The following is a 55,552-nucleotide window of genomic DNA, read 5'->3' on the forward strand; positions in this document are numbered from 1 at the left end:
CACCCCACCCATGCCCAGCCAACGCGCCAACTACCCCACCGGTTACGGGACAACCTCTAGGGCGAAGAGCCGAAGTGGGGAAAATTCAGCTCGGCTTGCAGCTGGACAGGACACCCTTGCCCAGCAGCGACCATCCCCGCCGGTCCACCGGCATCGCAGCGCTGTGAACTGGCCGGCCAAGTCCGGGCCGACGCCGACGCCGAGGTCGAGGTCGAACCAGTGTCGATCCCTGCGGGCCCCGGGCGCGGTGAGGTTCATCGCCGCCCAGGAGGAACTCCCCGACCGTGCGCAGCCGCCGTTCTGCGGGCGGAATGCTCCTGTGGCTGGGTGGGGGAGGAGCACACCGCGGACTGGGCCAAGTCCCACGATCTGCCCTTCCGCGAGGACGGATCCGACAACGCGCACTCCTGCCAGGAAGACTGGCACCGCCACATCGTCCACGTCCGTGACACAGCACCATCCCGCTGCCTGCCGAGCCGGAAACACTGCTCGAATCCATCACCGCCGCGATCGACAAACTCAGCCGGCAATTCACCGACCGCAGCCCTCAAAACAGCCCGCTCCCTGGAGATCATCGCCCAGCGCACCGCTTACTGGCCCGCACAGCGCGCCCGCACCCAAGACCACGCCGCCACCGCGACCGCACTCGGCGTGAACACCGATGAGGCACGTAACTCCTGGCTCGGTTCGAGGGATGGAGCATGGACGGCGGCAGCTGAGACCTCAGCGACCTGCTCCCTCGCTGTGGCCGCACTGGAGGGGCGCCAACTCGGCGAACCGCGCGCACGATAACGACCGTCGAGTAGGCGCGCGGGAGCGCATGACCCCGCGGCCAACAGTGTTCTCAACCCCGCGAAGAGAGAAGGCGTCGGCCGAGGTCTGCACCAGGGCTGCGACGACCCGGCCGCCCTGCAGTCCCGCGACCGCTCGTGCGATCCGAGCCCGCTGCTCGGCGGGGACGGCGATGAGCCGAGCTGAATGAGGGTTGATATTCAGGGTGTGGTGCCCGGGGCGGGCTGAGGCTCAGCCACCGGAACGTTCCAGGAAGTCGGAGAGGCGACGGCTCGCCCCGGGCGGGATGGCGTGCGGAAGCGCGTGATGGGACGCATCCGGCACCACGGTCGTTACGACGCGTGGCAGGAGCGCCTCGGCGCGGGCGGCCACCTTGGAGGGGTCATGGGTCCTGCCGCTTCCGGCGAGGAGCAACAGGACCGGCAGGCCCAGGCCACGCAGTGCGTCCGGCGCTGGGCGCGGGCCGAATACGGGCCGGACGGAGGGGAAATTGGCGGCTGCCTCTTGAAGGGCGAGCCAGTCGGGATCGAGGGCGGAGCCCCTGGTCTCCCACTCCAGGAAGGCGCGGACCCGGCGGGGTGTGGGCCGCAACAGTGGCGGCAGCGCGTGCAGCAGGTAGGACGGGCTGAACCCGGTGAAGCACTGGGTCGGGTCGAGAAGGACGAGGCGGCGTACCCGGTCCGGCGTGCGTATGGCGTGATGCAGCGCGATCCAGGCTCCGTACGAGTGCCCGCCCAAGTCGGTCTCGGCCACTCCGAGGCCGTCGAGGAGCGCGTCCAGCCAGGCCGACAGGTCGGTGACCGTACGGGGGCGGCGGTGGCCGTCGGGAGTGCTGCGTCCGGGGGCGCCGATCAGGTCAACGGCGAACACCCGGTGGGTGCGGGACAGTTCGGCAGCCTGTGCATACCAGGACGCGGAGGTCGCGCCACCTCCGCCCGGCAGGAGGACGAGCGAGGGCCCGTCGGCCGGGCCGCACACGTTGACATGTGTCGTGCCGAAGGGGGTGGGAACAGTCGCCGTCTCGCGAGCGGCAGGCCACTTGGCCATGACCTTGTCGTAGGCCGTGAGGAAGTTGTCCGCGTCGTACGCATCGCGAGCGTTCATGAATGGCGACCCTTATCATCTCGCTCAGCAAGATACTTGTTGAGCGAGATAATACGTGGAGGTGGTCCATGTCCGACCAGGGTCGTGAGGAACTCGCCGAACGAGCCGAGCCGGGCCCTGAGATGGAGATCGTCCACCTGCTGCGCGCGGTGGTCGTCGACCTGGGGAGGAGCACTGCGCGGTTCGCCCAGCGCAACGGCATGCACCCCACCGAAGTGCGTGCGCTGATCGCCCTGATGGACGCCGCCCGCGCCGGCGAGGAGATCACGGCAGGACGCCTCGGCTCCGAACTCGGGCTGAACTCCGCGGGAACCACAGCACTGGTCGACCGGCTGGAACGGGCAGGGCATGTGCGGCGGGTGCGCGATGCGCGGGACCGCCGCAAGGTGAGCATCGAAGTGGAGGAGCGGGCGGTAGCCCTCGGCCGGTCCCACTTCGGACCGCTCATCGATCGGGCGGTGGAACTGCTGCGAGGATACGACGAGCGGGAACTCGCCGCGGTCAGGCGCTTTCTGACTGGGATGCGGCAGGCGGCGGACTGAGCCGTTTCGTTTGGATCACAGTGGGGTCGAAAGATGACGGGTGGTTCCCGGGAGGCACCCTGGATCGATGCGACCTCGACCCGACGGCACCGAGAACGGCCTGCGGTATCCGCTCAATGAGTGGGATCCCATCGGGGTAGCAGATGAGGTGCAGGACGAGCACGACCGCATGCTCGCCCCGCTGCTCCAGCGGCTCCGAGGCGGCGCCGGCCCGTCGGAGATCGGCGATGTCCCGCTGGCCGAGGTCCACGACTCCGGCGGCTACGCATGGGACGCGGCCCGCCGCCAGGCGTACGCCAACGACCACGAGTCCCCCGATACCCTCATCGCGGTCTCGGCAGCCTCCAGCCGGTCCAAGGCCGACAAGGAACCGGCGCAGTGGATGCCTTCGGACGGCTCCTACCACTGCACCCGCGCAGCAGCCTGGGTGGGCACCAAGCTGCACTGGAGCCTGTCGGTGGGCGAAGCCGAGCGCCAAGCCCTCCTCGGTCTGGCCGAGGACTGCCCGGCGCTCACCGTCGTCCACGAAGAGGCCGCCTGACCCGCAGGCGCACGGCGCAGGCGCACGGCGCAGGCGCACGGCGCAGGCGCCGGCCCGGCCTGTCGCCACGGGGCCGCGGCGACAGGCCGGCGGGAAACCCCCGCCCGCACCGCCGCTTCACCCTCCCTGACGTTCACGCGCACGCGTGCCACGTGAAACGCAACCGGCCTCCCCGACAGCGTCGCCGTGTTGCTCATCTACGGGGCGGGGCGCCTTTGCACCCCGCCCCTCAGGATCGCCGACGCGCGATCAGGCCGAGCAGTACGGCCTCCGCGATCGCTACCCGTACGGTTCCCCTGTTCGCGCCCGTCAACTTCTTCATCCCCGTCAGTCCAGCCGTCATTTTCGCGGCCGAGCGCGCTCGTTCGGCCGGGGGCGGCGGAGGACTTTGACTATCCACGGTTGAAAGGGGAGGTGGCCGGGGACGACGTGCCAGTCGTTGACCGTCCAGACCAGGCGGAAGTACCGCTCGACGAGCGGATCGTGTCCCGCTTCGAACCGGCTTGCCATCCATTCTCGTAGTTCACGGCTGTCAGGGCGCCCCAGTACCGCGGCGAAGTGGGCCACCACGCCGTCAACGACCACCGTGGCGTCCTCTCCCTCGGGGTCGGCGCCCGCTTCCATCGCGACCCCGGCCGCTTGCCTGGCGACGGCCATGAGATCGGCCGCAGTCTCGGCGGGAATGCCCGGCAAGACGTCTTCGTCGGCGGGCGCGGCCGCAGACGCCCCCCGCGCCATGCGCGCGCGGAAGTCGTCGTCGGTCATCAGTTCGGCGAGCTCCACCCATGCGGCGAGCTGCGCGTCGGACGGGTCGTCGGGGAGGTCCGGGAAGGCCGTGCGCAAAGCGGCGACCTCAGAGCCGGCGGTGCTTGTGCGGGCGGTGAGGTCATCGATGAAGTCCGTGATCAGGCGGTGTCGTTCGCCGGTGGTGAGGCTGGTGAGACGGTGCATGAATGAGATCTCCTCTGGGCTGGAGCCGCGCCGGGCGAGGTGGCGCAAGACGCTCTGCCGCCGGCGCAGTACGCGGATCTGGAGTTCAGTGGCGTCGGCGTGCGCGGCAGCGACTTCCGTGACGGAGAGGCTGCCGCCCAGAACACGGCGGATGGAGGCGAGATCGACATCCAGCTCGCGCAGGACGCAGATCGTCCGGAGCCGTAGCAGCGCCGCGTCGTCGTAGCAGCGATAGCCGGCCGAAGTGCGTTGTGTCGGGGGCAGCAGTCCACTGTCTGAGTAGAAGCGGATCGTCCGTACCGGCACGCCGGTACGGGTCGACAGGCTGCCGATGGAGTGCAGGGACGTCGTGCCGTTCATGACGCCCACTCTCAGGTCTCCAGCGGGGGGAGAGTCAAGCCGCCTGCGCCAGGTCTGCCCTCGGTGATCAACGGTCGGCCGGACTCGGTGTCGGGGTGCCCGACGGCAGGCTCAGGGAGCCAGGATGTCGCCGTCGGGCGCAGGTTCGGACCACTCGTGTCCCACCAGATCGCCACGTCACAGGGGGTGGGGCATGCCCACCATGGCCCGGGCTGTCGGTACCGGATCCCAGTAGGTCACGGTCGACTGGTGTTCACCCCGGCCGCCCCGGGTGGGCGGGTGCTGCTCCGGACCCGCCGCGGCTCCGTGGTGCAGGTGCGGGCCTGACGCGCCCACATCGCTGGCTGTGGCAGGTGGCGCAGACCCGAAGCTATTGACCTTCGCGGCGCTGCAGAACCAATTCCCCGGCTCCGTACTACTCGTTGGTGACTGCCGGCGCTCGGTCCGGCACCAGCGTGCTGCCCTGGGTCATGTCCCCAGATCCTCCGTCACGGGCAAGCACTCGGCGAGCAGGTCGACGACATCGCGCCAGGCGCGCTGCGCGTGCCGTGGGTGGTAGCCGACACCGGGGACTGTGGGGTGGTCGACCGGCGGGTGGTGGAAGGCGTGCAAGGCGCCGCCATAGACCGTGAGGCGCCAGTCGACGCCCGCGGCCTGCATCTCGGCGGTGAACGCGTTCCGTTGCGCGGGCGGCATGATCGGGTCTTCCGACCCGACCCCGGCCCACACCGGGCAGCGGATCCGCGCCGCCTCGCCCGGCCGGCCGGTGGTCAGTGCGTTGACCGTCCCGATCGCACGCAGGCTGACGCCATCACGCCCGAGTTCCAGCCCGATGGCGCCCCCGCTGCCGTAACCGACGGCGGCGATCCGGTCGGGGTCGGTCCGCGGTTCGGCGCGCAGCACGTCGAGCGCCGCATGGCCGATGCCCCGCATCCGGTCCGGATCAGCGAGCAGTGGCATGCAACGGGCCAGCATCTCCTCGGGGTCACCCAAATAACGCCCGCCGTGAAGGTCGAAGGCCAGCGCTACATATCCCAGCTCGGCGAGTGCATCGGCCCGGCGGCGCTCGACGTCGCTGAGCCCCATGCCCTCTGGTCCGAGCAGCACCGCGGGCCTGCGGTCGACACTGGCCGGGAGCGCGAGGTGCCCGATCATCGTCAAACCGTCGGCCGGGTACTCGACCGTACGCGTCGTAATCGTCGTCATGAGACCGGACTGTAGTGATCGTCAACCTCGGCCCGGCCGGTGTTCTGCCGCCGGCAGAACAGTGCGGGTGCCCCTCTGAAATACGCCGAGGGCTCGCAAGGACCGTCACAACCCCCGTTCCCACAGCGGCTGTCGGATCACACGGGGTAGAGCCGGATCAGCTCCCGCCGCAGCTCCGCCCCACCGCGTTCCGGCCGGGCGGCGAGCAGGTTGTACGTGCGGGTCCACTGCTGCTGGAGGTGGATCAGGTCGGCGGGGAAGGGGAGTGGTGCCATCCGTTTAGTGGAGCACGTGTTCGAATGCTTGCGCGAGACGCCCGCGTGCCCTGGCCTCATAGCAGGCAATGCTGGCCTGTTCCCGGGATCCTCGGCCTGACCCGGGTCGCCGCCGCCGAGATGGGCCGCTACGAGTCCAGGTTCAGGTCCACGCCATCGCCCCGGCGGCCCGGACCCGCATGACGGAGCAAACCTTCGCCGGGACCATGGCGGCGCCGGCGGAAGGCGCATTCGACGATGGCCCCGAGAACGTCTCCCCGCTGGTGGTCTGGCTCGGCTCGGACGCCCCGGCCCCACCGCCGACCGCGCCGCCCGCCGGACCCCGGCGGAGGCGGGCGAGGCGGCGGCGAAACTACTGGCTGCGGCGCAGGCGCCGAGGGCGGTGTATGGGGCACGGGGGTAGGGGAGCCGGGGGGGATCAACACCCCGAATCCGGGAATTTGGAGTAATTCGGCCGAGTGTCCAGGGGGGCGGTCTTCACGTCTATGATTTCCGCTTTGGAATTCAGGACCACAGCGATCGAACCCTGCTCCAGGTCGAATTTCTCCTGCGCCCGGAAGCCGTCACAGTTGGTCTCCGTGATGATCTTGCGCGCCGCACCTTCGGATCGCCCGACTGCCGCACAGACCGCCTTCTGTGCGAACTGTCGAGCGATCTCGCGATGGTGGATCTCGTGTGCCTTGATGAGTTCGACTGCCTTGTTGAGCAAGGCCCTTTGCTGCTCGGTGGGCAGAGGGTGTCCGAGAGCCCAACGTGGATGGGCGATCTTCGTCTTCAGCGTGTAGTTGACCTTCTTCACGTTGTTCTTGCCGTCAAACTCGAACCTGTCTTCAATTTCCGGCTTCAGGTGACCGACTGCCGCCGCGCCTCCTGCGTCGTATCTCGCGTTCTTCAGGAATTCGTTGACGGTGCTGGCGTTGATGGTGTTCACGTCGTTCGAATCGATGATCGTCGGCACCTCCGAGCAACCGGTCTTCGTCAGGGTCACCGGAGTCGGCTCCGAATCGGTGAGCGGACCCTGGGCTCCGGCGTGGGATCCGCTTACCTCGTCGCACCGAATCGACTCGATCTTCACGGTGCCGCCCAGGTCCGTGCCGGATACCCTGCCATTTTGAATGGTCTTGGCGAAGACCTCGCCGTCCTGCGTAGTCGTGTACGTCCCGTGTCCGTCGACCAGATCGAGCTGCTTGGCACTCCCCGTGACCTTCCCGTCCTCCAGGAGGAAGTCAACTTGCAAGTCGACGTCGGTCCGGAAGTTGGCGGAACGGATTCCCCAAGATCCACTGACGGTGCCGGCTTCATCGACCGATAGGTTGATGTCCACGGACGATCTGATGTGCAGTGTGCCGTCACCATTCGGTATCAGGCTGTCAATGGCGACGGCGCCGCTGTAATCTCCCGGGTTGAGCGCACCCGGTTTCAGTTCGCAGCCGGCAGGCGGAACGGATTCGGCGGCCCCGGCAAATCCGGCAAAGGTGCCGGGTCCTATCGTCAGCGCAATTGCCAAGATCGTGTGGAAGCACGGCAGGGCCGTCGGAGGGGATTTCATTTTCACCACAGCCCCCGCGCATAGTGCCGGGTCGCCGCCGTCCGACCCGCAATCCGGCATCAATTTGCCATTCGGGGCCGTCGGGGGAATCTGTCGAGATCGTGACGTTATGATCACGTACTCAACATGCTGATCCCCCGGCCACTCGTTGTCAATCGGGGGAATACCGCTGTGGCGCACTGCCGTTGCGAACGCTCGACGGCATTGCTCACGGGAGCCCGTGGCCGGCGGCGCTTGGGGGTGACCGGGTCCGACCTGGAACCGGTCACCGGGGCCGGGGCGGGGTCATGGGGCAGGTTGCGGCGGCGGAATCCTCCCGAGGCGGTGATCTCGTCCATATCCTCCTTACGTCGCTTCATGCCCACGAGCAGATGGCCTGCACACAGACTCATAGCGGCAGCAAGGGTGGCGCCTGGACGTGACCAACTGGCTGCGGCCCGACGCCGCGTGCAGCCCGGATCGCCTGTTCTGCCACACCTTCGGCCGAGGCCGGGACCGCGGTTCGTTCGTGGTCAGACGCTCAGCGAGGACGTGCTCCAGGGCGAACAGGGAATGCGTGACGGCGACGGTGGCGAACTCGTACCGGTAGTAGGAGTGCCGGATGAGCTCGCGGGATGTTTTCAACGCGCTCATGACGTACATCGACGCGCCGCCGGGCAGGGTCGGCAACCAGAGCGTGCATCTCCGTATAGTCGAGAACGAGGTCGCGGGCTCGCGGGTCTCGCACCGGCAGGGGGAGCGGGTCGGGCGGCGGTGGAGGGCATTCACCGGTTCAGTCTTGGTGCCGGCGGTTGTCGGTGCCAAAGAACAAGCTCAGAACCTGTTTCTGATCTGCTTGCACCCCATAGGGTGATTAACCCAGAGATCCGGGGCTCTCTGAGTACTGGACCAGTTCTGTCGGGTGATGATCGTTTGATGCGCACGTATCTTGGGCGAGATATCCATGGACGCCTCACAATGGTGATCGACAAGCGGCCGGAGGCGATGAGAGGGCGGTCGTGACAAAAGGTGAGCCACGGCCGGGAAGCCGCAGGGTGGACCGGTCCGAAGGGTTCGGTGAGCGGCTGCTGGGAGCACTGCTGGACCGGGCGCACGAGATGCCGCCGCAGTGGATCGCTCCGATGATCGCGGAGGAAGTGGGCAGGATCGGTGGCCGCGATGTCACGGTCCTCTTGCAGGACTACGCCCAGGAATTGCTGGTGCCGTTGCCGGGCCGGGGACTGGTGGTCGGTGAGCCCGAGGTGATCACTGATTCCCCAGCGGGTACGGCGTTCCTGCGCGCTACTGCTGTCGAGATCCCGCAGGCTGACGGGGTGCGGATGTACCTGCCTTTGCTGGACGGCAGCGACGAGGTGGGCGTGATGGCTCTCAGTCTGGAGAGCATCGATGATGACGACCGGCGGTTGCTGCGCAGGCTTGCCGGTCTGGTCGCCGAAATCCTGGTCACCAAGCACGCGTACACCGACCGCTTCTTCCAGGCCCGGCGTCGTGAGCCGATGACTGTGGCCGCGGAGATGCAGTGGTCGCTTCTGCCGCCGCTGACGATGTCGGTGCCACAGGTCGCGGTGTCCGGGGCGGTCGAGCCCGCCTACAGCATCGCCGGCGACAGCTTCGACTACGCCCTCAACGACGACATCCTGCATGTGGCCGTGATCGATGCGATGGGCCACGGCCTGGACGCTGCCACGATGGCGACCGTCGCCGTCGGCGCCTACCGGCACGCCCGACGCTCCGGCATCGACCTGGCCGAGAAGTATGCGTTCATGAACCGGGCCATCGCCGAGCAGTTCGGGCCCGATCATTTCGTCACCGCGCAGATGATGGACCTGGACACCGCCACCGGCCACCTGCAGTGGGTCAACGCCGGCCATCCCGCACCGCTGCTGATCCGCAACCATGAGGTCGCACGCCAGTTGGAAGGCCCCACCACACTCCCGGTCGGGCTGGGCGGTGAGCACCCCGTGATCAGCGAGCACCAGTTGCAGCGCGGTGACCGGGTGTTGTGCTACACCGACGGGGTGATCGAGGAGCGGGACGCCGAGGGAGAGCTGTTCGGTGAGCAACGGCTCATCCGCTGTGTCAACGCAGTCGAGCGCGCACGTGCAGAGGAAGGAATCCGGGCGGGCGCCCTGGCGCTCTCCCACACCCTGAAGCGGGAACGCGGCGGGCGGACCAGCGATGACGCCACGGTTCTTCTGATCGAGTGGCGCGGCGGCGTGGCCGACCACCTCACCTTCCTGGAATGACAACGGGGCTGAGGCGCAGTTTCGGGCGTACTCGGGGTGCCTTGGCCGTGTTGGCTCGGGACAAGGGTGGCGGTGTGGTCCAGTGGTGCCTGAAGGCGAAGATCTGCCGCTGGCCGGCAGCCCGATCCTGTCCGCTCTGGCCTTCGCAGGCAGTGAAGCATTGGCTGAGAGGGCGTTGTGACCCGTTGGTTCGCCTCGTTCTGCGTACTGCTTGGGTTTTCAGGGTGGGGTCGGTGGTGCGAGGGTCAGGTTGGTGGCGGTGAGGCAGCCGTCGATGAGGTGGGGCCGGAGCTAAAGGCGCGGGTCGCATCGCCCAAGGTGCGTACCTCTGTGAGCAGCCGGGCGTTGGTGATGCCCTTGACGAGGTAACCCGCGACGCCCGCCTCGGCCGTCTCGGTGCGCGCGCCCTGGTCGCCGTAGGCGGAGAACACCAGGATGCGCATGCCGGGGACGGCGTGGACGATCTGCTGGGCGGTGTACGGGCCGCCGCCGGGGAAGCGCACGTCGAGCACGGCGGCGTGCGGCCGTCGCGCTGCGCCCGGCTCACCTCCCTCAACGCCGCGCGCAGCATGGAGTTGTCGTCATGACGGCCCCCTGCGGGAAGTGGGGAGTCGACGCCGACGACGGCGGCGTTCGGTGAGCGCCTGCTCGGCGGCGCGGCGCTCGGTCAAGTCCCGGGTGACCATGCCGAAGCCGAGCAGGGTCCAGGCCCCGTCGAACAGGGGCGTGATCACCACGTTGACCCAGAAGCGGGAGCCGTCCTTGCGGATGCGCCAGCCCTCGTCCTCCAGGGGGCCGTCGGCGAGCGCCGCTTCCAACTCCAGGGTGAACGCGGTCTCGGCCGGGGCGAGGGCGCCGAATCGTCCGACGGGGTTCTCGGCGGGGTTCCGGTCGGCCGGGTCTTGGTCGGCGGGGTGGCTCCCGGTCACGGGAGGAGGCCCTCGCGGCGGGCCACGGCGAACGCTTCCAGTCGGGAGCGGGCGTCGAGCTTCTCCATGACCCGCTGGACATGGTTCCCGGCGGTGTTGAGGGGCGACACCGGGCCGCCGACTGATCTCGGCGGCGCCCGGGCCGTCGCCCACCAGGCGGAGGGTCTCGCGGTCCGCGCTCGCGCGGGGCGAGGGAGGTGCCCGCGTTGACGGTCCGGCCGGTCGGTGCGCAAGGCGGATCGGCAAGGAGGAAGGGGACGCCGTGACCGCCCGTCTGGAGGAGCGAGTGCACGCCTGACCGTTCCTTCCGGTGCCCCGCACAGCTGCGCAGACCACCGGTAGGGGCCCTACTCCTACAGAGCCCCTCGACGGTCTACGCATGAGCCGGTGCAGCCCCAAGACGGTCAGGGGTCGGCCCCGGGACGGACGGAGCGCCCGATCCCGGGACTGTCAGGGCGGACTCGTAGCGTCGAAGGCGCCGGACGGTGAGTATCTCCCGTCGCGCGCGTGGACCGGTCGTCGACGAGGCGCGCCACAGCGCCGACCCGGTCCGGCTGATTCAGCTCTTCGGCCTGTCGAGCCTCCCCGCCGCCTGGTATCTCCGGTCGGCACACCCGGACAGGAAGAACGGGCCCATCGCCCGTAGCTCGGCGCCGAGTGCGAGCTTCAGCGGCGGTACATCAGGTACAGCTTGCCGTTGTGGAGAGTTGCGGCCGACTCGTCCATCGGCTTGATCTCAGCCCCGGCACCCACGGCCTGGTAATCGCTCCAGGAGGCACCCGAGTGAAAGGAGGACAGCAGGACGCCGGTGGTACTGCGGAAGAAGATCCACAGCTTGCTGTTGTGGGCGGCGAGGGTCGCCCCACTTCCGATGCGCCAGTTGCTGGGGAAGGGGAGGTCCTTCCAGCCGCCGGTGTGGTTGCAGTAGGTCACGTCCACACGGTTCTGCTTGTCGCCGCCTTCCCCACGCACGACGTGCCACAGGGTGTTGCCCTGCGTGGTGAGACCGACCGGGCGGTTCGTCCTCCACGGGTGGTGATTCCGGGACGGGCTCCACGTCGGGTTGCTCTCGTCGTAGTAGTTTTCCCACATCCGTCCGTCCCGGCCTACATGAACCATCCACAGCTGGTCACGCCATGCGGCCAGCGCTGGAGCCGTGGTCAGTTCGGTGTTGCGGGACCTGGTCGTCTGGGACCATGCAGTGCCCTCCGGGTTGACGCTCCAGACCATGCTGCTCTCGTCGTTCGCGGCGACGAGGGCGCAGTACAGCTTGCCCCTGTAGACGGCCATGGCGGGTGCGTAGTAGCTCCTCCAGCCATGGACCCGGACGGGCGGCGACCAAGTTTGCCCGTCCAGGACAGTCCACATGATCGCCTGGTCACTGGCGCGCATGAACAGGGCGTGCAGCTTGCCTTTGAACGAGGCCAGGGCCGGGGCGCTCCCGCTCTTCCAGGGCAGGGCGAGCGGGGCGCTGGCGGTGTCGCCGTCGAAGGCGATGTACTCCAGGGTGCCCTCGGGGAAGGGGACCGGGTCGCCGGCGTACTTCACCTTCAGGGCGTGATAGCCGTCGCCGTTGAAGTGCCAGGACACGTGACCGCGGTGGGCGATGATGGCGAGGTCCTGCTGGTCCAGCCCGATCGTGCGGAAACAGGACAGGTCGTCATAGTTGCGGAACGCGTCGATGATGGAGACGAAGATCTTGCCGACCTCCCAGGCCATCCCTGCCCAGGTGGGAAGTCCCATCTCCACCGCGTCCATGAACTGCAGTTTTTCGTCGATGAGGTCGACGGCGGTGTTCAGCGCCTTTTTGAGCGCGTTCCACCACTCGTCGCTGCTCTGGTCGGCCTCCCAGACCTGGATTCCCGTCGCCAAGAAGCCGGTGGAGTTTCCCTGGAAGAGCGTGTTCTTGCCTTCGGTGAAGACATGAGGATTGTCCTTCGCTGTGGCCGCCCCGAACACATCTGACGTGTAGGACGAACCCGATCCGCCGCCGGCCGATGTCGAGGCGGCCCAATAGATCTCGTCCCTGCCCCCGCCCGCATCGCCGACGGGCCGCACCACGTCGAAGCTTTCCAGCTTCAGCACCACCCGGAAGCCTGCGGCGGCCGCGCCGGCGCCCTCGGTGTCCTGACCGGCAGGCCGGTCGTCCCCCTGCGCTGAGCCTTCGTCGGCAGCAGCGGCGCCTGACGCCTTCGGGGGGCGGGCGAAGGCGGTTACCGCCATCCCGGTATCCCTCATGGCCGCGATGAACGCCGGGTCCTCCGGCTTGCCCGCCGCCAGCGTCAGAGGGTCCACGATCTGCACGTTCGGCGAGGCCAACGCCTCGGTCGTCATGCCGGGCAGGTCCCGGCGCAGATCCGTCATACTGTAGCCCTGGCTCGCTGACCGGCTCGTGATCCTCTCCGGAATCATCGCCAACCGGCCCTGACCGGCGACCAGGTCGCGGTAGGTCCGCCCCCACTGCTTCATCTCATTCTCGGAGACCACCGTCCGCAGGGCATCCACCAGCGGCCGCTCCAGGTCGGTGGGCGTGAATCCCTGCCGCACCCGGTCCGCCCCGTGCAGCATGGCCCCCAGCAGCATGTTGCTGTACGAACCCGCCCGCCCCAGGGCCCGCTGCGCCCGGTCCTGAGATCGAGACCCCGACAGCAGTGCGGCCAGCCGCTCCAGCCGGTCCTGCTCGGTCGACTTCACCTTGTCCGCCACTGCACTCCTCCTGCAAGCGTCCTCCGCAGCCGATGACTGCGACAAGGTGGAAGCTAGTGGTCTGAACCGCCCACAGCATCCAAAGGTGAGAACCAGTCACAGAGCGGCCAAAAAGGCCACCTTGTGTGGAATTGGAGATCCCTGACCCAGGGTCGGCGCAACAGGTGCCGAAGGATCGGGAAAGCCCACCGTCCGAGCGACACCGCGGTGGGGAGGCAGTATCCCGCCCATGCGGTCGACGGAACCCACGCCGGACACGACGCGATCGGCGAGGGAACACCACCGGTTCCCTGAAAGAGTCCTCCGAGATTCGGCGAACCTGTCGGTAACCGGTGGTGAGACGGCACAGCGCTCCCTGCGACATCCCGGCATGACTGTCGGTCATGGGGCGATCTGCGAGGATCGGCGGGACACGGACCGGCGAGGAGGCGGGCATGCCTGACGGGAACGCTCGGCAAGGGCAGAACACGGTCGGCGAGTTCGTGATCCCGGCAGAGATCGCTGACTTGAACCTGTTCCCTGCAACGGAGGTCAAGCCAGAGGACGTGGGCGCACTGACACTCGCTCGCAAGGATGGTGCACCTGTGTTGACTTCGAGCTGGGGGACGGTTGCCCCGGTGGTTGGTCCTCACCGTCGTGGACGGGTCCGTGATCCCTGTCGGGCTCTACTCCGCTGGATCACTGCCGTTCCCCGTACGGCCGACCGCGAGGGTCTGTTCTGAGGTCTTCGGGTCGGCCCGAGTCGAATTCGACAGGATCGAGCTGCGCCCGGGGGAATGGGTTCGCTGATCCAGACGGAGCAGGAACATCGCTACTCGTAGCTGTTGCTGAGGTTGTACGTTGATGCATCTCAAGCGCGGCAGCATCGAGCAGGCGTGCGCTACCTGGCACCGGGCCATCGACCACATGGGAGGCGTCCGCTCCGTACGGACCTGCAAGGCCGTCTTACTGCCTGTTCGTGATCCACGCATGACATGAGGCGTGGAGCGCCCACGAAGGGTGGACGCAAATTTCCCGGAGGGCCGCGGCGAGCTGTCGTTACCATCGCGGCATGATCAAGAGTGAAGGTGCCCTGTTGGGGGCGGAAGCCGCCCGCCGCTTGTCTCAACTCGGGCGTTTCGATATTTCGCCGGGCCTGTCGGATGCAGAGTTCGGGCGCATCGAAGAGGAATTCGGTTTTGAGTTCAGTGACGACCACCGCGCGTTCTTGGCGGCAGGCTTGCCCATCGGTCGTCCGTCAGGGCAGGGGCGTGTCTCGCCGAGGTGGCCCGACTGGCGCAACGGTGATTCTGACGAGCTCCGTGACCGGCTTGCCTGGCCGGTTGACGGCGTGCTCTTTGACGTTGAAGAAAACGGCTTCTGGTCGGAAGACTGGGGGGCCAAGCCTGGAGCGCCGGCCGATGCCCTGGTGCTGGCCCGTGCACATCTGGCTGAAGTACCGAAGATGGTGCCCGTCTGTTCGCACCGGTACCTGCCTGCGGGGCGTGGCACCTATGGCCACCCCGTCTTGTCGATGTATCAGACCGACATCATCTACTACGGCGCCGATCTGATCGACTACGTCCACCAGGAGTTCGGCGGACCCAAGCCGGATCGTCAGGGGGAGGCCTGCGCCCACCAGGCGGCCATCCCCTTCTGGCGTGACCTCGTGAGTTGACGCCTCACCGCCTACTTGTGAGGCGGGCGTGACAAGTGAGCGGGCAACACCCGTCCGGGATAGGCGGCAGAGGTGGCACGGAGAGAACTCCGCAAAAACTGATAGGCCGGGCTACCCTTGAGTTTCGCCGTTCTGGCAGGCCTGGCGGGGTCAGGCTGCTGAGTACAGCCCTGCTGTAGCCCAAGCTCGTTGGACGGCGCGGATTTCGGCCTCCGTGGGTCTGGCCAGGTGGTTGGGCATAAATTGGGCGGCGATGATCGTGCGCCGGAGCTTGGCGAGCATGTCGGAGAACGACGGGTCGGTCTTGGTGGTGTACCAGGGCGCTTGTTCGCGGCGGTCGGCGGCGTCGGCCGGGTGGTGTCCGTGCAGGGTGTACCAGATGACGGTGATCGTGCAGCAGTACAGGCCGAACGGGACGGTGGTCAGGATCTCGGCCAGGTCTACAGGGGTGCCAAGGCGGTCGCCCTTCAAGGCGGGCCGCCCGCGGCGTCCGGTGGGTGGCGGTGCGAGGTCGTACAGCACCGCGTTGGCCGGCAGTCTGGTGGTGAAGGTGATCCGGCCCGGCAGGTGTCGCAGGGCTTTGCCGTGGTACGCGGCGTCCGCCACGACATGCAGCGGTCGGTCCAGCAGGCAGCCAGCAGACGGATCATCGAGGCGGCCAGCTCGACTTTGGACGGGCCGGCCTGGGCCGCCACAGCCGGGCCATCACCGGCAGACACACCGGCCGGGAGCAGAACGGAAGCTCCACGATGATCCCGACGACCACGGAACACGTGCCCCGGCCCACCGGCTTGGCGCCGACCGCCGCGCCGTCGTGCTGCCAGGCCGCCCCGAACGCCTTCTTCCCGCGCCGTTTGAACAGCGTGTCGTCCACGGCCACCACCACCGCATCGGCCGGGACCAGGGTCTTGGCAATCAGATGCGCCAGCACGATCCCCAGGATCTCGGCGTTCCACACCGAACGGGAGTAGAACGCGTGCGCCCGGTCGTGCGACCAGGAGCGGGCCAAGCCGGCCCCGGTCAGCATCCCGGTCACGGTGCCCTTGCCGGTCTGCGCGACCAGACCGGTGACCAGCGCGACAAAGGTGGCGAACGTCGGCGCGGTGAACGAGTCCCGCAGGTTCTCCGGCACCGCGAGCAGCGATGCCGGCACCGTCAGGTCCGGAAGCATCGGCGGATCCCCGCCCCGGAGGTGGTGTCAACACCGCCGATGCTTCTCCACTGTTCAACCCAGCCGGCCCCCAACCAGTCCTAACCGCTCAATCCGACGACGCGGCGGAGCTCCGTCTCTTTCCTTCCGGGGCAAGCGGGCGCGCCGACGTTTGGGTTGCCTTGGTGGAGTACGGGTACGTCGCCGTCGCCCAGTGGCCGAAAGCCGCGCACAGGCGGCGCTCCCCAGGCAAGGGGCCGGCCACCTGCGCCTGGTCACATCGGGAACGCGACGTCGCAGACTTCATCGTCGTGTCCGGCGGCCGTCCAGTCGGTGAAGTACACCTCCCGCGGCGCCGCTGAGGCCGGCACGTCCTGCTCTCTCATCCAGCGGGCGACGGTCTCGAAGGCGGACAGGATCTGCGGGAACACGACCTGGGCCTTGGTGATGCGGATGTAGGCCTCGCGGTGCGCGGGCTCTTCGCGGGTCGGGGCGGCCAGCCGGCCGGCGGCGGCCGGGTCGACGGGGACGCAGACCTCCACCGGACCGTCGCTGTCGTGGTTCACCTCGCCGTGGTAGACGACGAAGGGCGCCGCAGCCGGGCCGCCGGCGGTTTCGGCGGCGGAGTGCAGCCGGGTCATCGCCGCGGCGATCCAGGCGGGCAGCTCCTCGGGGGTGACATGACGCTGCTCGGTGAGGACCAGCTGCGCGGGGATCTCTCGGGTGTGGACGGTGCCTGTCATGGCGATGGCTCCTTCGTGGCCGGACACCAGATCCCGCACGTGCGCCGCGAGGTGCCGCTGGGCGGCGAACCTCGCCTCGGCTGCTTCCCAGTAGGCGGCGACCAGCCCGGCGCGGTCAGCGGCCGGGACCGCCAGCACCCGGGCCACGTCGGCCAACGGCATGTCGAGCCGACGCAGCCACACGATCAGCCGCGCGTCGGCCAGTCGGCGAGCCCGGTAGCGGCGGTAGCGGTTGGCCGCGTCGACCTCGTCGGGCACCAGCAAGCCCTGCCGTTCGTACAGCCGCAGCGCCTTGGGTGACAGCCGGGAACGGCGGGCGAACTCGCCACTGGACAGCAGCGGATCATCGGGCATACGGGTTGGTGTCCTGTTCCGGTTCGGTACGCGCTGCGCGCCTTCTCGCGCGGCTCTGGCTCCAGCCTCGGGGCTGCCCTTGGGGCGAGGTCAAGCTACAACCGATGACGTGCGGAGATCCGACCGGGGGCGGTGTCGGTAGCAGCTCAGGTGGGACGTACGCCAGCCCGGTGAGGGCTGGACCCAGCAGCCTGACCCGCCAGAACGGCGAAACTCAAGGCTCCAACAGCCCGGGTTACCAGTACGTGTCGGCATTCGCTGAACTCCCGAGGGGTAAGCCGGTACGTCGGTGCCTGGTCAGGCGACGGGCCACGCCGGGGCCTTGATGAGCTGGAAGGCGATGAATCCGGGCTGTCGGCGGCCTCGTAGGCGACAGCTTCGGCGAACCCGTCGTACAGGGGCTTCAGCCCAATGATCCAGCTGCGCGGCTCCGCCGGCCCGTTTGCAGGCTGCACCAAGGGCGACATCGCTCACCGAATGCCTGGCATCGCGCCCAGCGTGCGGTAGGAGGACTGTGTGCCCTCCCCCAGGCCGTGGCGAGGCCGGAGGCCCTGCTGACCATCAGGTCCGCAAACGAGGCTCAGCCAGGGGAGGGTTGGAGCACCGGGGGTCGGCCCAGTCGGGTCATGCGCCACACCGTGCGCCATCGCCTGGGACGCCGTGCTGGACACGCGGGCCGCACACCTCGAAGAATCCGGCCCACCAGGACTGCAGCCCAGCCGGCGGGGGGCGCTGGAGCAGTGTGTAGCCGCCCATGAGGTGAGATACATGGGGACCAGGGCGGCGGGCAGGTGGCGCTTCGCCAGCCAGACGCGGTTGCGTCCGGTGTTGCGGTGGTAGACGGCGTGGCGGGATGCCGGGGTCCGGGGGTGGCGCAGCACGAGGCCTGCGCGGTGGTCGATGTCCCAGTCGGCGTCGAGTGCGCGCCATGCGAAGGCGGTTTCCTCGTGGGCGTAGAAGAACTGTGCGGGGACGTTGCCGACTTGGTCGATCACCTGCATCCGGACCCTATGCCATCGACCTGGGCTTCGTCTTCGGCAACTTCACCGCCGACCCCGACTTCTACGGCACCGGCGCCTGGCGCAACCGCCTCTCCGGTCAGGTCCAGGACATCTGCACCACCTTCGCCAAAACCGGCACCCCAGGACGCACAGACTGGAAGCAGCACAACCTCGGCGACCGCCCCACCCTGGTGATCGACAAGGAGACGACCGCCGAGAACGACCCGCTCAGCAACGAACGCAAGGTCTTCTCCGCACTGCCCTACGGCGGCACCAAGCCGACCCTCCAGGACCTGACCCCGCTCACCTACCACGGCACCCCTTGGCACGATCCCCGCGTGATCATCGCGCTCATCGGCCCCGTCTGGACCACCGTCATCGCTGTTAGCCTCCTTGCTGTCCTCGCCGGCGCCTTCTTCGGCATCCGTCACCTGCTCAAGCGGCGACGTACCGCACGGGCAACCACAGCTGCAGCCTGATCACCGGCCAACACCCACCTCCCTGGTGGTGTTGCGTTCGCCGCAATGCGATGAGGTCCCGGTCCACGTCGACCAGGAAGAAGAACCGCTCCGGCTCCGGGCGCGTCGGCTCCTCAATGAAGCGTCCGCCAGCCACTCGGCGAGTCGCGCTGCCCGGCGACCGCGCGGACGGCGGCTCTCGCCCGGTGTGGTTCGCCGGTTCGGCCCTCGCCCTCTGTGGACGGTCCAGCCCAGCCAGGGGCGGGGGCCGTGGCAGGACGATCCCGCGATAGTCCCCGGAAGCCTGCTGCGCGACTACGCGGACGAGATCGACGGGGTGCGCGTCAGTTACCTCATTGACCGCTGCGGATCTCGTCGATGCGCTTCGCCAGAGCCTGTGTCTCCGCGATCAGCCGTCCGTGTGCCTTCTTCTGCTCCTCGGCACCCTGGGCCCTGAGCGCCCCGCTGAGGTGGGGTTGGAGCTGGGTCCACCAGCCGTAGTCCAGCATGGCCCACGCCTGTGGGCAGAGGGGGGCGCGGGTCTTCGGGAGATGGCCGCTGTCGACCAGGGACTGCTGGTACTTCTTTGGGTTGCTGCCCTCCAGGTAGCACAGGAAGTTGAAGGCCCGCTGCTGGGTAATGGGGTGGTCGCTCGACATGCCCTCCAGGGTCGGCGTGCCTTCCTTGCGCGCGATCTCGTCGAAGAGGATCGCGGCGGCCAGCGACGGGCCCGGCCCGACCTCGTTGACGGTATAGAAGGACGCGAAGCCGTCCGCCGCGTCCTCTTCGAGACCGAGGTTGGCCAGGAGGAGCTGGCGCTGCAGGGCATGGCCCATCTCGTGGCCGAAGATGAATTCGGTCGACAGCACGGTCAGGTGGTCGGTGTTGTACTCGGACGCGGGGAACGGGGCGGGCCGTTCGACGGTCTTCACGACGTCGGCGAGGGCCTTTTCGATCTCGGTCAGGAACGATGGCGGGACGAAGATCGTCCTGCCGTCGGGCTGGGTGACGGCGTCGGTGACGCCGGGCGGCACGGCGGCGGTGACCTTCACGACCATGTCGTGCGGGAGGGTGAGTGATCTGTTCACCCAGTCGGCCGTACGCTCCAGCACGCGGGAGTTCCGGATCAGTGCCACGGCCTCCCGGTCCTCCGGTTTGACCGTTTGGGCCTCGTAGACGACGGTGACCCTGCCGGAGCGCGCCGCCTGGGGGCGGGGCCCTGCTCCAGGCCCTGGCCCGGCGTCGCGGGCCTCGCCGCTGCACCCCGTCGAGACGACCCCGGCGAGGAGCAGCACACCTGACAGGACGATGCGCGCCCTCTTCGAGCGACCGGCGGTGTTCGGCATCCTTGATCGGCTCCCGTCGCGTGTCCGTGTCCCCGCACTGATCCTCCGGCCGTCCGGAGGCGGGTGCCCGTCGAGCCGCCCGTACGGGGGACCGTTCGAGGTGTGGGCGACCTTCGGGAGGCGGCCTGGTTCGACCCGAACACAAGCGGATGGGTGATGGACCGCGCGATGGCCGGGCGTCTGGCAGAGTGCTTCGACGAGGTGGTGGTCAGCGTGGACGGGTCCACCGCAGAGGTCCACGACCGGATCCGTGGCAGGGCTGGCTCCTTCGATCGCGTCATGACCGCGCCCGGCCTGCTGGACGAGGAAGCCCGTGAGCGCTAGCTGCCCGGCGGCCGCAAGCTGCGGTTCGGTATCGACTGCGTCGTGGTGCGCAGCAACGCTGTGAGCAGCCCTGAACTTGCAGCGCGTGTACAAGATTCTCAGAGGTTCGGCGGCATGGCATCCCCTTGAACGGGGGGCGAGCTTCTTTGCGGGCTGACCCCCGGACGCGCGGGGCAGGTACCCCGGGACGGGATCGGTTCAGCCACCGCGTTGGGCTGATCCCCCGGCGCGCGGGTCAGACGGCATAGTGGTGACCGGGCATCTGGGCGGCCTGGACTGATGTGTGTTCGCAGTCGACCTGTCCACGGAGTGGAGCTGACCTCTCGCGCTATCGGCCGCTATTCCGGCGGTGAGTCAGGGCATCCTCGCTATGCGGCCAGGGTGCACTGGCCGCGCAGTTTTCCCAGTGAGTCGAGGAGCGGCTGCACCGGCTGTTCCGGAGGTATGGCAATTACCGAGCAGTACGTGTTGGATCTTCATGAGATTGACGACGGTCAGCTCGCGGCTGTCGGCGGCAAGGGGTGATCATGCCGACTCCGGGTATGCGCAGTGCGGAAGAGGAGTACTGGGCTGGGGGAGCACTCCTGAACTGAAACCTGACCCCGCGACACGGGAGGACACCATGATCGTCCTCGGCGTCATTCTTCTCATCGTCGGCTTCCTGACGAGCATCAGCATTCTGTGGACGATCGGCATCGTCCTCGTCGTCGTTGGACTCGTCCTTTGGATCCTGGGCGCTGTCGGGCACGCCGTCGGCGGCCGCAAGCACTACTACTGATGTGCGCGTAAGCGCCAACCTGCCGCCATCAGTGCCACCGCTTCCCCAGCCTCGCCGAGGGCACTAGGTAGTGTCTGATGGCTCGCGCCCGGATGGTGGATGGTCCGCATCACCCCGAGGAAGGTCGTCGGCACGTTCTGAGCTGGTCGTTCAGCTGCCGGGGCTGGCCCAGAGCCCTCGCTCTGCTTGTCGCCGGCCCCGGCGGCGGCCGTATTCCTCCTGCCTCGCGCCTGCTCATACGGGTTGCTGCCATCCACTCCGCGCCCCACCGCCGCCGATCCTGCGGTGACCGTTTGCGCGACCAGATGACAACTACGGCCACCAGCCGCACCGGCGTGTCGGTGATCGTCGGGTCCTACTCGATGCCGGCCACATCGGCGGCCCTTCGTGGAAACGTCTGCTGCGAGAGGTGGAGGGATCGGCTCATGGAACCGGCGGGCTCATGGAACCGGCGGTGGCCGTGAGGCGTGGGCCGGAAAACGGTCCGGGGGCGGTGCCTGGTCGGCACCGCCCCCGGATGGCGTCAGTCCTTCGTGATGCGACCCTTTTGGTGTTTCCCGAGCATCCCCTCGACCTACGAGCCCGGTACGGGACGGTGGGAGCGGGACTCCTGCGTCAATGTGAACGGTTGCCCGCCCAGGCGGTGCTTCACTTCGCTTTCCATGGGAAGCAGCCCGTCGAGTGGCACGTGGGCGTGGATGGTGCCGGGAGACGGTTCGTCCTCAACGGTGCCGCGCTTCGCTGTGATGAGCCCGACCAGGGAGCCGGATTCCCCGCTCCCCGCCAAGTGTGCGAGCAGTGCGGACCTTGCGAGTCGCCTCGGGCGGGCCCCTGCCGATGAGATCTCCGGCTACGCGGCGCCCGTTCGCGCCCACCGCGGCGAGAGCCACCGCTCCTCAGACGCCGCCACCTTGACCAAGAGTCCTACGTGCGTACGGGCGCCAATTGGGGGTGGTCGCACGGCCGCCGGCAACGTCACGGCAGCGCAGTCCTGGGCCCCCGGGAATCACCTCGTCGGCCCACGGGACTTGCCAAGTGGACCAGCGGTCCGTATTCTCGTATTTATACGGACTGACGGTCCGTTTCTTTTCGATGCTCCGCCTATGAGAACCGCCATGACTGGATTTCGGGGATCCGTGACGAGTGGCCGCGCTCAACGGCCCGGGATCGCCGTGTCCCCCGAGCAGAACGGAAGCTTTGATCATGACGACGCCGATGACACCCGCAGAGCTGTACCGCCACGGTCTGCAGCTGTTGCTGGAGAAGGACGTTCCCGGCTGGGTAGAGCTGTGGGCCGAGGACGGTGTCCTGGAGTTCCCCTTCGCGCCCGAGGGCTGGCCCTCGCGCCTCGAGGGCAAGGCCGCGGTCGGCGACTACATGCGCCACTACCCCGACCACGTCGACGTCCACGACTTCCCCGACGTGAAGATCCACCAGACCGCCGAGGCCGAGACGATCGTGGTGGAGATGCGCGGAGTGGGCCGCCTGGTGGAGACCGACACCCCGTACGACATGACCTACATCGCCGTGGTCACGGTCGTGGACGGGCTGATCACCTCCTACCGCGACTACTGGAACCCCCTCGCCGTGTCGCAGCCCGGCGCCGACTTCGCAGGAGCCAAGTGATGACCACCTCCAATGCCACGCTCGTCATCGGAGCCACCGGCACCACGGGCCGCCGCGTCACGGCCGGGCTGATCGCCGCGGGTTACCGCGTCAAGGCCGCCGGCCGGAGCGCCACCCCGGTGCCGGGTGCGCAGCCCGTGCGCTTCGACTGGAACGAGCCCGCGACCTGGGGCGAAGCCCTCGACGGCGTCGACCGCGTCTACCTCGTCCCGCCCATCGGCTCCTCCGACCCCGGCGCGGCCATGCTGCCCTTCCTCCGCCAGGCACGCGCGGCAGGAGTGCACCGTGCGGTGCTGCTCAGCTCGTCCGCGATCCCGGCGGGCGGTCCGGCAGTGGGCCGGGTCCACGAGGAACTGCCCGGCCTGTTCGAGGAGTGGGCGGTACTGCGGCCCTCCTGGTTCATGCAGAACTTCGCCGCCTCCACCCCGCACGGACGCAGCATCCGCGACGAGGGAGCCATCATGTCGGCCTCGGACGACGGCCGCGTCGGGTTCATCGACGCCGAGGACATCGCCGCCGTGGCCGTACGCGCCCTGACCGACGATCAGGCCCCCGACACCGACCTCATCCTGACCGGACCGCAGACGCTGAGTTACGCCGAGGTCGCCGCGACCATCGCCGAGGCCACCGGGCAGCCCGTGGTGCACCGGAAGCTGACGTTCGAGGAGCTCCGCGACCGCTGGGCGGCCGAGATCCCGCTGGAGTTCGCCACCATGCTCGCCGGCATGGACCGGGCCATCGCGGGTGGCGCCGAGGACCGCACCACGGACACCGTCGAGCGCCTCACCGGCCGCCCGCCCGGGACGTTCCGGTCCTTCGTCGAGCGGGAGGTCGCATAAACCCGCATCGCGCTGATAGGCGGCTACCTCGCGCCCCGCGCAGCCGCCCACGAGCCGCGCCTGGCCGCCGCCGTCGCCCGCGACCACAGCCCCTACGTCACCAGGAGCGCGACCGACCGGGAGTTCCTGGCCGCATACGTCCGCTACCGCTTCAAGGACGGCGGCGCCGGGAAGATCACCTGTCCGGCGCTGGTGTGCGAGGCGACCGACGACCTGCACTACTCCGTGGCCGGTGAATCCGACCCCCACAGGCTTTACCGGCACCTCACCGCACCCAGGACACTTCTGAGCTCCACCGAGGAGGAGGGCATCGGCTCCCTGCCACCCCGGCGCCATCCGCCTGGCGGTAGCGCGGATCTCGGACTGGCGCGACGACACCACCTGACCTGCGGTCTGCGGCTCAGACCACACGGCTGCCGCCCTGCGGGCGGGGGCGCGGCAGGCGAGGGGCCGCCGCCCGGGCGGGCCCACCGAATATCATTTCACCCGGGCCGGGACAGGCCGAAGACTGAGGAGGACCCCGTGGCCCAGCGCACAGAACGCGCGGATGCCGTACGCAACCGAGAGGCCGTCCTGACTGCCGCAGACGTCCTGTTCGCCGCCAGCAGTAGTCCGCAGAGCGTGTCGATGGACGACATCGCCACGGCCGCGGGCGTGGGCAAGGGCACCCTCTTCCGCCGCTTCGGCGACCGCGCAGGCCTGATCGGCGCCGTGATCGCCGCCCGCCTCGAACCCCTCCAGCGCGCTGCGCAGAGGGCACAGGAGGCAGCCACGTCCTCGCCGCGACAGCGGGTGCTGGACCTCCTCGACGCCGCGCTCCGTTTCAAGATCGAGAACCGGAACCTGATGTCGGCGGGGGAGGAGGCCGGGCTCAGCAGCCCCTACCAGGCCGGGCACTACGGCTGGTGGCACGAGACCCTCCGTGCGGCACTGGAGCAGGTGCCCGGAGTCCAAGCCCCGGACTTCACCGCCCACGCCCTGCTGGCCGCCATCCGCGCCGATCTCATCGCCCACCTCATCGACCATCAGCAGATGACACCCGAAGCGCTACGGGCCGCACTCGCGGCCCACATCGACAACGTCCTCGGCACCGACAGCAGTCCTGTCGACCCACGCGAAGAGGCATGAGACGCGGGGTGGTGCGGCTACAAGCCGAACATCGCCGACAGGGTGCCCGCGGCGAGGTCTTCCGGTGGTTCGTCCATGGCGAACCTCTGGTGGGGTTGGCGCAGGCTCAGCACCGCGAGGCCGTGCAGGGTGGCCCACACGGACCTGGCCATCAGCTCCGGTGACAGCGACCTCCACAACGTTGCGCGGGTTCCTTCAGCCCGGGGGTCACCCGGTACGCGGCGGCCCAGCGCTGCGCGGGACTACCACGCATCGGTAGTCCCATGAGCCGGTCCGCGCCCCGTCTTCCGGCCCCTTCCGCCGAGTTGGGTACGTCCTGTTTGCCTTGTGGGTTCACCCCGGCCTAATCTCGTCATCATGACGATAATCGCTCAGCGGTCCCTGCTCCCTGCGGGCATTGACCCCACGGGCCGCGAGTCCCTCCACGGACTCAACGCGCACAAGTACGTGGCCCGCAGTCCCGCCATTCACCTCGATGTGCTGCCCGCGGCCGTTCCGGGCGATTGGGTCCACGGTCACGGTGGTATCGACGACCTCAGGGCGGAGAAGTGAGCATGTTCGGAATGCCGGTAAATCCCTTTGAGCTCTCCGAAGAAGCGCTGAGCCGAATATCTGCCGATGACTCATGGGCCCCGATCGAGACGGAGATTCCCAACGTCGATGCCAGGTTGATTCGCCATTTCCTCACGCCGGCTGAAGTGGAGGTGTTCGCGGCCGAACTGGCTGCCCAGCGCTTTGTGCCGGTGGGTCGAGACGGCATTGCCGCCAACTATTCAGAGGGAGATCCGGTCGGTCATCTCCGTGCCACGGCTGACTCCATAGCTTTGGCAGCAGAGTTCTACCGCAGGCTGCGGCCGTTTCTGTCGTTTGAAGTGGGATCGGACGATCCGACGGATTCAGACGGAAGGCCCTGGAAGCCGACGGCCGTCAATCCGCGTATGCGCTTCATCACGTACGAACACGGCGGACTTCTTGTCCCGCACTACGATTCGCCCTATTTCGCCCCCGATGGAAGGCGAACTCTCCTGACGGTGGGCGTTTACCTGTCGTACGAGGCAGTGGGCGGAGAGACACGGTTCATCGCCGACAAGCAGAACGATCTCCCATTTGTGCAACGCGACTTCTCGGACTGGCCCCGGCTCGCACAGCCTGAGGAAATATTGAGCACCCACCGCCCCGAACCGGGCGATGCGCTCCTCTTCTGGCATCGGACGCTTCACGACTCGGCCCCAATTCTTGAGGGCACGAAAACAATTCTCAGAACCGATGTGCTCTACGAGCCCATAGATGTGCCGTGAGCAACAGCAAGCCCACCGCCGCACAAGAGGCCCAGGGACTGTACATCGTGTTTGCTTGACAGACCCGTCGCCGTCAGGGGAGGCAAGTTGTCTTTGGACGAGCATGGACGGGGACAGAGGGAGATTGCGGGGACCGGGGGCCTTCTGCAGGGCGCAGAGGCTGTGTCAGTGGCCCCTGCCATCCTTCTTCGATGATCAACGAGTACGAGAAGCTCCTGGTGCTCAGGGCCGCGCCGGGGAATGATGCAGCCCTTGGCTGCTGCCGTAGGTTGCGGCAGAGCCAAGGGCTGCACACGGGGCGAAGTCGGGGTGGTCAGGTGCCGATGGTGGTGGCGTAGGCGAGGTATCCGATGCTGTCGTAGACGGCGACGGCAGGGACGGAGACGGCGTTGCTGGTGTCGGGTACCTGGGCGAAGCCGGACCAGGTGCCCCCGCTCCAGGCGCTCTTGTAGGTGTTGCGTCAGGTGGCGCCGTTCATGCCCTGGACTGCGCAGACCGGGTCTTCGTTGAAGTGGTGGCCTTGGGCGAGGGCGGGGCCGCGGCGGTGGTGCCGCCGAGACTGACCCCGCCTGTCCAGGAACCGGCGGGCTCCGTGATGACCTGCGCGCTGCCGTTCAGCGCGGTGACGGCCACGCGGGTGTTGCTTCCCCCACTTCCGCCTCGAGGCCTGACAGTGCATCACAGAAGTTTGACGGCTACCGCGCACTCCTGTTCACCGCGACTGGCGCCGGCGAGCGGCTGCTGGTGCAGACCCGGCGCGGAACGCTGATCCAGGACCGCTTCCCCGACCTCGTCGCCGCCGGGCAACTGCCGGACGGCCTGGTCCTCGACGGTGAACTGGTCGTCTGGGACACCGCAGCGAGCCGGCTCTCGTTCGGGTACTTGGCGCTCGCGCACGGTAGGTAGCTCCCGTGCGCGGTAGTTGGCCAGCAGGATGACGCCTCGCAGCGATTCTCGTCGTTGATCACCGCGTGAACACGATGAAGCGCGCATGCGCGACCCTTCTCCTCGCCGGGGCAGCTGTCTCCCTGGCCACCCCCGCCATGGCGGACACGGGCCCGTTGGGCCTGCCGGGTGGCGTCTCGATGGCGTCGCTGGACGCCCGGACCCCCTTGCCCAACCGGACCTGGACCACCAACACCAGGAACCAGAGCTTCTCCGCGCAGCAGAACGGCCTGCTCAACCTCGCCAACAGCGGCAACGTCTGCGTCGGCCTGCTCGGGCTCCTGGCGCCCTCCACCCCCTGCACCAACAGCTGAGTACTCGCCCCTGCGTGTGCCCTCTCCCCTCTCGCGGGGCGAGGGCTCGGCGTGTTTCTGCCCGTCACAGTTGCCCTGCGGGACGGACGGGCAGCAGGGGCACGCCCAGGAAGAGCGACCCTGCCGACGTCGAGTTGAGCATCGCAGCCGTCCGGGCACCCTGACCGGCGCGCACCGTGACAGACTTGTGACTGAGCGCTGCGGTTGGTCCTTGAGTGCGGTGCTTGGCCTGCTGGGCGTGCTGGTGGGCCCGCAGGTTGGCGTGGCCATGCGTCCACCTGCGGTGTTTGCGTTGTGGTCGGGGTGCTGCGTGGGATCCCCGGAAAAGGGTGACGTGTTCTGTCAGTTCTGGCATGAAGGATGGATGACATGAACAACGAAGACATCACTACCCGGAACACTCAGGACGCCGTGCAGGCCAGCCCAGCGGGTCTGCTTGCGGGGCAGGTTGCGCTCGTGGCGGGTGCTACCCGCGGGGCGGGCCGGGCTCAGGCTGTGGAGCTGGGTCGGGCCGGGGCGACCGTGTATGTCACCGGCCGTACCACCCGGGCCCGGGTTAGCGAGGTTGGCCGGACAACCGAGACCATCGAGGAGACCGCCGAACTCGTCACCGCAGCGGGCGGCGCCGGGATCGCAGTTCCCACCGACCATCTCGACGAAGTCCAGGTGCGCGCCCTCGTCGAGCGGATCGACCGGGAGTACGGGCGGCTCGACATTCTCGTCAACGACCTGTGGGGCGGCGAGCACCTTCTGGCCACCTCGGTGTTCGGGAAGAAGAGCTGGGAGACACCGCTCGCTGACGGTCTGCGGATCCTGGAGCTCGGCGCGCGCTCGCACGTGATCACGGCGGCGCTGCTGCTTCCGCTGCTGATCCGCTCCGACGCGCCGCTGCATGTGGAGGTAACCGACGGCACCGCGCACTCCAACCGCCGCTACCGGGAGAACATCTACTACGACCTGGCGAAGAACGCCCCGATCCGCCTCGCGTTCGGGCTGGGGCAGGAGCTGGCGGAGTACGGCGGCACGGCGGTCGCGGTCTCGCCGGGCTTCCTGCGCTCGGAGCAGATGCTTTCCCACTTCGGTGTGAGTGAGGAGAACTGGCGTGACGCGATCGCCCAGGAGCCGGCGTTCGCGATCGCGGAGTCCCCGCGCTACTTGGCCCGTACGGTCGCGGCGCTGGCCGCCGACCCGGACCGCGCGAGGCGGTGGAACGGCAAGTCCACCTCCAGCGGGGAACTCGCCAGGGTGTACGGGGTGACGGACGTGGACGGCAGCCAGCCGGACGCCTGGACCTACTTCGAGGACGTCATCTACGGCGGCAAGGAAGGCTCCCCCGAAGACTACCGCTGAGCCTCGGCTTCCTCAGGTTCCCTCTCCTGAGGGTCGGCCTGGTAGAGGGCGGCCAGGGCTGCTGCGCGCTCACGGAAGCGGGCGCGCAGGCAAGCCGGGCCCAGCACCTCGGCGTCCGCGCCGAGCCGGGCCAGCTGGTCGAAGGCGACCTCCTCGGACTCCGTCGGCAGGTCGAGGGTGACCTGGCCGGCGGCGTCCGGGGCGCTCGCGGACGCGAGCGCGTCCACCACGGCAGCCCCGTCCACGACTGCGGGCAGCCGCCGTAGGCTGCAACGTGTCCTCGACGCTTTCGCCGCCCTGATCGACCGAGACGCAGACACGGAAACATCGACATCAGCGCAGCAGCACGACGCCATTGCCCGGATGAAGCGTGGCGGTCCGGCCAGATCGACGTCCAGCCAGACGCAACTTCTTCGCATTAAGCTGGGTGCATGAGTTCCCGAGCGACCACACGCCCCGGCGGGCGCAGCGCCCGCGTCCAGCAGTCCGTGCACCAGGCCGTCCGAGATCTCGAGGCGGAACTGGGGCGGGACGCGCTCACCGTGCCACTGATCGCCGCCCGCGCGGGAGTCACGCCGTCCACCGTCTACCGGCGCTGGGGGGACCTGCGGGAACTGCTGTCCGACGTGGCCGTCGAGCGGCTGCGCCCCGACGCCCCGCCGGCGGACCACGGCAGCCTGCGGGCGGACCTGGAGGCGTGGGCGGTGCAGTTCGCCGAGGAGATGTCCTCGACGGCGGGCCGCACGTACATCCGTGACGCCCTGCTGGGCGACCCCGAGCAGGGCAACGCGGCTCGCTGCTCCGACTACGCCGCCGAGCAGTTGAAGGCCCTTGGGGTGCGCGCGGCCGGGCGCGGGGAGGCCGTGCCTGACGTGGAGACCCTGCTGGACGTCGTCGTCGCCCCTCTGATGTATCGGATCCTGTTCCGCCCCTCGGACCTGTCTGTGGCCTACACCGATCACCTGGTGGGGGTGGCGCTCGGTCGCAGCGCGCCCCTCTCGCCCCGCTAAAAGCTAAATATTTGCGTTGTAGAGTGACGTGGGCCTAGAGTGCTTAACGCAAAGCATTCGCCTTAAGGTTCGGAGGTGCCTCCATGACCAGCGTCACCGCCCGGCCCTCCCGTCCCCGCTGCCTGCCCGTGCTGAGCCACCGCGGCGCGTTCCCGCTGCACGCCTCGGCCCTGATCGCCCTGCTGGCCGCCTCCAGCGCACCGACCCCGCTCCGCGCTCTGCCAGGCAGCCTGGCACTTCTCGGCCATGCCGCTCACCGTCGTGTTCAGCGCCTCCGCGCTCGCCCTGTTGACCGCGGGGAGGCTCTCGGACCACCTGGACCGTCGCCCGGTACTCGCCTGGGCGCTGCTGACCGAGGTCCGCGATGGCCCTCTTCGCCATCGCCCAGGGGGTGCCGTCGCTGATCGTCGCCCGGGTCCTGCAGGGCCTGGCCACCGGCGTGGCCACCAGCGCCGCCCTGCTCGACTTCGAGGACCCCGAGCGCCCGGGCCGGGCGACGGCCGCCAACGGCATCACCCCCGTGGCCGGCATGGCGCTCGCCGCGCCCGGCATCGTCGCCGCCTCACGCTGACGGCCGCAGCGGCCTGGCCGGCTATGCAGCCCGCCCGCTGCCCGCCCGCACCGTGAGCCTCGCCGGAACCGCGCTCCTGATCCCGGGATCCCTACTGACCCTGCGGCCTCGTCCGCGCCGTGCGCCGGCCCCGCGCCGCCTGACCCGGCCCGACCTTTCCAACCCCGCCCGCCCCACCCGAAAGGGCCCACCCGATGCGCATCACCACACCCCGTCAGGCCACCCCCCTCACCACCCCCGGATGGAGCCTCGGCGACATCGCCGTACGCCGCGTCGACGAGATCGAACTGCCGCGGGAGACCGGACCCTGGTTGCTGCCGGACGCCACCAAGGAGGTGCTGGACCAGGCGCCATGGCTGCGCCCCGACTTCGCCGACGCCGACGTCCCGCGGCTGGCGAGCCACAGCTTCGCGGTGGAGGCCGGCGGCCTGCGGATCGTCGTGGACACCGGCATCGGCAACGCCAAAAGGCGCGCCAACCCGGCCTGGAACGGTCTCGACACCGACTTCCTGGAGCGCCTGGCGGCGGCCGGCTTCCCGCCCGAATCCGTGGACCTGGTGATCACCACGCACCTGCACACCGACCACGTCGGCTGGAACACCCGCCTCGCCGGTGCGGACTGGGTCCCCACCTTCCCCAACGCCCACTACCTCACCAGCCGCACCGAATGGGACCACTGGGCCGCCACCGACCTGGACGAGGCGCGCAGTCAGATGTTCCGCGACTCCGTCCACCCCGTCCGCGACGCCGGGCAGTACGACCTCGTGGACGTGCCCGAGCAGGGGCACGAGGTGGCGCCCGGCGTCTTCCTGGTCCCGGCCCCGGGCCACACCCCGGGACAGGTCGCCGTGGAACTGCGCGGTGGCGACCGCCGGGCGCTGATCACCGGCGACAGCATCCACCACCCCGTGCAGCTGTCCCACCCCCACGTGCACAGCTGCGTCGACACCGACCCGGCCCAAGCGATCCGTACCCGTGCCCGGCTGCTCGACGCCCTGGCGGACACCGACGCGCTGCTGCTGGGTACCCACTTCCCGCAGCCCACCGCCGGCGCCGTCCGCCGGGAGAACGGCCGCTACCGGCTGCTCGCCGAGCACGGCCGCGAGATCCCGGCCACCGCGGCCTGAGCACGCGGCCGAGGCGGCCCGCCGCCCCGCGCGGCCCCCGAGCAGCTGCGGCGCCCCCCAACTACCTAAAGCAAAGCATTGGCCTTTACGGCCTCGATTACTCCACCCCTCCCACCTCGACCGAGAAGGAGAACATCCGTGTCCACCGTCGAACTCACACCGCCGGAGGCGGCCCGGTTGGCCGCCCGCGCCGGACTTGTACTGCCTGCCGAACGCCACGCCGCGGTCGCCGCGGTCGCCAACCACATCCACGGCGTCGTCGCGGTCCTGCGCGAGCTGGACTTCGCGGACGTCCCGCCTGCCGCCGCCTACCGCGCCGGACAGGAGCCGCACGATGCAGCCGTATGAGCTGCCTCTCGCCGCCGCTGCAGACGCGATCCGCGCCCGGCGACTGTCCCCCGTCGAACTGGTCGACTCCGTCCTCGATCGCATCGAGAAAGTCGAACCGCACCTCGGCGCCTACGTCACGGTCACCGCGGAGCAGGCACGCCGGGCGGCGAGCGAGGCCGAACACGAAGCGGCGCACGGCCGTTACCGGGGACCGCTGCACGGCATCCCCATGGGACTCAAGGACCTGATCGACGTCGCCGGGATGGCCACCACGGCCAGCTCCCGGGTGCGCGCCGACCATCGCGCGACGACGGACAGCACGGTCGCCGCACGTCTGAGCGAGGCCGGCGCGGTCCTGATCGGCAAGACCCACACCCACGAGTTCGCGTTCGGCCTGACGACCCCGCAGACCCGCAACGCCTGGGACCGCGGCAGGGTCGCCGGTGGTTCCAGCGGCGGCTCCGCGGTCGCCGTCGCATCGGGCACCGCGACTTTCGCCCTGGGCACCGACACCGGCGGGTCGATCCGGGTGCCCGCCGCACTCAACGGGGTCGTCGGCCTCAAACCGACCTACGGTCTCGTGCCCCGCCACGGTGTCATCTCCCTGTCCTGGTCGTTGGACCACGTCGGCCCGATCGCCCGCACCGTCGAGGACGCCGCCCTGGTCCTGACCGCACTGGCCGGACACGATCCGCGCGACCCCGCCTCGCTGTCCGTGCCCGCCACGGACTACCGGCCCGGTGCCGGCACGGACCTGACGGGGCTGCGCATCGGCCTGCCGCGCACCTACTACTTCGACCACGTCCACCCGCGGGTGGAGGCCGCCGTCCGGCACGCCATCGGGCAGCTGGAAGCCCTGGGCGCACGGCTCGTCGAGGTCGACATCCCGATGACCCGCTACATCCAGGCCACCCAGTGGGGCCTGATGGTGCCGGAGGCCGGGGCCTACCACGAGGGCAACCTGCGCACGGTCCCCGAGCAGTACCAAGAGGACGTCCGCATCCTCCTGGAGGCAAGCGAGTTGATGAGTGCCGGGGACTACGTGCGCGCGCAACGCGCCCGCACGCTCATGCGCGCCGAGTGGGCCCGGCTGCTGGATCAGGTCGATGTGATCGCCGCCCCGAGCGTCCCGATGCCCGCGGTCGGTGCCGACGAGGCGACGGTCACCTGGCCCGACGGCGCCGTCGAGGGCGTCTCCGACGCCTACGTGCGCCTCTGCGCCCCCGCCAACATCACCGGAGTGCCCGCCCTGACCGTTCCGGTCGGCCACGACTCGGCCGGCATGCCGATCGGCATGCAGCTGCTCGGCCGTCCCCCTCGGCGAGCTCACGCTCCTGCGGGTCGGCCACGCCTACGAGCAGACGCAGCCGGCTCGGGGAATCGCCACAGCGGCCTGAGCGAGCGCCCCGGGCGGCGGGTTCTCGCCGGTTCTGCCATCCGGGGTGGGGGAGTACCGGCCAAGGGTTCGGCTGCTGCCGGGTCTGACCAGCGGGCGTCGAGGACCGGCAGGCCCACGCGTTGGTCTGAAGCCGCTACGAGCGCAGCACCGAGCCCGCAGGGGTCAGCAGCGGGCACCTGGCCGAGGTCCTCTCACAGACGGATCTCGCCCCAATCGTCCACAACGCCGAAGGGGGCGAGGGTTCGACGGCGATGACAGGTGCCCTCTGGCCCTGCGCGAGCTCCGCAGCCGCAGCAGCGCGCCACCCAGGACGAACCGTAAGGGGCGGCAGGTTCGCGTTGTCGGCGTGGTCGAAGGCCTTGGGGGAGAGAAAGGCAGCCTTCCGCAAGGGCTGCCCCCGACGATTCTCAGGGCTGAGATGCCGGGCGGCTCCCGGGAAAGCCGCTGCGCTGACCCTCGTCCTGGTTTTCCAGGTGGCGGCTCATGTCGAGCAGGTGATGGCGCAGCTCGTGCACGGTGTGTACGGCGACCCAGCGAAGAGAGCGTTCCTTGGGCTCGGGGTAGGTGTATACCAAGGTGCGCTCCCAATCGGCGGGAGACAGCCGGTCGAGGACGTCGCCGAAGAGCAGGGCCGCGTCTTGGAGCTGGCGCGCGACGTCGGCCGGATTTTGCCGCGCGTAGCCGTCGTGGTCGACCCGCTCGTCACGCCCCATGGACTCCGCGACCGGCGTGTCACGGCGCCGTGCGGCCAGCACGCGCTCCCTTTGGACGAGCAGCACGTCACGCATGTGACAGGCGTACTCGAGAGGTGACCACACCTGTGGCGAGGGACGCTGTCGCAGCGCCGACGGTGCTGCTCGCAACAGGCCCGCGCATTCGCTCGCGTGGCCCTTGGCGAGCATCGAGGCACGGGGGGCCAGGGCGAGGTCGTACTCGAAACCGCATTCCGCGCAAGCCGTCATGTACTCACGCTAGCAACCGCCCACAGCGTGTAGTCGAGCCGCTTTCCGCGTCGTCTGCGGCGATGTGGTCGCCCGCGTTGATGTCGCCCCTGCCTTGGTGTACTCCGGCAACGACCCCGCCGTGAGGCTGCCCCTCGTTGACACGGCACGGCATGCGGCCGGGAGCGGCTGCGCCTCGCATTCGCCGAGGACCCGGGGATGCACCGTCGGCCGGGACGTCCCTGCCTGGTCCAGGTGCCCGTGGACGCACCGGCCCCGGTGGTGGCCGCCGAAGCGATGAGCACCGCCCCGTCGACCTGCTGCCTGCCCTGGTGCCCGGGCAGCGCCGCGCGGCGGATGACGCGTTCAAGCGGCAGGCTCGGCATCCGGCCGCTGAACCGAGGCAACATCGCCGCCCGCGTCGTGACCACCCGCAACCTTCCATGGACGTGATCCATGCGGGAGCATCCTGGTGACGGTGGACGGGGGGTGGCGGACCATGGGGCGTGGACGGGGTGCGTGGGCCGGGTCGGCGGTAGCCGGAGGGGCCGCATTGGCGGCGGCCGTGCTGGGGCCGGTGACCAACTACGCCAGTGCCGCGGTGCCTGGCTGGGCGGCGCAGGCGTGGGTGATCTGGCCGGTGTTCGCCGTGCTGGTGGTGGTCAGCATCGGGCTGTTGCTGTGGGGCCGGCATCTGGATGCCGCAGCAAGGCCCCCGGCGCGGCTGGCACCGGTCAGCCGACTGGCCCGAGGCCGGCAGGCTTCGTTACGCCCCCCGCATGTTCAGCGTGTGCGGGGGCGTGAGGGAGAACTCGCCGTGCTCGCAGGCATGCTTCGGCGGCCCCGAGGCCGGTTCGCGGTGCTGTGCGCGGTCGGCGGGATGGGCAAGACGACGGTGGCCGCGCAACTGGCCACCCAGGCCGAGGCGGCGGGCTGGCGAGTGTTTTGGGTGCGCTGGCGCGACGGTGCCGAGCTGGCGCAGCAGATGGTGCAGGTGGCGCTGGCCTGCGGCCTGCCAGAGGCAGAGCTGGAGGCCGCGCGAGCGGGGCAGACGAGCCTGCCGGATGTGGTCTGGCGGCAGTTGGGCCGGGTGCGGCGGTGGCTGCTGGTCGTGGACAACGCCGACGAGCCGTACGAGATCGGCCCGGCAGGGGAGCCGGTGGCCGACTACCGCGGCTGGATCCGTCCTCACGGCCGGGGCCTGCTGGTGGTGACCAGCCGGGATGGCAGCGAGCAGACCTGGGGTCCGTGCGCACAGCTGCTGCCACTGGAGCCGCTGCCGGTGCGACCTGCGGGGCAGGTCCTGCTGGACGCTGCTCCCGCGGCCGGCACCGCCGAGCAGGCCCGGGAGCTGGCGGCGCGACTGGGCGGGCTGCCACTGGCGTTGCACGCGGCTGGCACCTATCTGGCCGGACCCACCAGCCGCTACCGCACCTTTGCCGCCTACCGCCAGGCCCTGGAACAGGAACTGCCGTTCCTGTTGGGAGCGGCGCACCCGAATGCCTCCCATCCGCAGGTCGCCCGCGCCGTGGTGCGGCGCACCTGGGAGGTGTCCTTGGACCAGCTCGCGGGGGAGGGCAACGTTCTGGCCCGACCCCTGTTGCGACTGCTGGCCCTGCTGGCTCAGGCTCCCGTCCCACTGTCCCTGATCACCCCGGACCTGCTGTCCGTCGTCACCGGACACGACGTCACCGCGGCCGCCCTGGAGGCCGCGTTCGCCGGCCTGCACCGCTACGGTCTCCTCGGCCTGCCCCACTCTCCCGGCAGCACCGGCCCGGCGTCGGGCAGCAGTGAGGGGGCGCAGGTGGTGCTGCATCCCCTGATCCGAGAGATCAACGCCGTCGCCCTCACGGCCGAGACCTCCGAGCTCGCCGTGTGGCACCGGGCCCTTGCCGAGCGGCTGACCACGGCCGTGCGCGAGGTCAACCAGCGCGGGCGCGCTGGTTGGCCTGCAGCCGTGCTTCTCGCCCCCCACCTGCCCCTGCTGCTCGACTACGCGGACCCGCGCACCGCCACACACCACCGCACCACTCTCAACGCGCTGGCGCAGGTGCTGCAGAAGGCCGGCGCTTTCGGTGCGGCGCGCCTGCTGCACGAGCGGGTCCTCGACGTCGAGACCCACATGCTGGGACCCGAGCACCCCGATACCTTGACCAGCTGCAACAACCTGGCCAATGCCTTGTTCGGAATGGGAGAGCCGGCCGAGGCAATACGCCTGCTGCGGCAGACCCTGGAGGACCGCACCCGCATCCTGGGCCCCGAGCACCCCGATACCTTGACCAGCCGCAATGACCTCGCATGCGCTCTGGACGGGACGGGTGAACATGCCGAGGCGGTGGGTCTGCTGCGGCAGACCCTCAACGACCGCACCCGTGTCCTGGGCCCTGAGCATCCGCATACGCTGGCCAGCCGGGACAGCCTCGGTCTCGCCCTGGGCGGGATGGGCGACCACGCACAAGCAGTGCGTATGCACCGGCAGACCCTGGAGGACCGCACCCGCATCCTGGGCCCCGAGCACCCGGACACCCTTGCCGGTCGCCACAACCTCGCTCTCGCTTTGACCAGTGCAGGTGAGCAGGCCGAGGCGATACAGCTGCTGCGCCGCACCCTCGATGACCGCGTCCGCATCCTGGGCCACGAGCACACGCACACCTCGAGCACCCGCAACGCGCTGGAGACAGCGTTGGCCATGTCCACCCAACGGCCACAGAGCCGGTGGTGGCACTGGCTGCGGCGCAGTAACGCCGCAGCCAGTGGCGGTTGAGGAGGCCGTGTATCCCCGAGCCGCCGCCAAACGTCAAGTAGCACTCTGTAGTCGCGGTGGGCCACGCATCGTTGCAGCACGTTCCAGGCGACGGGGTCCCGGGGTCAGTGGGTGTCAGGTACGGGCCGGGCCGGTGCCCGCGATCACCTCGGGCCGCAGCAGGGCAGTGAGTTGTTCGGCCGGCAGCAGGCCCCGTTCCAGGACGAGTTCGGCCACTCCCCGGCCGGTGGCGAGGGCCTCCTTGGCGATGTCGGTGGCGGCGGTGTAGCCGATGTGGGGGTTCAGGGCGGTCACCAGGCCGATGGAGTTCTCGACGGTGGCCCGCAGCATCTCGGTGTTGGCGGTGATGCCGCTCACGCAGCGTTCCGCCAGGGTGAGGCAGGCCGCGCGGAGGTGGGTGACGGACTTCGACAGCGAGTGCAGGATGACCGGCTCGAAGGCGTTGAGCTGGAGCTGTCCGGCTTCGGCGGCCATGGTGATCGTGATGTCGTTGCCGATGACCTCGAAGGCGACCTGGTTGACGACCTCGGGGATCACCGGGTTGACCTTGCCGGGCATGATGCTCGAGCCCGCCTGGACCGGCGGCAGGTTGATCTCGCCGAGTCCGGCGCGGGGCCCGGAGGACAGCAGGCGCAGGTCGTTGCAGGTCTTGGACAGCTTGACGGCGATGCGCTTGAGGACGCCGGACATCTGGACGAAGGCGCCGCAGTCCTGGGTGGCTTCGACCAGGTCGGGAGCGGTGACCAGGGGCAGGCCCGTGATGTCGGCGAGGTGGCGGCGGGCGGCCTCGGCGTATCCGGCCGGGGCGTTGAGACCCGTGCCGATGGCGGTGGCGCCGAGGTTGATCTCGTGGATCAGGCCGAGGGCCTCCGCGAGCCGGCTGCGGTCCTCGTCCAGCATGACGGCGAAGGCGGAGAACTCCTGTCCGAGCGTCATCGGCACGGCGTCCTGGAGCTGGGTGCGGCCCATCTTCAGCACGTCGTGGAACTCGGCGGCCTTGCGGGCGAAGGCGTCCTGCAGGACGGCCATGGCGTCGAGCAGGCCGCGCACCGCGAAGACGGTCGCGATGCGTACGGCGGTGGGGTAGACGTCGTTGGTGGACTGGCCGAGGTTGACGTCCTCGTTGGGGTGCAGGTGCCCGTACTCGCCCCTGGTGTGGCCCAGCAGCTCCAGCGCGCGGTTGGCGATGACCTCGTTGGCGTTCATGTTGGTCGAGGTGCCCGCGCCGCCCTGGATGACGTCGACGACGAACTGGTCGTGGAGCTTGCCGCCGCGTATTTCCTGGCAGGCGGCGACGATGACGGCTGTCTTCGCGGGCTCCAGCAGACCGAGTTCCCCGTTGGCGAGGGCTGCGGCCTCCTTGACGGCGGCGAGGGCGTCGATCAGGTGCGGGTAGGTGGAGATCGGCGTGCCGGTGATGGGGAAGTTCTCGGTGGCGCGCAGGGTGTGGACGCCCCAGTAGGCGTCGGCGGGGACGTCGCGGTCTCCGAGCAGGTCGTGTTCACTGCGGCTGGAGGCGGTCATGGGTGTGCGGGTCCTCTTCCTGAGGTGGGCGGATCGAAGGCGGTGGAGGTGGGCGGATCAAAGGCGGTGGACAGGGGAGAGCGGGAGTCAGGCGGTCGCGGCGGCCGGGGGGCCGGGCGGGTCGAGGGCCGCCACCGGGCGGACGTCCCCGACGGGTCGGCCGCCGCCGGTCACCGGCTCGCCCGCGAATCCGGAGAGCAGCCGGGGCTCGACTCCCGCACGTGCGAGGGCGGCGGCCGTCACCGCGGTACGTGCCCGGTCGGCCCCGTCGGAGATCTTCACGGCGATGGCCCGGCCGTCGGGGAGTGCGGCGACCTGGACGCCCTCGAAGCCGTCCTTGGCCAGCAGCCCGGGCACCACGCGCATCAGTCCGGCCGCCTCCCGCCCTGTGCCGGAAGCCATCTCCGGATGGGCGCGCAGCGCGCGTGCGACCCGGTGTTCGGCCGTGTCCGGCACCGCCGTGGAGATGCGGGCGGCGGCGCGGGCCAGGCCGTGCAAGGACACCGCGAACAGCGGGGATCCGCAGCCGTCGACGGTGACGTTCGCGACGTGCTGGCCGGTGAGTTCCTCGACCACCTCGGCGATCGTCCGCTGGAGCGGGTGGTCCGCATCGAGGTAGGTCTCCAGGGGCCAGCCGGACAGCTTGCACAGGTACAGCATCGCCGCGTGCTTGCCGGAGCAGTTCTGGGCGAGCCGGGACGGCCTACGGCCCTCACGCACCCAGGCGTCCCGGACGGCCGGGGCGTAGGGCAGGTCGGGGACGTTGCGCAGGTCGGCCTCGGTGAGGCCGGCCAGCTCCAGGATCACCCGGACACCCGCGAGGTGGTGCTCCTCGCCCGAGTGACTGCCCATCGCGAGGGAGAGCAGGGCCCCGTCGAGCGGCAGTCCCGCCCGCACCATCGCGACGGCCTGGACCGGCTTGAGCGCCGAGCGCGGGTAGCAGGCGGCTTCGATGTCTCCGATGCTCAACCGGACGCCGCCCCCGCTGTCGAGGACGACGACGGAGCCGTAGTGGACTCCCTCGATCACACCGCCCCGTATGACGTGGGCGACGGGGGCGTGCCGGGGCTCGCGGATCGCGGGTGCGTCCGCGAGGAAACTACTGCGCATCACTGCCTCGTTCTGTGGTGGGTCGCTGCTGACCGGGGGCGGCGACCGCCGCCCCCGGTCAGGAGGACGGGTGGCGTCCGGCTCAGCCGTCGCTCCCGGCGGCGGCGCGCGCCACGCGTCCGCGGACCGCGTACCAGCCGGCGACCAGCGCCGCGGCGATCAGCGGTACGCACAGCACGGTGGTGCGCGCGGCTCCTCCGTCGGCGTACATGAGGACCAGGACGGAGGCGAGGAAGGCCAGCGTCACGAGTTCGGTCCAGGGGGAGCCGGGCAGGCGGTAGGAGGGGCGGGTGAGTTCGCCGCTGCGGGTCTTCCGCCAGAAGAGGAGGTGGCAGAGCATGATCATGCCCCAGGTGGCGAGGATGCCGATCGCAGCGAGGTTGAGGACGATCTCGAACGCGTCCGCGGGGACCACGAAGTTGAGCCCGACGCCCAGGACGCACGTGCCGCTGGTCAGGAGGATGCCGCCGTAGGGGACCTGGGTGCGGCTGAGCCGGGCGGTGAAGCGCGGGGCGGAGCCGTTGACGGCCATCGAGCGCAGGATGCGGCCGGTGGAGTAGAGGCCGGAGTTGAGCGAGGACATGGCCGCGGTGAGGACGACCAGGTTCATCACGTCGCCGGCCGCGGGGACGCCGATGTGGGAGAGCACGGTCACGAACGGGCTCTGGCCGGCGCTGTAGCTGTTCCAGGGCATCAGCATCGACAGCAGGACGACCGAGCCGACGTAGAAGAGACCCACGCGCCACATGATCGAGTTGATCGCCTTGGGCATGATCTGCTCGGGGTTCTCGGTCTCACCGGCGGTGACGCCGACCAGTTCGACGGAGGCGTAGGCGAAGACGACGCCCTGGATGATCAGCAGCATGGGAAGCAGGCCGTTGGGGAAGACCCCGCCGTGACCGGTGATCAGAGCGGGGCCGGGCACGGCGCCGTCGACGGGGTGCCGGGTAGCCAGGAGGAAGATGCCGATCCCCATGAAGACGACCAGGGCACTGACCTTGACGATGGCGAACCAGAACTCCAGTTCGCCGAAGATCCGCACCGAGATGAGGTTCACGGTGAGGACCACGGCCAGGGCTATGAGGGCGATCACCCACTGGGGTACGTCGGAGAACAGGTGCCAGTAGTGGGTGTACGTGGCGACGGCGGTGATGTCGGCGATGCCGGTGGTCGCCCAGTTCAGGAAGTACATCCAGCCCGCGGTGTAGGCGCCCTTCTCCCCGAGGAACTCCCGGGCGTAGGAGACGAAGGCGCCGGAGGACGGCCGGTACAGGACGAGTTCGCCGAGCGCGCGCACGACGAGGAACGCGAAGATCCCGCAGACGGCGTAGGCGACGAACAGGGAGGGCCCGGCGTCGGCGAGGCGTCCGCCCGCGCCGAGGAAGAGCCCGGTGCCGATCGCACCCCCGATGGCGATCATGTTGACGTGCCGGGGTTTCAAGGACTTGCTGTAGCCGGTGTCGCCGGCGTCGACGTGACGGGTCGTGGGGCGCTTCTCGTCTTTGAGGAACTGCTCGCTCACGCCTCGGGTCTGCCTTCCGTAAGGGCGGTTGTGCGCTGGGGGCGCACGATGTCGGTGAGGGTCGTCTCGACCCGTAGCAGGTGGTGGGACATGGCTTCCACCGCGTCGTGCTCGCTGCCGTCGACCAGCGCCTCCAGGATCGCCCGGTGCTCGCAGTTGGACTGCTCGCGCCGGCCGCCCAGTTCGTTGAGGAAGGTCGACTGACGCGCCAGTGCGTCGCGGATCTCCTCGATGACGCGGCGGAAGACGGGGTTGCGGGAGGCCTCGGCCACCGCCAGGTGGAAGACGGTGTCCATCGCCACCCACGCGGTGGTGTCGGTCTCGTGCTCCATCCGGTCCAGCAGATGGCCCAGGTGGTCCAGGTCCTCGGGGGTGCGGCGCAGCGCGGCGTACCCGGCGACCGGGATCTCGACGTGCCGGCGCACTTCCAGCAGGTCGCTGGCGGCGTAGTCGCCGAAGGTGGGGTCCTCGACCGTGTTGGCCACGACGAAGGTGCCCTTGCCGCTCTTGGAGACGGTCAGCCCCATGGCCTGTAGGGCCCGAAGGGCCTCCCGCAGTACGGGTCGGCTGACCTCGAGGGTGCGGCACAACTCGGCTTCGGAGGGGAGCTTGTCGCCTACGGCGTACTCGCCGCGCTCGATGGCGCTGCGCAGGTGGCCGAAGACCGCTTCCATGGCGCTGACGCGCCGGGGAAGGGGGCCACCTGTCTGGCTGTCTGACAGGTTCACGCTGTGATCCTGCGGGGTGCGCCCCGGGGTGTCAAGACACCTGTGTCGGGAAAATCCGGCTCGGCGCGCTTCGCACCGCGCGCGCATTCCGTCCGGCCGCCCGGGCGGGACCGGTTCCTTCGGCGGAGCCCGTGGCAGCCACCAGGGCCTGCACGACCGGCGCGTCGACACCCATCTCCGGGTGCCATTGGACGCCCACGGCGAAGCGGTACCGGGTGCTCTCGATCGCCTCGACGGTGCCGTCCGCCGCACGGGCGGCGACGATCAACCCCGCGCCGAGGCGGTCCACCGCCTGATGATGGTGCGTGGCGACCTGGTGCGTCCCCGGCAGCAGGGCGCCGACCCGTGTCCCGGGCACCGTGGTCACGGCGTGGGCGCAGAAGTGGCCCCGATAGGGGTTGTGGCCGTCGTGGCCCACGCTGTCGGGCAGGTGCTGGATCAGGGTGCCGCCCTCGTGTACGTTCATCAGCTGCATCCCCCGGCACACCCCGAGCACGGGTATGTCGCGGGCGAGGCCGGCGGCCAGCACGGCCCGCTCCCACCCGTCGCGCTCGCGCACCGGCGGCCCGGTACGCGGATGGGGCACGGCCCCGTACAGTGCGGGATCAACGTCCTCACCCCCCGTCAGGATGATCGCGTCCAGCCGTTCGACCACGTCGGCCGCGGCCTCCGGCGCGTCCGGCGGCAGCAGCACGGTGCGTCCGCCCGCCGCCCGTACGCAGTCCGTGTACGCCGCGGGCAGCACCGCGGCGGGAAGGTCCCACTCGCTCCACTGCGCGTTGGCGAGGTAGGTGGTGAGTCCGATGAGCGGCGGCTGGGGCATACCACTTCCTTTCGGGGCATGAGGGGTGCCCGTCGACGGTTCCGTCCGCACGGCCCGCCGCAGCCTGCCCTGTCCACGGCAGGCTGCGGCGGAGGCGAGGGCGGTACCGGTGGAGGGCGCCGTGAGGGCGGGGGAGAGGGGTTCGCGCGGCCCGGGAACACAGGCTTGCGTTTTCTTGCCGCGAGCAAGAATCCTGCTGGCGTTCATCGTGAATCACAAGAAAACACATCTTCGCGACAGATAAGTGAGCCTTAACTCCGTGCACGGACTCGACCCCCGCCTGCTCGCCACTCTCGAAGCCGTGGTGAGACACGGCTCCTTCAGTGCCGCCGCACGCGAACTCGGCTACAGCCCGCCTGCCGTTTCCCAGCAGATCGCCGAACTCGAACGCCGCGCCGGTCTTCGGGTACTCGAGCGCCGCCCCGTGCGCGCCACGCCGGCTGGCGAAGTCCTCCTCGACGCCGAACAGGGCGTCCGCAGCACCCTGGCGGCGGCATCGGCCGAACTTGACGCCATGCGCGCCGGCACCGCCGCACGGATCCGCCTCGGCGCCTTCGCCTCGGCCGCCACCGGCATCGTTCCCCAGGCGCTGGCCCGGCTTCACGCCACCTACCCCCAGGTCCAGGTGAGCCTCTGCCAACTCGAACCCGAAGCCGGCTACAGCAGGTTGAAGCGCGGCGACATGGACCTGGCCCTCAGCTACGACTACGACTTCATCCCCGTCCCCGTGCCCCGGATGCTGCGCCGGACCCTGGTCGCCCGGGACCCGGTGGTGGCCGTCGTCCCGGCCGACCACCGCCTGGCTGACAGGGAGGTGATCGAACTGGCCAGCCTCGCCTCCGAGACGTGGATCGCCGCCCCGGAGGCCGCACTGCGCCTGGAACTGCTCTCCCAGATGGCGCAGACGCCCGGCTTCCAGGGCCGCCTGCAGTACGAGGGAGACGACTTCAACACCGTGCTCGGCTTCGTGGCCGCGGGCCTGTGCGTGGCCCTCATGCCACAGCTCGCCCTGCTCCGCGCCAGCCCCGGGATCGTCGCCCGTCCCCTGGCCGCACCCCGCCTGACCCGCTTCATCTATGCCGTCCGCATCGACACCCGGCACACCCCTCGCGCCGTCCTGGACCTCGAGGAGATACTCGCCGACCAAGCGCAGGCCGCGCTCTCCTGACGCCGCACGGCGCCCGCAGCCATAGGCGGCCGGCCCGCCGCCTCACCACGCGTCCACCCCGCCGGCCCGCAGCCCGCGGCACGGAAGGGGCGCCAACTGAGGGAATGAGATCGCACAGCGGCTCCCCGGCCCCCTTCCCGCAGACCGATCGGACTCCGCAGCCAGAGGTGAACAGCCTACGACGGCCACGTGAATTGCAGCCAACTTGACGCTGCTTGCACGCGCGTAGACCCCTCCGAGAGGCCAGCGTTCCCACTGCGTCCGACTATCGGACGCAGTGGCTGAAAGTTGAACTACCTTGCGGCGAGCGGACTACGTTGGCCGCGGTTGACGTTCCACCGAGAGGAAACCCCTCATGACCGCAGCCGACAGCGCGCCAAGAACGGCCCACATCCTCACCGGCTACCGCCCCGAGGACTCCTTCATCGCCGCAGAGCTGGACCCGCCACCAGCCGAGTACGTATGGCACGACGAGCACGCCGAACAGCAGGAACAGCGCTACGGCCCCGGAATGCGATACCAGCAGTGGCTGGCCATCGACCCCAACGAGGGCGCCGTCTGGTTCGGCGACACCAACTGGCGCGCCCCCCGGGAGCACCTCACCGGCCAACTCCCCGGACTTCCCCGCAGGGCACTCGGCGACGGCACCATCCCCGCCTCCGCAACCATGGTCCAACTCCTCAGCCACCTCACCCACGACCAACAGCAAGGCTGCACCTGGCGCTTCTTCACCGCCGAAGAACTCCACAACCTCGCACAGCGCATACTCCCCGCCGTGCAGCGCCTCGTCGACTCGATCCACCGCATCGGACCGGACGGCGAACTCGAATGGTCAGCCGAGGCCGCCACCGCCTGGGACGACATCGAACACGCCACCACCCCCACCCTCGACCCCTCCGGCACACTCCGCTGGCCCAGGCTGCGCACGACACCGACCCCTGCCTGGCGCGTCGAGGTCGGCGCCTTCCTTGCCGCCAACCCGGAGCTCTGCGACCCTTCCTGGGCCGTGGCCGCCGACGCCGAACTCGACGCCTACGCCGACTACCGCCCCGCCACCGGCTACGGGGGAGTACCGGGCAGAACCTGCCACACCGCCGAGAGGCACATCGAGGACGGCTTCACCTTCTACGGCCACCGCGCCGCCCTGTACGCCTACCGCGCTCAGGCATCCGGCGACCGCACCCCGACAGACGCCCGCACCTGGCTGGAGACCACGGAGACCGGCAAAAGCACCTGGGAAGCGGCCAAACCACCCGGAGCCACACTCGCCGACGTCCCCGACTGCGTGCTGAGCGACCTGAACGACAGGTTCCAGAAATCGGCGCGCGAACACGGGCTGGTCCTGACCGGACTCCATACCTACCTCCGACACCTGCGCGCCGAGGAACGCGCCGGCGTCGACCAGCAGCTCCTCTTCGAAGGCGAGGAAGTCGAACGTCTCGAAAACCTGCTCAAGGACTTCCGCGCCGGACGAAACCGCACCGTGACACGGATCCTGGCCTGGTCCGACGGACGCAGCGACGCCGAGATCGCCCGCTTGGCCTCCATGCCCGATGAACACGTCAGCCAGTGGCGAGCCCGCCTGAACGACGATCAGACCACCGCCCCACCCGGACCCTAAATCCACGTGACGGCCGCCGTGAAACGGGCAAGCAGGACCGGCCCGGCTCCTCGCCAAACCGTTCGACACCCTGCTCTGGATCGCGTTGGCTGGCCGCATGCCAGAACTGCGTACCGACCGGCTCCTCCTCCGCCCGTGGCGGGAGTCCGACCTCGAGCCGTGGGCGGCGATGAATGCCGACCCCGAAGTTCGAGAACACCTGGGGCAGCCGCTGACACGGGATCAAAGTGATGCCGCGGTGGCACTCATGCAGTCCGAGTTCGACCACCGAGGATTTGGATGGTGGGCGCTGGAGGTACGGCAGACCGGCCAGTTCATCGGCCGTGCCGGCCTGGACGCGGTCCACGAGGACATGCCCTTCACGGGAGTGGACATCGGCTGGCGGTTGATCCGCTCGGCATGGGGGCACGGTTACGCCACCGAGGCCGCCCTGGCCTGCCTGGCCTTCGGCTTCGAGGTCCTGGGACTGCCAGAGATCGTTGCGTCCACGACCACCGACAACGCTCGTTCCCAGGCAGTCATGCGCCGGATCGGCATGACCAGGGACGGAGCTGACGACTTCGAGGACCCGAGCGTGCCCCCAGGGCCGCTTCGCCAGTGTGTGCTGTACCGCATTACCGCAAAGATGTGAGCGGCCCTACAGCACGCGACAGGCGTTCCGGCCTTCATCAGCGACCGGGCCAACGGCGTGCGTCCCCGCGGCTCGCCCCGTTCGCGAACGGTGCTCGTGGAAGAGGCGTGATCACGTTGAGCTTTCGAAACCGAGCTCCGCCTGTGGCGGCCCGCCTGCGGCATCGCGGGACGGGGCGTCCCGGAGCTGGCGCCAGTGCGTCCGGTACATCACGACATACACAGCCCCGACCAGGGCAACCACTTGCATGCCGATGCCCAGCCACAAGAATGTCTTCTCGCTTGACAAGTGGTTGCTGAGGTAGCTGAAGTTCATGCCGAAGAACCCTGTCAGGAATGACAGGGGCAAGAAGATGACCGAGGCGATCGCAAGCTTGTTGATCACGAGGTTCTGCTGTTCGGCTACGAGAGAGGCGTAAGTGTCGGCTGCTCGCCTGGTCTCGTCCCGCAGCGAATCGATCTCCATCATCACCAGCCGCACGGTACGTTCGTGCATGCGGTTGAGCGCTTGCCGTTCCTCCGGAATATTCGGGTCCGCCATCCTGCGGTGGGTAAGCAGCTCCTGAGCGATTGCGGAGTAGGGAAGGAACGCCCGGTGCAGCTGGGCGGCGCGACGTCGCAGGTGGGCCAGTCGATGGACGGGCTGCGACACCCGTTCCTCGAACATCGCCTCCTCGACCTCCCCGACCTCCAGGAGCGATTGAGCGGTGGCCCTGCGGAAGACCTCCAGCATCCCGTGCAGGAAGAGGAAAACAGCCGTCCATCCGTTGGAAGGCCTGTCCTCCGGCAACCGTCCGATGAAGGACTCGATGAGTCCCACAGGGCCGTGGTGGATCGTGATGAGATGCGATTCACTGGCGAAGACGTGGACGTTCTTGATGTGGCTGCCGTCGACTACCGGTACGACGCCTCCGGCCATTCCTGCGTGGTACTCGGCCCGCACGGGTTCATTCCGTCTGCCGAGCCATTCCCACACCGCGTCATCCAGCCCGAGCACGCGGGCGAGTGATTGCTCGTCAGTCGGAGAATCTTCTCCCCGGTCGATGTCCACGATCACGAAGCCGGGTGCCGCAAGACGCTCACTGATCTCGGACAACTCTGCCCGCGTGACGACACCTTCCGGCATCGACACCACTGATACGATCATCGCCCCTCACGCCAAATGACGGTACTGCGCGGAAAGCGGGCCACCATCCCCCGTGTTGCCCAGCCGGATTCCGCAGGAAGCCCATCGGCTCAGGCCCACCTGCAACCGGCACGCTACCGCTCGATGCCACAATGGGCAGCGGTCCTGGCGGCCCGGCTCGCGGATACGCGCGTGAAGTCACTCGGTTCCCCCACTTCGCCCGGTATCCCCCACAGCTCATGCCGCTGCACGTGCCGTCTCCCGTCCCGCCGCAGCCGGCGCCGCGATGGGACTGGAGGAAGCTGCAGCGCGGCGCAGCTCCACACCTCTCCGGCCCGCCATCCGGCGGGGGCCGTCCAGTGCGGGTGGGTGCACAGGCGTCCGGACAGGGCGATCAGCCGGCGCCGTAGAACGGTGGAACCGGAGGCGGCCGGGCCTTGGGCGAGATCAGCGTATGTACGCAGCCACGCTTCTTGCAGGGCGAGCAGGTCATCGGGGAAACGGGACGGTGCTCTCGTGCGCGAGTCCTCTGCCTGTCAGTGCCCGTAGGTCTGCCGGCACAAGCCGGCAGCCGCGGGGCTGGTGACGCCGCGCGCCGCCCGGCACGGCCGTGCCATCTCCCGGGTCCCGGCCTCCGTCCCGGGGGCGGGCGGCACGGGCCGGTGTGGGGTGCGGGCGCTCGGCCGGGCCTTGGCTTCGGGCCGGGGTTTCGTCGCGGGGCGCGGGGCCGGCATCTGGGCAGCGCCTATCTCGCGGAGGCCGCGACGCTGGAGCAGCGCCGTGCGCTCAGTTCGGTCAGGGAGAAGAAGGCCCGCGCGCTGAAAGCTGAGCTGAAGGCGGCGGAGAAGCTGCGCAAGACCCGCTACACGCGCCACGACCACGGCTGCCGCGCCCGGCCCGCGGCGCACGGTCACCTCCTCTCAAGCCGAGGCGGGAATCGCCCGGTCCAGGGGCGCGGATCCGGCGGCCCGGGCGCTCCCGGACTTGATCCCTCCCCGGCCCCAGGCTTCCTGGGGCCCGTCCGGTTGTCCGCCCTCGCCGCGCGGCCGGCCTGCAGACGGATGCCGGGCAGGCAGCCGACGGCGGAGCGCCGGGAACGGCTGATGTACGTGACGACAGCGGGGAGCGTTGAGCGATGGTGTCTGCCGAGCGGCAGGGACGGGGCTGCCTCGTGAGCGGGAGGACCACTTCATGCGCCTGCCGGGCGTCCAGGGGGTCTCCACGCGTGCGCTGCTCATGGTCCGGGAGAACATCCGTGTCGCGATCGAGCGATGATCTGTATCTATGGGCAGGCGGGCCGGGGCAAGTCGTTGGCTGTGAACACCTGGCTGCGTGAGCTCGCGCCGAAGCTGAGTACCTGATCCTGAGCAATACATGACAGGAAGTCGTGGTGACCAGTAGCCGGCTCCGGCAGCTTGGGTAGAGCGTGACCAGGTAAATCCAGTGGGTCACGACGCCTTTATGACGATACTGGCGTGATGATGATGGATGCTTCGAACGCGTTGGCTGTGATCAGGGGTCTGGAGGCGCAGAGTGTTCAGGTGTGGCTCGGGGACGGCGGGTGGGGGGTTGACGCGCTCCTTGGCCAGCAGACTCGTCCGCACAAGGACGTCGATCTGATCGTCCGGGTCGACCAGGCTGAGGCCGCCGTCCAGGCCTTGCGCGGTTTGGGGTTCTCCGTTGTGGAGGGTCGTCTTTCCTCGTGCTTCGTCCTGCGTGATCAGGAGGGAAGGAGCGTTGACGTCCATCCCGTGGTGTTCGACGGAGAGGGCAACGGCGACTACACGATGGAGAACGGCGAGGTCTGGGTGTACGAGGCCGCGTGGTTCGGTGGGACCGGGAATCTTCAGGGCGAGCCGGTGCGGTGCCTGACCGCGCAGGGCCAGGTGGTGTGCCACTCGGGGTACGAGCTCGATGACGAGGACCGCCGGGACATGGCGGCCCTGCATGAACGGTTCGGCGTGGAGCTCCTGCCCGAACAGCGGTTCCCGTTGGGGTGAGAATCCGTCTCTCAACCGATCTTGGAACGTGCAGGTCGAACAGGGGTCCTGGTTGAGTGATCTCCGGCGGTGAGCATGGCCGCCCTCACCCTGGAGCAGCACCGGTGAAGAGACTCACTCGGCTATTCAGCCTCGCCGGCGCCGTCGCCTTGGTCCACGAAGGCGACGCCACGCCAGGGCGACGGGCCGCCGAGTGTCTGGTCGAGACGTTCCTGCGAGGGATGGAGTGAGCGTCGGGCCGCATTGACGAACTTCAAGTGCCCCTGGTCCAAGGCGGCGTGGATCGGTCGGAGCTCCTCAAGATCCGCTGGCTGACGATCGTGGAAGAGAATGCTGAAATCCTCGATGACATCGCAGAGCTGCAGAGCTGCTGCGGCCGCCTCGGGATTCGCCACCAAGCTCAGCGACTGGATCGCGGCATTGAACGGCCCCCATGCGACTGCAGGTCTGCGCCGTTCGAGGAACGCCTCACGCAGCTCCATCTCGACCGCGCCGAAGGCCTGCAGGAACCTCTCGTAGGCGGACGTCTGTGTCTCCTGAAGCCACTTTCGATTCTCGCTGTGCCGCCCGACGACCCCTCCTGCAACGACGCCCACGATGGTGGCGGTGACAGCACCCGCGGTGGATATCAAGAGCTCCCATGGAACAGCCATTTCAAACCCCTTGGGTTGTTGTCAGAAGCCGTCTCGACCGACCGTGGAACGTCCGGGGCGAACGGGGTCTTGATCGAGTGAACTTTCCGGCGGTAGGTGCATGGAGGCAGGGCCTCCTGGTAGCTCAGGCCCCGTTGTCATTGTTGTACGCGCCCGCGCCCGTCCGCTTCAACTCGCCTGCCGCCCGTTGCGATTGTCTCGCGCATGTGTACGGCAACGCGGCTGATCATCCCGATCGGGTGCGCTGGTATCCGTCGGACATGACGGAATCGAAGTGGGCGGCCGTCTGGCCGTTGCTGGCCAGGCGGGTGGGGGCGGTTGGTGGCGGGGAACCGGTCAGTCCCGGGTATGTTCACGCGGGGCCGGTTGACCGGCTCGGCTAGACTGTCGGCGGGTGATCCGCCTGGTCATCAGCGTGATCGCGGCCCAGGTGATCAGGGTTTCGGAGTGCTGGACCAGACGTTCGTAGTCGCGGGCGTGTCTGCGGGCGTGCATGACCCAGGCCGGCGATCTCTCAACGACCCAGCGGCGGGGCAGGACGACGAAGCCGACCGCGTTCTTGAGCCGGCTCACCGTCTTGATCGTCAGGTCGAGGTACTTTTTTGCCCAGGTCACGAGCTGGCCGGCGTACGCGGAGTCGGCCCACACGATCGTGATCTCGGGGTGCATGAGCCGCAGGCGGAACAGGACTTCCTTGGCCGCGTCGCGGTCGGTCATGTCGGCCGGGGTGACCATGACGAACAACGGCAGCCCTTTGGTGTCCACGACGAGATGGCGCTTGCGGCTGTTTCGCAAGCGCTCGGTGATCGTCGAGCGTTTAAAAGATCCCTGGGGGGATTGTGCAGTTTCGTAGCAGTTCGGGCGTGCCACTAAGGCGTGCTCGTTCGATGTCCAGTACGTCAGGCCGACTCGGTTTGACGGCTGCTGGGTTGGCTCTCGTGATGTCGGTGTCAACGCTTCAGGGCGCTGATGTGGCGATGGCCGCGCCGCAGCCGGAGGCTGCGGCCAAGGCCGCGGATCGTGCGGCAACGGTCGCGGCGGACATTGCGTCCGCTCGCGTCGCGGCCCGACTGTCGGGCAAGCGGGTGGAGGCCCTGTCCGAGCGGACGGAGTCGTCCACGACGTGGGCGAACAAGGACGGCTCGCTGACCTCGGAGTTCGCGGCAGGGCCGATCCGTTTCAAGGACGCCACCGGTGAGTGGCGAGATGTGGACGTAAACCTCACCAGCGCCAGTGACGGCTCGGTGATCTCGAAGGCGCACCCGCAGGGCTTGCGGCTTTCCGGCAGGTCCGACAGGAGCCCGAGCACCAACTGCCGGACCCGGCGCCGTGGTTCGACCCGCGCGAACGGCCTGCGATCCGGCCCATCAGACCCTTGAATGCCTCCTGCCAGCGGGCAGGGTCTACGCTGTGACCTGCGGCCACCGCATGATCTTCAGTATTCACACACCGATGATCAACGGTGGCCGTGCCCGTTCCCGCAGCGGCCCCGCCGGCGTGATCCAGCACCTCTGTTGGCCACCTTGAGTACTTCAGTTGCCCAGAATCCGGCACGAACAGGATCATGGCGGGATGACAGACAGCCTCTCTTCCGCACTGCCAACCGCGGTGCGACTGACGGAGTACACGAAGACCGAGCAGATCGAAATCCTCGGCGACAGTGCCGATCCGTTCGGCGTCGCAGACGCCGGATTGACGTGGCTGCCCAAGGAAGATCATTTCGGTATCAGGCAGAAGGGCCGCCTCGTGGCACACGCCGGTCTGCTGCGGCTACCCATATCGATCGGCGGGGTCGGCACACAGGTGGTGGGCGTCGGCGGGGTGGCTGTTGCGCCTGACATGCGCGGGCACGGACTTGCCCGGTTGGTCGTATCGGCGGCCGTGGACCACGCGCGGACGATGGGGCCACAGCACGGACTCCTCTTCTGCCGGCCGCCCCTCGTCGCGCTCTACCAGCGACTCGGCTGGCGAACGCTTGAGCAGGACGTCCACGTCGAACAACCCGAAGGACCCGTGGTCATGCCCCTGCGGACCATGTGGACGCCACTGCGCGACGATGCGAGTTGGCCCACTGGTGAGGTCCGCCTGCTCTCGCTCCCCATGTGATCGATGGCTCCGGTGAGTGCCGTCCCCGGTTGACGAGCCCAGTTCTTGGGCGGCAGGTCCGACAGCAGGCCGAGTACCAACTACCCGACCCGGCACCGGGGTTCGACCCGCGCGAACCGGCCTGCGATCCGGCCCATCAGGCCCTCGAATGCCTCCTGCCAGCGGGCATGGTCTACGCTGTGACCTGCGGCCACAGCCAGATCATTTGTCTTCACACACCGATGATCAACGGTGGCCGCACCCGTCTCCACAGCGCGTCAGGGTCGCGCAGCGTTCGCCTGCCGTCCTGTGTCAGGAGGACATGTGCAACGTGGCGAAGTCTGGTGGGTCGAGTTCGACGAGCGGCGGCTGGTTGTACTGCTGTCGGTAGAGGACGCGTCCGGGATCCAGGCGATGCAGGTCGTCGCTCCGGCGGGCGTCGACATCAGCGGTCTGGGTGTCGAAGTGCGAGTTGGCGCCATGGAAGGACTGCCCTTTGAAGGCGTGCTGCGGTTCGCGATCCCGCGTCCAGGCATTACCCCTTGCACGTGGCTGACCACCGTGTCCCGGGACGACCTGACCGAGCGGGCGGGCGTCCTGTCCTCCGCGAAGCTCGGCGAGATAAGGGACGCCCTCCGTCTCGGCGGCCTCGGGTAGGCGGAGAAGGAACCGACGCCCCCGATGGCGTGGGCGGTCTCGTCCAGATGATCGACGCTGGCCAGCTGGTTCCTTCGCGCCCCTCACCATCGAGATCACGATCTACGGCTGGAGTACTAACGAGCTCGTGCATGGTTGGCGGTGAAGCGTCGAAAGGTGCAAGTCGGCCCGGTGGTCACTGTCGCTGATGGGCGCTTCGGGTGGCGGTCTGCTGGTGTGAAAGCAGTCCGGCGATGGCTTGGATCGTGTCGCCCAGGTGTTCGCGTCGGCCGTGGTGGCGAGCGAGTGCACGCCAGTTCTTGAGGTGTGCGATGCCGTGCTCGACCCGGATCCTGCGTGAAGAGTGCGCCTTGCGCTGGCTCTCGTAGATCTCCTCATACCAGTCCGGTGGGTTCTTCTTGAATTTGCGGTGTGGTGGTGTCACCACGGCGTCACCATGGACGCTGCCCTCGACGTGGCTGTGGACCTCGCGCCCGGCGCAAAGCTCGACGCGGACCTGATCATGGCGCTCGGCCTCAACGACGACATCGACATGTCCGGCGGCGCCAAGGGCCTGAGCGACGCCGACCTCCACCTCTCCACCAGGTTCTGATCCTGCCTGGGCCTCTCAAAGCATCGCCTGGGCAATGAGGTGGCAGGACGTCCCGACGGGTTCGGCTGACCCTGGAAGTGGAGGGTGCGAGGGAGGCCCGTGATGGTGCTCGGGCCGCCGGTGGAGCCGATGCTCGCGCAGGCCGTCGAGGCCGTTCCGGGCCCGGCCGCGCTGCGGGCGGGGGTGGCGTATGAGCAGAGGCTGGACGGTCACCGGGCGCTGCTGTTCACCGGCGCCGGTCCAGGCGGGGCGGTCGTGGTGCAGACCCGGCGGGGGTCGTTGGTGCAGGACCGGTGGCCGGACCTGGTGGCCGCCGCCGAGGCGCAGCTCCCCGCCGACCTGGTCCTGGATGGTGAGCTGGTCGTCTGGAACGCCGAAGAGGGCCGGTTGTCGTTCGGGGCGTTGCAGCGGCGGGCCGTCGCCCGCGCTCTGGGCGCCGCTGCTCTTGCCGTGCGGTGGCCGGCCTGCTTCGTCCCCTTCGACGTCCTCCAGCAGGGCGGCCAGGAACTCCTCAATCAGCCCTATGCCGAGCACCGCACCCGCCTGGAAGACCTGTTCACCGATCGCGCCCTGACGGCTCCCTGGACGCTCGTCCCGATGACCACTCACCTGGCCAAGGCCCGCGAGTGGCTGGAGTTTTGGACCGACGTCTCCGGTGTCGAAAGCATCGTGTGCAAGCCCCTGACCGCAGTTACCTCCCCGGATACCGGGGCTGAACCAAGATCAAACGGCGCGACACCACCGAAGCCATCGTGGGCGCGATCACCGGGACTCTGACCCGCCCCCAGCTCCTCGTTCTCGGCCGCCACGACACCGTCGGAACGAGTGAATCCAACTGCAGCGAGATCATGTGGCCTGGTCGATCCATACAAGCCGGCCGCGGACCCTGTGGAGTGGGGTTCGACTCGCCGAAGCGGGTAGTCCCTCCCGGGGCTTGGGTCAGCCGGTGGGCATTTGGAGGTCGTAGTCGCGGAAGTCGACGGCGTACCAGGCGACCATCTGTGACGCGATCTTGAACATTTGTGCGTGGGTCTGGGCGAGAAGCGGGAACTTCTGCTGGACCTCGTATGCGGGGCGGTACAGGTACGGGGCGAGTGTGGCGATGGAGGCGTCGAGGGGCGGGTTGGTGCGGATCTCCAGCACGTCGGCGACGTGCGTGTCCATCATCCGCACCATGGACGCGCCGATGGCGCCGGCGCCGGGGAAGATCTTCCGGTCCATCCAGTCCAGCATGTTGTGGGCCAGCTTGATGCCTTCGTCGGACGAGGCCCGGTGGTTGGCTGCGGCGTCGGTGAGGACCTGGTTGGCCTGCTCGATGGTCTGCGGGTTGTATTTGTCCTCGATGCCCAGCAGCCGGCCGCCGACCCGCACCATGGTCATCAGCTCGTCGATCTGCCGCCTCGTGGGGTGGAAGCCGTACTTGGCTGCCAGCTGAACGTTGTAGGCGCCCACATACATGAGCTCCTCGACTTCCAGGCGCTGGCTGATCGGCATGCCGTTGCGCACGCGGTCCCACCCGTGAGCCAGGCCCATGTGGCGGGCCGCGGCGTGCACGAGCCGCAGCTTGACCAGGGTGACCGGCGCGTTGCCGGACGGGTCCCAGCCGTTGTGACCGGTCATGTCCCACAGGGTGTTCATCGTGCGGGAGAAGCGCCGGCCGATGTCCATCACGAGGTCGTACTTCGCGTACCACACCGATTTGGCCAGCAACGGGTCGGCCAGCGCGGCGAAGAGGCCGCCGAACGCCTCGGTCACCGTGAGGGCTTCCATGTTGCTCTGGAGGAGCTTGATCGTCTCACCGTGCGCCACCCGGTCGACGGCCGCCTGCTCCTCCACGCTCAGCACGACGTTGCGCTGCAGGAAGTCGCGCAGCACCGGCGGCGCCGCGGCGGGAACCGGCTGATCGTTGCGGGTCCAGACGTGGAAGACCTGGTTGGCCACCGTCATCTGGTCCGCGCGCACCAGCTGGTCGATGACCGCATCGGCTTCGGGGTCACCCTCCAGTGCCGCCTGATCAGTTGGCAGCACCCATGTGGTCTCGGGAGCCGCAGCGGGACTGCTGCCGTGCTTCGCCTGGGCGGCAGCGGAGGCGGGCAGGCCGGCGGCGGCCACACCAGCGGCCAATGCGGCAAGAGTGGTACGCCTGGTCACGAATCGGGTCATGTGCGCCATAGTGCACGGTCGGCTTTCGACATCTCCATTGATCATCTTCGGGATCACCCGGATGGCTGAGCGAGGCCATAGGGACTGCCCGAGGAGCCTCGCGAGTAATCACCTGTGCACCAGCCACTCGGCCGGGTCCTTGTCGGCCTTGGAGCGGTTGGAGGCGGCGGATCCCCGGTCAGGGTGTCCGGGCTGATCTGGTCGTTGGCGCGTACACCTCCTGCCGGGTCGCGGTCCACGGCGTCCCGCCTCTGGCAGGTACACCACGACTGCGAGCAGAAGGCGCAGGTGTTCACGGCCGGAGCGAAGGGCGGCCCAGGAGAACGAACGGGCGCCAGGCCGATGTCGCCCGTGGAGGAGAACCGGCGCTGCTCGCGCAGCAGGACCGCATGCGTGAACTGGAGAGTGGCGTGAAAGAGTCGACGGGTGCCGGCAGGCCGTTGGTCAGGCCGATGTTTCACAGATGGCGTAGTACGTCACGTCGATGGGGAACTGG

At 69.0% G+C, this 55,552-nt stretch carries 54 protein-coding genes and 6 pseudogenes (1 of these 60 cut by a window edge); 31 read left to right on the forward strand and 29 right to left on the reverse strand.

Going from position 1 to position 55,552, the window contains the following annotated elements; all coding sequences use genetic code 11:
• Positions 1-1,023: 1,023 nt before the first annotated feature.
• Entirely contained in the window at positions 1,024-1,896 is an 873-nt protein-coding gene (locus IE207_RS30990; protein ID WP_190187667.1) for an alpha/beta fold hydrolase, read from the reverse strand.
• A gap of 68 nt (positions 1,897-1,964) precedes the next feature.
• On the opposite strand from IE207_RS30990, the gene IE207_RS30995 reads away from it, so the two are divergent.
• Entirely contained in the window at positions 1,965-2,438 is a 474-nt protein-coding gene (locus tag IE207_RS30995) for a MarR family winged helix-turn-helix transcriptional regulator (protein WP_190187668.1), read from the forward strand.
• Between the two features lie 67 nt (positions 2,439-2,505).
• On the forward strand, positions 2,506-2,979 hold the full coding sequence (locus tag IE207_RS31000; protein ID WP_229874184.1) for a hypothetical protein: 474 nt from the start codon (positions 2,506-2,508) through the stop codon (positions 2,977-2,979).
• Between the two features lie 339 nt (positions 2,980-3,318).
• On the opposite strand, the gene IE207_RS31005 is transcribed toward IE207_RS31000, so the two are convergent.
• The 3 genes from IE207_RS31005 to IE207_RS31015 form a co-directional block, all read right to left on the reverse strand.
• A complete protein-coding gene (locus IE207_RS31005; RefSeq protein ID WP_190187669.1) occupies positions 3,319-4,290 on the reverse strand; it encodes a helix-turn-helix domain-containing protein in 972 nt (323 codons plus the stop codon).
• A gap of 468 nt (positions 4,291-4,758) precedes the next feature.
• A complete protein-coding gene (locus tag IE207_RS31010) occupies positions 4,759-5,496 on the reverse strand; it encodes a dienelactone hydrolase family protein (protein ID WP_190187670.1) in 738 nt (245 codons plus the stop codon).
• A gap of 137 nt (positions 5,497-5,633) precedes the next feature.
• Positions 5,634-5,771 (reverse strand): hypothetical protein, encoded by a 138-nt coding sequence (locus IE207_RS31015; RefSeq protein WP_190187671.1) that lies wholly within the window; start codon positions 5,769-5,771, stop codon positions 5,634-5,636.
• Positions 5,772-5,855: 84 nt separating this feature from the next.
• Between IE207_RS31015 and IE207_RS33580 the strand changes: the two are divergent.
• Positions 5,856-6,174 (forward strand): annotated as a pseudogene (locus IE207_RS33580) (short-chain dehydrogenase); the annotation flags it as partial.
• 15 nt (positions 6,175-6,189) lie between these two features.
• Here the strand turns inward: IE207_RS33580 and IE207_RS31020 are convergent.
• Positions 6,190-7,278: a DUF922 domain-containing protein gene (locus IE207_RS31020; RefSeq protein ID WP_190187672.1), complete on the reverse strand. Its 1,089-nt coding sequence runs from the start codon at positions 7,276-7,278 to the stop codon at positions 6,190-6,192.
• 1,040 nt (positions 7,279-8,318) lie between these two features.
• On the opposite strand from IE207_RS31020, the gene IE207_RS31025 reads away from it, so the two are divergent.
• A complete protein-coding gene (locus tag IE207_RS31025) occupies positions 8,319-9,566 on the forward strand; it encodes a PP2C family protein-serine/threonine phosphatase (protein ID WP_373304799.1) in 1,248 nt (415 codons plus the stop codon).
• A 245-nt stretch (positions 9,567-9,811) separates the two neighbouring features.
• Here IE207_RS31025 and IE207_RS31030 read toward each other — a convergent pair.
• The 3 genes and pseudogenes from IE207_RS31030 to IE207_RS31045 all read right to left on the reverse strand — a co-directional run.
• Positions 9,812-10,090 (reverse strand): annotated as a pseudogene (locus IE207_RS31030) (response regulator); the annotation flags it as partial.
• A gap of 57 nt (positions 10,091-10,147) precedes the next feature.
• Complete coding sequence (locus tag IE207_RS31035) at positions 10,148-10,495, reverse strand: PAS domain S-box protein (RefSeq protein WP_190187674.1); 348 nt, start codon at positions 10,493-10,495, stop codon at positions 10,148-10,150.
• Positions 10,496-11,161: 666 nt separating this feature from the next.
• Entirely contained in the window at positions 11,162-13,201 is a 2,040-nt protein-coding gene (locus tag IE207_RS31045) for a hypothetical protein (RefSeq protein WP_190187676.1), read from the reverse strand.
• Between the two features lie 1,051 nt (positions 13,202-14,252).
• On the opposite strand from IE207_RS31045, the gene IE207_RS31050 reads away from it, so the two are divergent.
• Positions 14,253-14,858: an SMI1/KNR4 family protein gene (locus IE207_RS31050; protein WP_190187677.1), complete on the forward strand. Its 606-nt coding sequence runs from the start codon at positions 14,253-14,255 to the stop codon at positions 14,856-14,858.
• A 150-nt stretch (positions 14,859-15,008) separates the two neighbouring features.
• Here IE207_RS31050 and IE207_RS31055 read toward each other — a convergent pair whose 3' ends face one another.
• The 4 genes and pseudogenes from IE207_RS31055 to IE207_RS33585 all read right to left on the reverse strand — a co-directional run.
• Positions 15,009-15,464: a hypothetical protein gene (locus tag IE207_RS31055; protein ID WP_190187678.1), complete on the reverse strand. Its 456-nt coding sequence runs from the start codon at positions 15,462-15,464 to the stop codon at positions 15,009-15,011.
• Positions 15,465-15,504: 40 nt separating this feature from the next.
• Positions 15,505-16,029 carry a transposase gene (locus IE207_RS31060; protein WP_190187679.1) on the reverse strand — a complete coding sequence of 175 codons (525 nt, stop codon included), beginning with the start codon at positions 16,027-16,029 and terminating at the stop codon, positions 15,505-15,507.
• Positions 16,030-16,283: 254 nt separating this feature from the next.
• Positions 16,284-17,105: a MerR family transcriptional regulator gene (locus IE207_RS31065; RefSeq protein ID WP_190187680.1), complete on the reverse strand. Its 822-nt coding sequence runs from the start codon at positions 17,103-17,105 to the stop codon at positions 16,284-16,286.
• A 580-nt stretch (positions 17,106-17,685) separates the two neighbouring features.
• Positions 17,686-18,127, reverse strand: a pseudogene (locus tag IE207_RS33585) (glycosyltransferase family 2 protein); the annotation flags it as partial.
• Between IE207_RS33585 and IE207_RS31070 the strand changes: the two are divergent.
• Positions 18,070-18,585 carry a hypothetical protein gene (locus IE207_RS31070; protein WP_190187681.1) on the forward strand — a complete coding sequence of 172 codons (516 nt, stop codon included), beginning with the start codon at positions 18,070-18,072 and terminating at the stop codon, positions 18,583-18,585. The pseudogene IE207_RS33585 and the gene IE207_RS31070 sit on opposite strands and share 58 nt — an antisense overlap.
• 332 nt (positions 18,586-18,917) lie before the next feature.
• Here the strand turns inward: IE207_RS31070 and IE207_RS31075 are convergent, their stop codons facing one another.
• Entirely contained in the window at positions 18,918-19,910 is a 993-nt protein-coding gene (locus IE207_RS31075; RefSeq protein ID WP_190187682.1) for a DUF4344 domain-containing metallopeptidase, read from the reverse strand.
• A 102-nt stretch (positions 19,911-20,012) separates the two neighbouring features.
• Between IE207_RS31075 and IE207_RS31080 the strand changes: the two genes are divergently transcribed.
• The 5 genes from IE207_RS31080 to IE207_RS31100 all read left to right on the forward strand — a co-directional run bounded on the left by IE207_RS31080 (position 20,013) and on the right by IE207_RS31100 (position 24,605).
• Complete coding sequence (locus IE207_RS31080; protein ID WP_190187683.1) at positions 20,013-20,234, forward strand: radical SAM protein; 222 nt, start codon at positions 20,013-20,015, stop codon at positions 20,232-20,234.
• Positions 20,235-20,856: 622 nt separating this feature from the next.
• Positions 20,857-21,012, forward strand: a complete 156-nt coding sequence (locus IE207_RS31085) for a DUF6131 family protein (protein WP_190187684.1) — start codon at positions 20,857-20,859, stop codon at positions 21,010-21,012.
• Positions 21,013-22,215: 1,203 nt separating this feature from the next.
• The gene (locus IE207_RS31090) at positions 22,216-22,638 is read left to right on the forward strand and encodes a nuclear transport factor 2 family protein (RefSeq protein WP_190187685.1); all 423 of its coding nucleotides are present in this window, start codon (positions 22,216-22,218) and stop codon (positions 22,636-22,638) included.
• On the forward strand, positions 22,638-23,477 hold the full coding sequence (locus IE207_RS31095) for an NmrA family NAD(P)-binding protein (protein WP_190187686.1): 840 nt from the start codon (positions 22,638-22,640) through the stop codon (positions 23,475-23,477). Before IE207_RS31090 ends, IE207_RS31095 begins: the two co-directional genes overlap by 1 nt.
• A gap of 522 nt (positions 23,478-23,999) precedes the next feature.
• A complete protein-coding gene (locus IE207_RS31100; RefSeq protein ID WP_190187687.1) occupies positions 24,000-24,605 on the forward strand; it encodes a TetR/AcrR family transcriptional regulator in 606 nt (201 codons plus the stop codon).
• Positions 24,606-24,622: 17 nt separating this feature from the next.
• Here IE207_RS31100 and IE207_RS33900 read toward each other — a convergent pair whose 3' ends face one another.
• A complete protein-coding gene (locus tag IE207_RS33900) occupies positions 24,623-24,757 on the reverse strand; it encodes a hypothetical protein (protein ID WP_268250218.1) in 135 nt (44 codons plus the stop codon).
• A gap of 205 nt (positions 24,758-24,962) precedes the next feature.
• Between IE207_RS33900 and IE207_RS31105 the strand changes: the two genes are divergently transcribed.
• The 5 genes from IE207_RS31105 to IE207_RS31125 all read left to right on the forward strand — a co-directional run bounded on the left by IE207_RS31105 (position 24,963) and on the right by IE207_RS31125 (position 28,512).
• A complete protein-coding gene (locus IE207_RS31105; protein ID WP_190187688.1) occupies positions 24,963-25,157 on the forward strand; it encodes a hypothetical protein in 195 nt (64 codons plus the stop codon).
• 2 nt (positions 25,158-25,159) lie between these two features.
• The gene (locus IE207_RS31110) at positions 25,160-25,903 is read left to right on the forward strand and encodes a 2OG-Fe(II) oxygenase (protein WP_229874194.1); all 744 of its coding nucleotides are present in this window, start codon (positions 25,160-25,162) and stop codon (positions 25,901-25,903) included.
• A 744-nt stretch (positions 25,904-26,647) separates the two neighbouring features.
• Positions 26,648-26,809 carry a hypothetical protein gene (locus tag IE207_RS31115; protein ID WP_190187689.1) on the forward strand — a complete coding sequence of 54 codons (162 nt, stop codon included), beginning with the start codon at positions 26,648-26,650 and terminating at the stop codon, positions 26,807-26,809.
• A 65-nt stretch (positions 26,810-26,874) separates the two neighbouring features.
• Positions 26,875-27,162 (forward strand): hypothetical protein, encoded by a 288-nt coding sequence (locus IE207_RS31120; RefSeq protein ID WP_190187690.1) that lies wholly within the window; start codon positions 26,875-26,877, stop codon positions 27,160-27,162.
• Positions 27,163-27,531: 369 nt separating this feature from the next.
• Positions 27,532-28,512, forward strand: a complete 981-nt coding sequence (locus tag IE207_RS31125) for an SDR family oxidoreductase (RefSeq protein WP_190187691.1) — start codon at positions 27,532-27,534, stop codon at positions 28,510-28,512.
• Here IE207_RS31125 and IE207_RS34360 read toward each other — a convergent pair.
• Positions 28,503-28,931: a WCX domain-containing protein gene (locus IE207_RS34360; protein WP_190187692.1), complete on the reverse strand. Its 429-nt coding sequence runs from the start codon at positions 28,929-28,931 to the stop codon at positions 28,503-28,505. The two genes, IE207_RS31125 and IE207_RS34360, sit on opposite strands and share 10 nt — an antisense overlap.
• A gap of 12 nt (positions 28,932-28,943) precedes the next feature.
• Between IE207_RS34360 and IE207_RS31135 the strand changes: the two genes are divergently transcribed.
• The 5 genes and pseudogenes from IE207_RS31135 to IE207_RS31155 all read left to right on the forward strand — a co-directional run bounded on the left by IE207_RS31135 (position 28,944) and on the right by IE207_RS31155 (position 32,947).
• Positions 28,944-29,522, forward strand: coding sequence for a TetR/AcrR family transcriptional regulator (locus tag IE207_RS31135; protein ID WP_190187693.1), 579 nt, complete (start codon positions 28,944-28,946; stop codon positions 29,520-29,522).
• A gap of 364 nt (positions 29,523-29,886) precedes the next feature.
• Complete coding sequence (locus IE207_RS31140; RefSeq protein ID WP_190187694.1) at positions 29,887-30,093, forward strand: hypothetical protein; 207 nt, start codon at positions 29,887-29,889, stop codon at positions 30,091-30,093.
• 194 nt (positions 30,094-30,287) lie between these two features.
• Entirely contained in the window at positions 30,288-31,220 is a 933-nt protein-coding gene (locus IE207_RS31145; protein ID WP_190187695.1) for an MBL fold metallo-hydrolase, read from the forward strand.
• A gap of 138 nt (positions 31,221-31,358) precedes the next feature.
• Positions 31,359-31,568, forward strand: a complete 210-nt coding sequence (locus tag IE207_RS31150) for a hypothetical protein (RefSeq protein ID WP_190187696.1) — start codon at positions 31,359-31,361, stop codon at positions 31,566-31,568.
• Positions 31,555-32,947 (forward strand): annotated as a pseudogene (locus tag IE207_RS31155) (amidase). The gene IE207_RS31150 and the pseudogene IE207_RS31155 overlap by 14 nt, the downstream one beginning before the upstream one ends.
• Before the next feature lie 409 nt (positions 32,948-33,356).
• On the opposite strand, the gene IE207_RS31160 reads toward IE207_RS31155, so the two are convergent.
• The gene (locus tag IE207_RS31160) at positions 33,357-33,911 is read right to left on the reverse strand and encodes a DinB family protein (protein WP_190187697.1); all 555 of its coding nucleotides are present in this window, start codon (positions 33,909-33,911) and stop codon (positions 33,357-33,359) included.
• A gap of 198 nt (positions 33,912-34,109) precedes the next feature.
• On the opposite strand from IE207_RS31160, the gene IE207_RS31165 reads away from it, so the two are divergent.
• The gene (locus tag IE207_RS31165) at positions 34,110-34,343 is read left to right on the forward strand and encodes a hypothetical protein (protein WP_190187698.1); all 234 of its coding nucleotides are present in this window, start codon (positions 34,110-34,112) and stop codon (positions 34,341-34,343) included.
• A 124-nt stretch (positions 34,344-34,467) separates the two neighbouring features.
• The gene (locus IE207_RS33905) at positions 34,468-36,654 is read left to right on the forward strand and encodes a tetratricopeptide repeat protein (protein ID WP_268250219.1); all 2,187 of its coding nucleotides are present in this window, start codon (positions 34,468-34,470) and stop codon (positions 36,652-36,654) included.
• 114 nt (positions 36,655-36,768) lie between these two features.
• On the opposite strand, the gene aspA is transcribed toward IE207_RS33905, so the two are convergent.
• The 5 genes from aspA to IE207_RS31195 all read right to left on the reverse strand — a co-directional run bounded on the left by aspA (position 36,769) and on the right by IE207_RS31195 (position 42,361).
• Entirely contained in the window at positions 36,769-38,178 is a 1,410-nt protein-coding gene (aspA, locus tag IE207_RS31175; RefSeq protein WP_190187699.1) for an aspartate ammonia-lyase, read from the reverse strand.
• A gap of 87 nt (positions 38,179-38,265) precedes the next feature.
• Positions 38,266-39,288, reverse strand: coding sequence for an asparaginase (locus IE207_RS31180; RefSeq protein ID WP_190187700.1), 1,023 nt, complete (start codon positions 39,286-39,288; stop codon positions 38,266-38,268).
• A gap of 82 nt (positions 39,289-39,370) precedes the next feature.
• Positions 39,371-40,810: an amino acid permease gene (locus IE207_RS31185; protein WP_190187701.1), complete on the reverse strand. Its 1,440-nt coding sequence runs from the start codon at positions 40,808-40,810 to the stop codon at positions 39,371-39,373.
• Entirely contained in the window at positions 40,807-41,538 is a 732-nt protein-coding gene (locus IE207_RS31190) for a FadR/GntR family transcriptional regulator (RefSeq protein ID WP_190187702.1), read from the reverse strand. The genes IE207_RS31185 and IE207_RS31190 overlap by 4 nt, the downstream gene beginning before the upstream one ends.
• A 31-nt stretch (positions 41,539-41,569) precedes the next feature.
• Complete coding sequence (locus tag IE207_RS31195) at positions 41,570-42,361, reverse strand: gamma-glutamyl-gamma-aminobutyrate hydrolase family protein (RefSeq protein ID WP_190187703.1); 792 nt, start codon at positions 42,359-42,361, stop codon at positions 41,570-41,572.
• Positions 42,362-42,620: 259 nt separating this feature from the next.
• On the opposite strand from IE207_RS31195, the gene IE207_RS31200 reads away from it, so the two are divergent.
• The 3 genes from IE207_RS31200 to IE207_RS31210 all read left to right on the forward strand — a co-directional run bounded on the left by IE207_RS31200 (position 42,621) and on the right by IE207_RS31210 (position 45,781).
• Positions 42,621-43,529, forward strand: a complete 909-nt coding sequence (locus IE207_RS31200; protein ID WP_190187704.1) for a LysR family transcriptional regulator — start codon at positions 42,621-42,623, stop codon at positions 43,527-43,529.
• A 355-nt stretch (positions 43,530-43,884) separates the two neighbouring features.
• Positions 43,885-45,150, forward strand: coding sequence for a hypothetical protein (locus IE207_RS31205; protein ID WP_190187705.1), 1,266 nt, complete (start codon positions 43,885-43,887; stop codon positions 45,148-45,150).
• A gap of 97 nt (positions 45,151-45,247) precedes the next feature.
• Positions 45,248-45,781: a GNAT family N-acetyltransferase gene (locus IE207_RS31210; RefSeq protein WP_190187706.1), complete on the forward strand. Its 534-nt coding sequence runs from the start codon at positions 45,248-45,250 to the stop codon at positions 45,779-45,781.
• Positions 45,782-45,892: 111 nt separating this feature from the next.
• Here IE207_RS31210 and IE207_RS31215 read toward each other — a convergent pair whose 3' ends face one another.
• Positions 45,893-46,927, reverse strand: a complete 1,035-nt coding sequence (locus IE207_RS31215) for a magnesium transporter CorA family protein (protein ID WP_190187707.1) — start codon at positions 46,925-46,927, stop codon at positions 45,893-45,895.
• A 113-nt stretch (positions 46,928-47,040) separates the two neighbouring features.
• Positions 47,041-47,394 (reverse strand): DUF8825 domain-containing protein, encoded by a 354-nt coding sequence (locus IE207_RS34395; RefSeq protein ID WP_506004952.1) that lies wholly within the window; start codon positions 47,392-47,394, stop codon positions 47,041-47,043.
• Positions 47,395-48,384: 990 nt separating this feature from the next.
• On the opposite strand from IE207_RS34395, the gene IE207_RS31220 reads away from it, so the two are divergent.
• Positions 48,385-48,906 (forward strand): nucleotidyltransferase domain-containing protein, encoded by a 522-nt coding sequence (locus IE207_RS31220; RefSeq protein WP_229874197.1) that lies wholly within the window; start codon positions 48,385-48,387, stop codon positions 48,904-48,906.
• A gap of 122 nt (positions 48,907-49,028) precedes the next feature.
• Here the strand turns inward: IE207_RS31220 and IE207_RS31225 are convergent, their stop codons facing one another.
• From IE207_RS31225 to IE207_RS34365, 3 genes and pseudogenes are all read right to left on the reverse strand, one after another.
• Positions 49,029-49,559: a hypothetical protein gene (locus tag IE207_RS31225; protein ID WP_190187709.1), complete on the reverse strand. Its 531-nt coding sequence runs from the start codon at positions 49,557-49,559 to the stop codon at positions 49,029-49,031.
• A 390-nt stretch (positions 49,560-49,949) separates the two neighbouring features.
• A pseudogene (locus IE207_RS34255) lies at positions 49,950-50,651 on the reverse strand (transposase); the annotation flags it as partial.
• Positions 50,652-50,823: 172 nt separating this feature from the next.
• Positions 50,824-50,984: pseudogene (locus tag IE207_RS34365) on the reverse strand (IS701 family transposase); the annotation flags it as partial.
• Between the two features lie 147 nt (positions 50,985-51,131).
• On the opposite strand from IE207_RS34365, the gene IE207_RS31240 reads away from it, so the two are divergent.
• Together IE207_RS31240 and IE207_RS31245 are read left to right on the forward strand one after the other, a co-directional pair.
• Positions 51,132-51,665 (forward strand): GNAT family N-acetyltransferase, encoded by a 534-nt coding sequence (locus IE207_RS31240; protein ID WP_190187711.1) that lies wholly within the window; start codon positions 51,132-51,134, stop codon positions 51,663-51,665.
• 303 nt (positions 51,666-51,968) lie between these two features.
• Entirely contained in the window at positions 51,969-52,301 is a 333-nt protein-coding gene (locus IE207_RS31245) for a putative type II toxin-antitoxin system PemK/MazF family toxin (RefSeq protein ID WP_190187712.1), read from the forward strand.
• A gap of 175 nt (positions 52,302-52,476) precedes the next feature.
• Here the strand turns inward: IE207_RS31245 and IE207_RS31250 are convergent, their stop codons facing one another.
• Positions 52,477-52,728, reverse strand: coding sequence for a transposase (locus IE207_RS31250; RefSeq protein ID WP_190187713.1), 252 nt, complete (start codon positions 52,726-52,728; stop codon positions 52,477-52,479).
• 9 nt (positions 52,729-52,737) lie between these two features.
• On the opposite strand from IE207_RS31250, the gene IE207_RS31255 reads away from it, so the two are divergent.
• Together IE207_RS31255 and IE207_RS31260 are read left to right on the forward strand one after the other, a co-directional pair.
• Complete coding sequence (locus IE207_RS31255; protein WP_190187714.1) at positions 52,738-52,893, forward strand: hypothetical protein; 156 nt, start codon at positions 52,738-52,740, stop codon at positions 52,891-52,893.
• A gap of 102 nt (positions 52,894-52,995) precedes the next feature.
• Positions 52,996-53,670 (forward strand): ATP-dependent DNA ligase, encoded by a 675-nt coding sequence (locus IE207_RS31260; RefSeq protein ID WP_229874190.1) that lies wholly within the window; start codon positions 52,996-52,998, stop codon positions 53,668-53,670.
• Positions 53,671-53,832: 162 nt separating this feature from the next.
• On the opposite strand, the gene IE207_RS31265 is transcribed toward IE207_RS31260, so the two are convergent.
• Together IE207_RS31265 and IE207_RS31270 are read right to left on the reverse strand one after the other, a co-directional pair.
• A complete protein-coding gene (locus tag IE207_RS31265; RefSeq protein WP_190187715.1) occupies positions 53,833-55,056 on the reverse strand; it encodes an oxygenase MpaB family protein in 1,224 nt (407 codons plus the stop codon).
• 444 nt (positions 55,057-55,500) lie between these two features.
• Positions 55,501-55,552 carry the 3' end of a hypothetical protein gene (locus tag IE207_RS31270; RefSeq protein ID WP_190187716.1) on the reverse strand. It continues 410 nt past the right edge of the window, so 52 of the gene's 462 nt are visible here — the last part of the coding sequence; its start codon lies off the right edge, out of view — the gene reads right to left on this strand; its stop codon occupies positions 55,501-55,503.

Source organism: Streptomyces cirratus, from assembly GCF_014650775.1.
In the GTDB taxonomy this organism is placed as follows: domain Bacteria; phylum Actinomycetota; class Actinomycetes; order Streptomycetales; family Streptomycetaceae; genus Streptomyces; species Streptomyces cirratus.

Bases quoted from the DNA above. Each gene is read 5' to 3' on its own strand.
- IE207_RS31085 (WP_190187684.1), top strand. From the start codon at position 20,857: ATGATCGTCCTCGGCGTCATTCTTCTCATCGTCGGCTTCCTGACGAGC.
- IE207_RS31205 (WP_190187705.1), top strand. From the start codon at position 43,885: ATGACCGCAGCCGACAGCGCGCCAAGAACGGCCCACATCCTCACCGGC.
- IE207_RS31005 (WP_190187669.1), bottom strand. From the start codon at position 4,290: ATGAACGGCACGACGTCCCTGCACTCCATCGGCAGCCTGTCGACCCGT.
- aspA (WP_190187699.1), bottom strand. From the start codon at position 38,178: ATGACCGCCTCCAGCCGCAGTGAACACGACCTGCTCGGAGACCGCGAC.
- IE207_RS31165 (WP_190187698.1), top strand. From the start codon at position 34,110: ATGCACCGTCGGCCGGGACGTCCCTGCCTGGTCCAGGTGCCCGTGGAC.
- IE207_RS33900 (WP_268250218.1), bottom strand. From the start codon at position 24,757: ATGGCCAGGTCCGTGTGGGCCACCCTGCACGGCCTCGCGGTGCTGAGC.
- IE207_RS30995 (WP_190187668.1), top strand. From the start codon at position 1,965: ATGTCCGACCAGGGTCGTGAGGAACTCGCCGAACGAGCCGAGCCGGGC.
- IE207_RS30990 (WP_190187667.1), bottom strand. From the start codon at position 1,896: ATGAACGCTCGCGATGCGTACGACGCGGACAACTTCCTCACGGCCTAC.
- IE207_RS31000 (WP_229874184.1), top strand. From the start codon at position 2,506: ATGCGACCTCGACCCGACGGCACCGAGAACGGCCTGCGGTATCCGCTC.
- IE207_RS31180 (WP_190187700.1), bottom strand. From the start codon at position 39,288: ATGCGCAGTAGTTTCCTCGCGGACGCACCCGCGATCCGCGAGCCCCGG.
- IE207_RS31265 (WP_190187715.1), bottom strand. From the start codon at position 55,056: ATGACCCGATTCGTGACCAGGCGTACCACTCTTGCCGCATTGGCCGCT.
- IE207_RS31060 (WP_190187679.1), bottom strand. From the start codon at position 16,029: ATGCTTCCGGACCTGACGGTGCCGGCATCGCTGCTCGCGGTGCCGGAG.
- IE207_RS34360 (WP_190187692.1), bottom strand. From the start codon at position 28,931: ATGCGAAGAAGTTGCGTCTGGCTGGACGTCGATCTGGCCGGACCGCCA.
- IE207_RS31065 (WP_190187680.1), bottom strand. From the start codon at position 17,105: ATGCCCGATGATCCGCTGCTGTCCAGTGGCGAGTTCGCCCGCCGTTCC.
- IE207_RS31105 (WP_190187688.1), top strand. From the start codon at position 24,963: ATGACGATAATCGCTCAGCGGTCCCTGCTCCCTGCGGGCATTGACCCC.
- IE207_RS31195 (WP_190187703.1), bottom strand. From the start codon at position 42,361: ATGCCCCAGCCGCCGCTCATCGGACTCACCACCTACCTCGCCAACGCG.
- IE207_RS31015 (WP_190187671.1), bottom strand. From the start codon at position 5,771: ATGGCACCACTCCCCTTCCCCGCCGACCTGATCCACCTCCAGCAGCAG.
- IE207_RS31110 (WP_229874194.1), top strand. From the start codon at position 25,160: ATGTTCGGAATGCCGGTAAATCCCTTTGAGCTCTCCGAAGAAGCGCTG.
- IE207_RS31240 (WP_190187711.1), top strand. From the start codon at position 51,132: ATGACAGACAGCCTCTCTTCCGCACTGCCAACCGCGGTGCGACTGACG.
- IE207_RS31135 (WP_190187693.1), top strand. From the start codon at position 28,944: ATGAGTTCCCGAGCGACCACACGCCCCGGCGGGCGCAGCGCCCGCGTC.
- IE207_RS31220 (WP_229874197.1), top strand. From the start codon at position 48,385: ATGATGATGGATGCTTCGAACGCGTTGGCTGTGATCAGGGGTCTGGAG.
- IE207_RS31225 (WP_190187709.1), bottom strand. From the start codon at position 49,559: ATGGCTGTTCCATGGGAGCTCTTGATATCCACCGCGGGTGCTGTCACC.
- IE207_RS31140 (WP_190187694.1), top strand. From the start codon at position 29,887: ATGGCCCTCTTCGCCATCGCCCAGGGGGTGCCGTCGCTGATCGTCGCC.
- IE207_RS31260 (WP_229874190.1), top strand. From the start codon at position 52,996: ATGGTGCTCGGGCCGCCGGTGGAGCCGATGCTCGCGCAGGCCGTCGAG.
- IE207_RS31090 (WP_190187685.1), top strand. From the start codon at position 22,216: ATGACGACGCCGATGACACCCGCAGAGCTGTACCGCCACGGTCTGCAG.
- IE207_RS31215 (WP_190187707.1), bottom strand. From the start codon at position 46,927: ATGATCGTATCAGTGGTGTCGATGCCGGAAGGTGTCGTCACGCGGGCA.
- IE207_RS31160 (WP_190187697.1), bottom strand. From the start codon at position 33,911: ATGACGGCTTGCGCGGAATGCGGTTTCGAGTACGACCTCGCCCTGGCC.
- IE207_RS31095 (WP_190187686.1), top strand. From the start codon at position 22,638: ATGACCACCTCCAATGCCACGCTCGTCATCGGAGCCACCGGCACCACG.
- IE207_RS31255 (WP_190187714.1), top strand. From the start codon at position 52,738: ATGGACGCTGCCCTCGACGTGGCTGTGGACCTCGCGCCCGGCGCAAAG.
- IE207_RS31010 (WP_190187670.1), bottom strand. From the start codon at position 5,496: ATGACGACGATTACGACGCGTACGGTCGAGTACCCGGCCGACGGTTTG.
- IE207_RS31075 (WP_190187682.1), bottom strand. From the start codon at position 19,910: ATGCCGAACACCGCCGGTCGCTCGAAGAGGGCGCGCATCGTCCTGTCA.
- IE207_RS31125 (WP_190187691.1), top strand. From the start codon at position 27,532: ATGAACAACGAAGACATCACTACCCGGAACACTCAGGACGCCGTGCAG.
- IE207_RS31210 (WP_190187706.1), top strand. From the start codon at position 45,248: ATGCCAGAACTGCGTACCGACCGGCTCCTCCTCCGCCCGTGGCGGGAG.
- IE207_RS31050 (WP_190187677.1), top strand. From the start codon at position 14,253: ATGATCAAGAGTGAAGGTGCCCTGTTGGGGGCGGAAGCCGCCCGCCGC.
- IE207_RS31145 (WP_190187695.1), top strand. From the start codon at position 30,288: ATGCGCATCACCACACCCCGTCAGGCCACCCCCCTCACCACCCCCGGA.